Source organism: Xanthocytophaga flava (genome assembly GCF_030068545.1).
Lineage (GTDB): Bacteria > Bacteroidota > Bacteroidia > Cytophagales > 172606-1 > Xanthocytophaga > Xanthocytophaga flava.
In genome coordinates this window covers 1-57671 of record NZ_JASJOR010000016.1, presented here as the reverse complement: position 1 = coordinate 57671, position 57671 = coordinate 1, and the positions used below count along the sequence as shown (strand labels likewise).

The 57671-nt window shown below is 38.5% G+C and carries 41 protein-coding genes (1 of these 41 running past the window's edge); 16 read left to right on the top strand and 25 right to left on the bottom strand.

Annotation, left to right across the window (positions count from 1 at the left end; all coding sequences use genetic code 11):
- Both QNI15_RS22080 and QNI15_RS22075 read right to left on the bottom strand, forming a co-directional pair.
- Positions 1-208: the 5' portion of a TraB/GumN family protein gene (locus tag QNI15_RS22080; protein ID WP_314033543.1), read on the bottom strand. It extends 602 nt beyond the left edge of the window; only the first 208 of its 810 coding nucleotides appear in the window; its start codon is at positions 206-208; its stop codon lies off the left edge, out of view.
- A 241-nt stretch (positions 209-449) separates the two neighbouring features.
- Positions 450-2591 carry a peptidylprolyl isomerase gene (locus tag QNI15_RS22075; protein WP_313979683.1) on the bottom strand — a complete coding sequence of 714 codons (2142 nt, stop codon included), beginning with the start codon at positions 2589-2591 and terminating at the stop codon, positions 450-452.
- A gap of 321 nt (positions 2592-2912) precedes the next feature.
- Between QNI15_RS22075 and pheS the strand changes: the two genes are divergently transcribed.
- Complete coding sequence (gene pheS, locus QNI15_RS22070) at positions 2913-3953, top strand: phenylalanine--tRNA ligase subunit alpha (RefSeq protein ID WP_313979685.1); 1041 nt, start codon at positions 2913-2915, stop codon at positions 3951-3953.
- Between the two features lie 158 nt (positions 3954-4111).
- Entirely contained in the window at positions 4112-4873 is a 762-nt protein-coding gene (locus QNI15_RS22065; RefSeq protein ID WP_313979687.1) for a zinc-dependent peptidase, read from the top strand.
- Between the two features lie 393 nt (positions 4874-5266).
- On the opposite strand, the gene QNI15_RS22060 is transcribed toward QNI15_RS22065, so the two are convergent.
- Entirely contained in the window at positions 5267-6022 is a 756-nt protein-coding gene (locus tag QNI15_RS22060) for a hypothetical protein (RefSeq protein WP_314033541.1), read from the bottom strand.
- On the opposite strand from QNI15_RS22060, the gene QNI15_RS22055 reads away from it, so the two are divergent.
- Together QNI15_RS22055 and QNI15_RS22050 are read left to right on the top strand one after the other, a co-directional pair.
- Positions 6009-6872 (top strand): DNA/RNA non-specific endonuclease, encoded by an 864-nt coding sequence (locus QNI15_RS22055; RefSeq protein WP_313991439.1) that lies wholly within the window; start codon positions 6009-6011, stop codon positions 6870-6872. The genes QNI15_RS22060 and QNI15_RS22055 overlap by 14 nt on opposite strands.
- 403 nt (positions 6873-7275) lie before the next feature.
- On the top strand, positions 7276-8145 hold the full coding sequence (locus QNI15_RS22050) for an alpha/beta hydrolase (RefSeq protein WP_313991442.1): 870 nt from the start codon (positions 7276-7278) through the stop codon (positions 8143-8145).
- Here QNI15_RS22050 and QNI15_RS22045 read toward each other — a convergent pair.
- Positions 8142-8471, bottom strand: a complete 330-nt coding sequence (locus tag QNI15_RS22045) for a hypothetical protein (protein WP_313991445.1) — start codon at positions 8469-8471, stop codon at positions 8142-8144. The genes QNI15_RS22050 and QNI15_RS22045 overlap by 4 nt on opposite strands.
- A gap of 293 nt (positions 8472-8764) precedes the next feature.
- Here QNI15_RS22045 and QNI15_RS22040 point away from each other — a divergent pair, with 293 nt between their 5' ends.
- Positions 8765-9565, top strand: coding sequence for a HipA family kinase (locus QNI15_RS22040; RefSeq protein ID WP_313991448.1), 801 nt, complete (start codon positions 8765-8767; stop codon positions 9563-9565).
- Complete coding sequence (locus QNI15_RS22035; protein WP_313979700.1) at positions 9543-9926, top strand: DUF3037 domain-containing protein; 384 nt, start codon at positions 9543-9545, stop codon at positions 9924-9926. Before QNI15_RS22040 ends, QNI15_RS22035 begins: the two co-directional genes overlap by 23 nt.
- 113 nt (positions 9927-10039) lie before the next feature.
- Here the strand turns inward: QNI15_RS22035 and QNI15_RS22030 are convergent, their stop codons facing one another.
- The 5 genes from QNI15_RS22030 to QNI15_RS22010 all read right to left on the bottom strand — a co-directional run bounded on the left by QNI15_RS22030 (position 10040) and on the right by QNI15_RS22010 (position 16396).
- Positions 10040-10309, bottom strand: coding sequence for a hypothetical protein (locus QNI15_RS22030; protein WP_313991451.1), 270 nt, complete (start codon positions 10307-10309; stop codon positions 10040-10042).
- Between the two features lie 14 nt (positions 10310-10323).
- Positions 10324-10725: a DoxX family protein gene (locus tag QNI15_RS22025; RefSeq protein WP_313991454.1), complete on the bottom strand. Its 402-nt coding sequence runs from the start codon at positions 10723-10725 to the stop codon at positions 10324-10326.
- Between the two features lie 138 nt (positions 10726-10863).
- Complete coding sequence (locus QNI15_RS22020; RefSeq protein ID WP_313991457.1) at positions 10864-11289, bottom strand: VOC family protein; 426 nt, start codon at positions 11287-11289, stop codon at positions 10864-10866.
- 282 nt (positions 11290-11571) lie between these two features.
- The gene (rsgA, locus tag QNI15_RS22015) at positions 11572-12633 is read right to left on the bottom strand and encodes a ribosome small subunit-dependent GTPase A (protein WP_313991460.1); all 1062 of its coding nucleotides are present in this window, start codon (positions 12631-12633) and stop codon (positions 11572-11574) included.
- A 325-nt stretch (positions 12634-12958) separates the two neighbouring features.
- Entirely contained in the window at positions 12959-16396 is a 3438-nt protein-coding gene (locus tag QNI15_RS22010) for a two-component regulator propeller domain-containing protein (protein ID WP_313991462.1), read from the bottom strand.
- A 695-nt stretch (positions 16397-17091) separates the two neighbouring features.
- Here QNI15_RS22010 and QNI15_RS22005 point away from each other — a divergent pair.
- Entirely contained in the window at positions 17092-17496 is a 405-nt protein-coding gene (locus QNI15_RS22005; protein ID WP_313991465.1) for a hypothetical protein, read from the top strand.
- Here QNI15_RS22005 and QNI15_RS22000 read toward each other — a convergent pair.
- The 5 genes from QNI15_RS22000 to QNI15_RS21980 all read right to left on the bottom strand — a co-directional run bounded on the left by QNI15_RS22000 (position 17489) and on the right by QNI15_RS21980 (position 25955).
- On the bottom strand, positions 17489-17857 hold the full coding sequence (locus QNI15_RS22000) for a hypothetical protein (protein ID WP_314033539.1): 369 nt from the start codon (positions 17855-17857) through the stop codon (positions 17489-17491). The genes QNI15_RS22005 and QNI15_RS22000 overlap by 8 nt on opposite strands.
- 148 nt (positions 17858-18005) lie before the next feature.
- The gene (locus tag QNI15_RS21995) at positions 18006-19499 is read right to left on the bottom strand and encodes an N-acetylneuraminate synthase family protein (protein WP_313991470.1); all 1494 of its coding nucleotides are present in this window, start codon (positions 19497-19499) and stop codon (positions 18006-18008) included.
- 57 nt (positions 19500-19556) lie between these two features.
- On the bottom strand, positions 19557-20597 hold the full coding sequence (locus tag QNI15_RS21990; protein ID WP_313991472.1) for an acylneuraminate cytidylyltransferase family protein: 1041 nt from the start codon (positions 20595-20597) through the stop codon (positions 19557-19559).
- A 117-nt stretch (positions 20598-20714) separates the two neighbouring features.
- Entirely contained in the window at positions 20715-25115 is a 4401-nt protein-coding gene (locus tag QNI15_RS21985; RefSeq protein WP_314033537.1) for a beta strand repeat-containing protein, read from the bottom strand.
- Positions 25116-25226: 111 nt separating this feature from the next.
- Positions 25227-25955, bottom strand: a complete 729-nt coding sequence (locus QNI15_RS21980; protein ID WP_313991478.1) for a glycosyltransferase family 2 protein — start codon at positions 25953-25955, stop codon at positions 25227-25229.
- 550 nt (positions 25956-26505) lie between these two features.
- Between QNI15_RS21980 and rlmB the strand changes: the two genes are divergently transcribed.
- Positions 26506-27243 carry a 23S rRNA (guanosine(2251)-2'-O)-methyltransferase RlmB gene (rlmB, locus tag QNI15_RS21975; RefSeq protein ID WP_313991480.1) on the top strand — a complete coding sequence of 246 codons (738 nt, stop codon included), beginning with the start codon at positions 26506-26508 and terminating at the stop codon, positions 27241-27243.
- Positions 27244-27745: 502 nt separating this feature from the next.
- On the opposite strand, the gene QNI15_RS21970 is transcribed toward rlmB, so the two are convergent.
- Together QNI15_RS21970 and QNI15_RS21965 are read right to left on the bottom strand one after the other, a co-directional pair.
- Positions 27746-30421, bottom strand: coding sequence for an ABC transporter permease (locus QNI15_RS21970; RefSeq protein WP_314033535.1), 2676 nt, complete (start codon positions 30419-30421; stop codon positions 27746-27748).
- Positions 30422-30573: 152 nt separating this feature from the next.
- Positions 30574-31803 carry an S-adenosylmethionine:tRNA ribosyltransferase-isomerase gene (locus QNI15_RS21965; RefSeq protein WP_313991486.1) on the bottom strand — a complete coding sequence of 410 codons (1230 nt, stop codon included), beginning with the start codon at positions 31801-31803 and terminating at the stop codon, positions 30574-30576.
- Positions 31804-31987: 184 nt separating this feature from the next.
- Between QNI15_RS21965 and tatC the strand changes: the two genes are divergently transcribed.
- Complete coding sequence (tatC, locus tag QNI15_RS21960; protein ID WP_314033533.1) at positions 31988-32887, top strand: twin-arginine translocase subunit TatC; 900 nt, start codon at positions 31988-31990, stop codon at positions 32885-32887.
- Between the two features lie 74 nt (positions 32888-32961).
- Here tatC and QNI15_RS21955 read toward each other — a convergent pair whose 3' ends face one another.
- Positions 32962-33501 carry an RDD family protein gene (locus QNI15_RS21955; protein WP_314033531.1) on the bottom strand — a complete coding sequence of 180 codons (540 nt, stop codon included), beginning with the start codon at positions 33499-33501 and terminating at the stop codon, positions 32962-32964.
- A 391-nt stretch (positions 33502-33892) separates the two neighbouring features.
- On the opposite strand from QNI15_RS21955, the gene QNI15_RS21950 reads away from it, so the two are divergent.
- The 5 genes from QNI15_RS21950 to QNI15_RS21930 all read left to right on the top strand — a co-directional run bounded on the left by QNI15_RS21950 (position 33893) and on the right by QNI15_RS21930 (position 39610).
- Positions 33893-34327, top strand: coding sequence for a YybH family protein (locus QNI15_RS21950; RefSeq protein ID WP_314033529.1), 435 nt, complete (start codon positions 33893-33895; stop codon positions 34325-34327).
- A gap of 78 nt (positions 34328-34405) precedes the next feature.
- Positions 34406-35686 (top strand): metal-dependent hydrolase family protein, encoded by a 1281-nt coding sequence (locus tag QNI15_RS21945; RefSeq protein WP_314033527.1) that lies wholly within the window; start codon positions 34406-34408, stop codon positions 35684-35686.
- Between the two features lie 3 nt (positions 35687-35689).
- The gene (locus QNI15_RS21940) at positions 35690-36571 is read left to right on the top strand and encodes an amidohydrolase family protein (protein ID WP_314033525.1); all 882 of its coding nucleotides are present in this window, start codon (positions 35690-35692) and stop codon (positions 36569-36571) included.
- A gap of 233 nt (positions 36572-36804) precedes the next feature.
- Positions 36805-38733: a 1-deoxy-D-xylulose-5-phosphate synthase gene (gene dxs / locus QNI15_RS21935; RefSeq protein ID WP_314033523.1), complete on the top strand. Its 1929-nt coding sequence runs from the start codon at positions 36805-36807 to the stop codon at positions 38731-38733.
- Between the two features lie 91 nt (positions 38734-38824).
- Positions 38825-39610, top strand: a complete 786-nt coding sequence (locus QNI15_RS21930) for an alpha/beta fold hydrolase (RefSeq protein WP_314033521.1) — start codon at positions 38825-38827, stop codon at positions 39608-39610.
- A 7-nt stretch (positions 39611-39617) separates the two neighbouring features.
- Here the strand turns inward: QNI15_RS21930 and QNI15_RS21925 are convergent, their stop codons facing one another.
- From QNI15_RS21925 to QNI15_RS21895, 7 genes are all read right to left on the bottom strand, one after another.
- On the bottom strand, positions 39618-40352 hold the full coding sequence (locus QNI15_RS21925; RefSeq protein WP_313991506.1) for a YqjF family protein: 735 nt from the start codon (positions 40350-40352) through the stop codon (positions 39618-39620).
- A 17-nt stretch (positions 40353-40369) separates the two neighbouring features.
- A complete protein-coding gene (locus QNI15_RS21920; protein WP_313991509.1) occupies positions 40370-40744 on the bottom strand; it encodes a hypothetical protein in 375 nt (124 codons plus the stop codon).
- Between the two features lie 12 nt (positions 40745-40756).
- Positions 40757-42097, bottom strand: a complete 1341-nt coding sequence (locus QNI15_RS21915) for a D-alanyl-D-alanine carboxypeptidase/D-alanyl-D-alanine-endopeptidase (RefSeq protein WP_314033519.1) — start codon at positions 42095-42097, stop codon at positions 40757-40759.
- Positions 42098-42193: 96 nt separating this feature from the next.
- Entirely contained in the window at positions 42194-43303 is a 1110-nt protein-coding gene (locus QNI15_RS21910; protein ID WP_314033517.1) for a hybrid sensor histidine kinase/response regulator, read from the bottom strand.
- 104 nt (positions 43304-43407) lie between these two features.
- Positions 43408-45594 (bottom strand): sensor histidine kinase, encoded by a 2187-nt coding sequence (locus QNI15_RS21905; RefSeq protein ID WP_314033515.1) that lies wholly within the window; start codon positions 45592-45594, stop codon positions 43408-43410.
- A gap of 174 nt (positions 45595-45768) precedes the next feature.
- Positions 45769-46566 (bottom strand): hypothetical protein, encoded by a 798-nt coding sequence (locus QNI15_RS21900; protein ID WP_313991520.1) that lies wholly within the window; start codon positions 46564-46566, stop codon positions 45769-45771.
- Positions 46567-46576: 10 nt separating this feature from the next.
- Complete coding sequence (locus tag QNI15_RS21895) at positions 46577-48919, bottom strand: Rv1355c family protein (protein ID WP_314033513.1); 2343 nt, start codon at positions 48917-48919, stop codon at positions 46577-46579.
- Positions 48920-49109: 190 nt separating this feature from the next.
- Between QNI15_RS21895 and QNI15_RS21890 the strand changes: the two genes are divergently transcribed.
- A complete protein-coding gene (locus tag QNI15_RS21890) occupies positions 49110-49580 on the top strand; it encodes a response regulator (protein ID WP_313979767.1) in 471 nt (156 codons plus the stop codon).
- Between the two features lie 176 nt (positions 49581-49756).
- The gene (locus tag QNI15_RS21885; RefSeq protein ID WP_314033511.1) at positions 49757-51742 is read left to right on the top strand and encodes a DUF3352 domain-containing protein; all 1986 of its coding nucleotides are present in this window, start codon (positions 49757-49759) and stop codon (positions 51740-51742) included.
- Between the two features lie 908 nt (positions 51743-52650).
- On the opposite strand, the gene QNI15_RS21880 is transcribed toward QNI15_RS21885, so the two are convergent.
- Positions 52651-57671, bottom strand: a 5021-nt coding sequence (locus tag QNI15_RS21880; protein WP_314033509.1) for an Ig-like domain-containing protein, incomplete at its 5' end; no start/stop codon positions are given.

The following is a 57671-nucleotide window of genomic DNA, read 5'->3' as shown; positions in this document are numbered from 1 at the left end:
GTTGCATCATCTGAAGCAACATATCCGGATCATCCATATCCAATTCCAGATACAGTTGCTCGGACTTGTTAAAGGCAGTCTTAAGATTGTCTGTAATCACCAGGTCTGATGCACACACTATATGTATTGTCCCAAATATATAAGAAGGCTTAGTAATTCCTTTCCCTGATATCTCCCACAATAAGGACTTATCATTTTGGGCAAACAAGGTTGGTATCGAAAATAAAAAACTGATACAAAGAAGAAGGTAACGTCTCATCGTGAATATATACTAATTTGATTAACCATTGTCTGACCTTACAGATCTGACTCACCATAAAAATACGATGATTCATTCACTAAACATTAGCTTTTTAATAAACTACATTTCTAAACTATATCTATAAAAATAAAAAAACCTTGCTTCCTGGTGAAGCAAGGTTTTAAATCATATCAGATAATACAGTCTATTAATAGAATTTATATCTCAAATCTTCGATATCTGCATCTTCTTTGATAGCTTCACCAGCCAGATAGGTGACAGAGAAGCTCTTATTTTGTTTCAGTTGAGTCTTATATTGTGTGTAATCTGCAATCTGAGGCGCTGGTGTTTGTTTCGTAACTTCCATTACAATCACGCCGTTCTCTCCTTTGATTGCCTTACTTTTCTGACCTACTTTTAAACCAAAGGCTTTACCCAAAGCAGCTGGTTCCATACCTACACTTGGTAAAGAATTAGAACCCATGGTAATATCTGTGCCTGTCAATACCTGAGCTTGTGCACCATATTTCTGTGCAATAGCATCCAGTGTACCAGATAGGTCGCCCAACTTACTTACGATCTGTTCTGCTTTTTTCTGATTGCGAACTTTATTTGTCAGTTCAGCACGGTATGCATCTACAGAAGGGGATCCTTTTTCACTTTTACCAGTCAATACAGTAATCACATATTGGCTTGGGTTATCCAGCTCAAATAATTCTGATGAAACAGTTCCTACTTTTGTATCATCTTTAAATGCCCACTGTACAATAGCTCTTGAGTTAACCAATGTATTGATGCTAGTTGCCTGTGGTTGAATACGATCCGCAGTATAAGCAGACAAAGTAGGATCTTTCTTTACAGCCTCTTCAAATGAAGCAATATCCTTAGCCTGGCTAGCAATTGCACTGGCTTTACGATATACTTCGTTTCGAGTAGCCTCACTAGGTAAAATCGATTTACGAATAACCGCAACCTTGTACTTTTTGTATGTTTTAGGCTGAGTTATTTTCACTATATGATAACCAAAATCAGTTTCCACCAAGCTTGGCAGTAAGCCTGATCCGCTGAAATTAAATGCAGCTGTTTCAAAAGGTTTTACCATTTGGCCATTCTTAGAAAACCAACCTAGATCTCCACCTTGTTGTGCACTTCCATCAGAACCATATTGTTGTGCCAGAGCTTCAAAACTAGCACCATCTTTGATCTGTTTCAGTACATCTTCAGCTTGTTTACGAACTTGTGCCTTTACAGAATCTGATGCACTTTTATCAGCCCGGAATAATATATGGCTGGCGCGTAGTGAAGGAATACTATCATCTTTTGCTCCATCATATTTAAATATATAGTATTCATTGCCATCCTGGAAAGGCCCATTGATAGAACCTGGTATCAGTGTAGAAATAGTATTCTGAATTTCCTGAGGCAATGCACCAATTACCTGATAGGAACCATTACCTGGAACTTCAATTTCTGATTCGGCAATAGCAAAAGACGAATCGTTTGGCGCAACAGCCAGCTGTTTAGCAAGATCCACCAATTGACTTTTCAGGTCAGCGCTATCTTTAGCAGAAGGCATGATAGGGAAAGTCACATATTTCAGACTGCGGGTTTCATCGCCTTTGTACTGATTTTTGTGATCGCTCAGATACGTTTTTAACTCATCATCAGAAACCTTGATAGTAGAATCAGGAATAGAGTAGTAAGGAACATATATATATTTAGCGTCAACTTTGGCAACCTGTGCTTCATACTCATGTTGTGCTTCTGCCTGTGTAACATATAGGGAAGTACGTAACAGATTGTCATACTTCTCACGCATACGCATTTGAGGCAACTGGTTCACTATAAAGTTTTCCCACAATTGTTTATCCTGAGGACGGGCAGAGTCTGACTCTATATAATCCAGGTAACGATCCAGCATAGTTCTGTCAAACTGGCCTGATGCATTTTGAAATACCTGGGTTTGTTTGATGCTGGTATGAATGTTATCTCCTGCAATCATATCATCCCGCTCTTCCGGAGACAAGCCAATTCCAAGTTTTTCGAACTGTGGCTGGTATGCATAACGGAAAATCATATCCTGCCATACCTGTTCACGAATTTGTTGCAGTTGTTGCTCTGTTGGATTTTGCCCCTGCATTGCCATAGTGGCCTTTATCTGTTCCACTTCAGCCTCAAATTCTTTAGCACTAATGCCATGACCCGCAATCTTTCCAACTTCGGCATCATTACTGAACAGATTTGATTTGGGGCCAAAAAAATCGGCACCGACAATAAAAAGGCCTAATCCTAAAGCAATCAATCCGATTGCCCAGCCTGCTTTTTCTCTGATTTTACCAATTACTGCCATTCGTTGACAATTAAAATAGGTGATTAAAAATAAATAATGAGACGTTATTTCTGATTTAGCAAAATATACTTTCCCGAAAAATAGGGTCACCTTTTGTTTTTACACAGAAAGGGACGCAAAATAAAAAGATAATCCCATAAAAAACAATGTTTTTTATAAATCATATAGGTGTTTATTGTGGATAATTTATAGGTTTTTGCATAGAAAGAATACGATTTCATACCCGGACTATTATCTTTGCGAAACAAATACTACTAATGGACACATCCGTTTGTACTATTTTTGATATCAGCCTGATTATAGTCAAATCCGAAACTTTATATGTTAGACCGCATTAAGGACATTCGACAACAGATCGAAGACGCCCAAATTGATTCTGCAGACCAACTGGAACAATTCCGGATGGCTTATATAAGCCGAAAAAGTGTAATTGCCGAATTGTTTGAAGGCATGAAAACCATTCCTGCAGAAGATCGCCGGGCAATGGGAGCAGAATTAAATACACTTAAGAATCTGGCTGAAAATAAGTTTAAGGAAAAGCAGGCATGGATTGAAGAGCAAAGCTTATCCGCTCAACAAGCAGCACCTGTTGATCTTACATTGCCTGTATATCCTAATGAACTAGGATCCGTGCATCCATTGACACTGGTACGTAATCGTATTATAGAGATCTTTGGCAGAATGGGATTTGCGGTTGCCGATGGCCCTGAAATTGAGGATGACTGGCACAACTTTGCAGCGCTGAACTTTGCTGAAAATCACCCTGCCCGTGAAATGCAAGACACGTTTTTTATTCGTAAAACAGACAATCCAGCAGATGACCTATTATTACGGACACATACATCGGGTGTGCAAGTACGTTTGATGGAGAAACAAAAACCACCTATTCGTGCTATTATGCCGGGTCGTGTGTATCGCAATGAAGCTATTTCAGCCAGAGCACATTGTTTCTTTCATCAGGTAGAAGGTCTTTATATAGATACCAATGTTAGTTTTCGCGATTTAAAAAATACTCTTTACTATTTCGTGAAGGAGATGTTTGGCAATGATGTGAAAGTGCGTTTCCGTGCTTCTTATTTCCCATTCACAGAGCCAAGTGCTGAAATGGATATATCCTGTCTTATTTGTAAAGGGGATGGTTGCCAGATGTGTAAGCATACAGGTTGGGTAGAAATTCTGGGTTCAGGTATGGTTGATCCAAATGTTCTTACCAACTGTGGCATTGATGCTGAGAAATATACCGGATTTGCTTTTGGTATGGGTATCGAACGGATTACAAACTTATTATATCAGGTACGGGATCTGCGTTTATTCAGCGAAAACGATATACGCTTCCTACGACAGTTTGGAGGAATCAGTTAAGATAGCCTAATAAATAAAGAAACTTCTGAATTCTTACAGATAAGCGTGATGCCACTTATGGTATCACGCTTACTTTTTTTTAGCTTACAGCATCTACATAAAAATATAGTCAGCTTGATGCTTACTATAGGAACATTTTTTAACAATATACCGATTCTATGATACCCATTATTTTTGGTGTGCTGGTGGCGATAATTGGAGGTTACTGGTGGACACAAGTCCGAACCAAGCCTGTTAGTAAACAAACGCTTTCTCTAAATGATACTATCCTGGAGAAAAACTTTGAGTACTACAGACAACTGGCACCTGACAAGAAACAGGTATTTAATCTGAGGGTAGCTACATTTCTACAAGAAAAAGAATTTATCTCACGTGGTAAACTGGAGATCACAGAGGAAATGAAAATATTGATAGCGGCCTGTGCTGTGCAACTGACATTTGGTCTCTCACCTGTGTATCTATCCCATTTTAACACAATTATTTTGTATCCTGACAAATATTATTCACTGCTTAATCGGGATTATCATGTAGGCGAAGTAAATGCAGGAGGGATCATCGTATTATCCTGGAAACATTTTGTGGAAGGCTATTTTTATCCAACGGATGCCCTCAATGTAGGCTTGCATGAAATGGCACATGCACTATTACTCGAAAACCGTCAATATGGTGAAGACTTCCTGGCACCAGAACATGTACAGGAGTTTTTTTTACAGGCTAAAGTGGAATATAGGAAGATACAATCAGGAGAGGAATCTGTGTTGCGAAAATATGCAGGTACAAATGTCGCTGAGTTATTTGCAGTAGCCGTTGAAACATTCTTTGAGAATCCAACAGAAATGTTGTCTGAGGCGCCCTTATTGTATAATTCTATGGCTGATCTATTAAATCAGGACCCTCTTCACAGACAAGTGGCGGCTTAACCCTCTCAACAAGGAAGAATACATTGATCAACATAATTGACACAGATATGTCTTCTCAAATCTTAGCTAGAAGTTTGCACTAACCTGAAGTTCAGTAAATCTGAGCAATCCTGAGCCATCAACCGGTAAACAGATCGAGACAATAAACAACTGTCTTACAGATTAGATTTGATAATTACCTGCATGCAGTTTGAGTTTGTGGTTAACTGGAACTTAGGTTAAAATAAAAAATAACTGGAGTTCAGGTTAATGGTCTGTGCAACCAGAACTCCAGTTGAAAATCAATTTGTGGTGAGTTATGCACAAAATAAAAATTGACTGAAGTGGCTTTTCTAAAAAACAGGTTACGGTCAACTATGCGCAACTAAGAATCTTTCCCAACAAAAGCATATATTATAGCTTATGTTCTTCTATTAACGCTGTTGAGAGATTGAATTTTTGTTTAAAGAACATAACAAACCTTTGAATAATATAGTATGCAAGGATTCCAAATGCAAAGCCTGCCAGCATACCACAAATTGAACCAATAAATACTGAGGTTCCAATATCCCACCAATATAAGAAAGTATTTAGTATACCTAAGCCAACGCCACCACATACCAATCCCCCCAATGTGGATGTAATAACAAGAAGTGTCTTAAATCCTTTCGCGAAGGATTTTTGATGTAAGCCTACAAGAATAGAAGTAGACAAAATGCCAAAAGAGACTAGGGCAAATGCGGCTACAAGTCCTACAATAGTTAGTACAATCCCAGCTCCAATACAAACCAATATGAATACAATTAATAGAATAATAGCGCCGAAAATACCTGGCGCAAAGTCATCTTCAACATAGCCAGGATCATTTGTAGCCGTGTGTAAAGAATCTGCTTGTACAGATTGTGTTATTTGGGTGGTTGTATCTGCTATTTGAGCAAGTATTGGTGTTGTTATCAATACAAAAAGTAAAATAGCAAATAGAAAGAAGATAGGTTTCATTCGTATTGATTGGGTGAGTATAACTGCCATTTTACTAAAAATTACCAGAATTGTAAAGACATATTTGGAATCATATACATATCTTCCTGAAGGATAGAGGCAGAAAAATAGAATAAACACTTTATCTTCGTTTATCAGTAACCAATCACCTATAACTATGCCATTCTTCATTCGTCGATCCACTTATGTACTAGCGTTCATAAGTCTTGTCACACTATGGTCCTGTAAACGGACACCTGTATCTCCTCAGACATCCTGTGACTACCCTGCTATTACTACCTCGTCACTCCATTTGATGATGGGAAATCCTTCTGGTGCAAAAAAAGACGAAAGTCAGGGTGACAATTACCTGATGGAAAAAACACAGTATGCTCTTTCCTATAATCGTAGTCAGTTAATATCCAACTGGGCTGCATGGCACCTTGGCAGTGAAGATATTGGCAGTGCAGACCGCCAGGATGATTTCAAACCAGACGCAAGCTTGCCTTCCGGCTGGGATGCTGCTAAACCAAATGACTATAGCGGTTCCGGATTTGATCGGGGACATCTGTGTCCAAGTGCTGACCGTACTGCTACTCAAGCGGACAACTCAGCGACCTTTTTAATGACGAATATGGTTCCTCAATCACCTGATCTGAACCGTAATACCTGGGAGTCACTTGAAAGCTATTGTAGAGATCTGGTACAACAAGGCAATGAACTATATATCTATGCTGGCACATTTGGTTCCGGTGGTACAGGATCAAATGGTACTACTACCAAAGTAAAAGATAAGATAACAGTTCCTGAAGCCTGCTGGAAAGTGCTGATTGTCCTGCCCAAAGGAGATGATGATGTCAAAAGAGTGACCAAAACTACTCAGACTATTGCCATCTGGGTTCCTAATAATCAGGATCTGGATAATAGCTGGAAAGCATATGCTGTATCAGTGGATGAAGTGGAGCAGAAAACAGGCTATGATTTCTTTAATCATTTACCAGTCTGTATTCAGGAAGTAATTGAAAAACCTGTTTTTCAATGAAATTAAAGCCTTACTGATTGGCCGAGAGCATGCGTTTTATTTACATCATATTTTGTCTTTGTGTATAATTCACGGCAAACTATTTTCAGAGTACGCAAGGCCGATCCATTGATCCATGAACAAATTGTATATAACTCCAATCACTTTTTATTTTGATCAGAATTCCGATCATTTTTTAGTTTGCGCATAGTTCACCGCAAAAATAAAATCTGATCGGAATTCTGATCAAATTTTTTCTTGCCGTGAATAAAACGCAAATATAAAACTTATCGTAAATCCAATAATTGATGAGCAGATAAGTCATTAGCTAAAATTTGGGATGAATCATTCTGAAAATAATTTTCTGGTTAAGAAATAAAATATTTCTTTGTTACTCTATACCCATTTACTACAAAGAGATCTCATGCAAAAGTTTCTTACATTATATCTGATACTTACTTCATTTATTACGTATGCTCAACAAGGAACTATCAACGAGAGCCTTAAGTTAAAAAGTACTGTACTTGGAAGGGAAGTTGAGTATTCTATCTACCTCCCGGCGGATTATGATAAAAGCAATCGCCGTTACCCTGTCTTGTATCTTTTGCATGGACTAGGAGATAATGAAACTGGCTGGACACAGGCTGGCGAAGTACAGTCTATTGCAGATAAAACTATAAATAATGGGGATGCTCCTGCTATGATTATTGTAATGCCTGATGCAGGTAAAACATGGTATATGAATAGTGCAGATGGTAAAAATAACTATGAAGATTTTTTTATTCGTGAGTTGATACCTCATATTGAAACATCGTATCGCATACGGGCCACCAAAGGGTTCAGAGGTATTGCCGGATTATCAATGGGTGGTTTTGGCACGTTGTTACTGGCCACTAAACATCCTGATCTGTTCGCTGCCGCGGCTCCTTTGAGTGGTGCTGTTTTTACTGATACAGATGCAGTAACTATGGCCGAGTCAGAATGGGCAAGACGATTCACTGTAAATTTTCCGCAAACACTAAAAGGTAAAGATCGTCTGACAGATCATTGGTATAAAAACTCTATTCCGAAAATCATTGAGACTACACCTGTCGAGCAACTTAAGTCAATTCGTTACTATATTGATTGTGGTGATGATGACCATTTGATAAAACAGAACATGGCACTACATGCCCTGCTCATTGACAAAGGCATTCCTCATGAGTTTCGGGTCAGAGATGGTGCCCATACATGGATCTACTGGCGTACAGCTCTGCCCGAAGTGTTGAAGTTTGTTGGAGCGAGTTTCCGTTAATGAATAACTCCACTGGGAAGGCTATGAATAAGAAAGACACTGATATTGGCATGGTCAGTCTGGATATACATATGCCCGGTTTGCAGGAATTTCTGGTATAGCTCAGGGTGTTTTTCAGGTACATGCAGATAGCGTAAGATTCTACCTGCATCTGCATTGACTATTTGTTGCTTTTCAAAAGCATATTCTGGATTGAATACATAGATGTGATCGCCATCCGATGTCTTTTCTATACCACAATAGATTTTGTTATTTGAATAAAAGTCTGATTCAATAACAGCAATGTCTATTAAATCAAAAACGAGGTCATAGGTAATAGCTTCCATGGATTACGCTTTAAGAGGTAAAGATTTATGTGTCTGTTGACAGATAGTAAATTACAAAATAGAAAAGCAAAGTAGATTATTTCCTATCAATAATTTTTGGCTCCTGGTCTATCGTGAAAAATATGATTAGCAATAAACTAGTGCCTACTCCAGTAAATCCATGTTTCTAGAAAAGTTAATTCCTGATTCCTGACTTCTCAAAAATTTGGTCTAACTTTCGCACTCATATCTTGTCAGGTAGATGAGTATGTTGATAAAGAGATTTATTGTGTGTGACTCAGAACTTTATTCCTTTGAACAATTCTTCATCTCATCTCAGAACAGTCCATGTGACTCGTTATGTTACGCCATTACGGGAAGGAGGCTCATTACCTGCCTTGGTAGAAGCAGACGATGACTTTCTGTATGTACTTAAATTTCGGGGAGCCGGACAGGGTGTAAAGGCACTTATTGCAGAATTGATTGGAGGTGAACTAGCAAGAGCTTTAGGCATGCGTGTACCAGAAATTGTGTATGCTACTATAGACCCTGCTTTAAGTAGAACAGAACCAGACGAGGAAATTCAGGATCTGCTTCGGGCTAGTGACACCGGATTAAATCTGGCAGTACATTATCTTTCTGGAGCCATTACATTTGATCCTGTAGTCAATACAGTAGAACCGTATCTGGCTTCCAAAATTGTGTGGCTGGACTGTCTGATTACCAATGTAGACCGAACTGCCCGTAATACCAATATGTTGATTTGGCATAAAGAACTGTGGCTGATAGATCATGGTGCATCTCTATATTTTCATCATTCCGGCCAGAATTGGGAAGAGCATAGCCGAAAACCTTTTGCACAGGTAAAAGATCATGTATTATTACCACAAGCCTCCGAACTGGAAAAAATAGACACAGAAGTTAAGTCAATATTGACTTCGGAACGCATACGTTCTATTGTTGGGTTAGTTCCGGATATATGGCTTACCGGAGGATCAGCTTTTATCTCTGCTGATGAAGAACGTGATATGTATATCCAGTTTTTAGAAACAAGACTTGCCTCATCAGAAATTTTTGTCAAGGAAGCACAACATGCAAGAGAAGCACTTATTTGAGTACGCCGTAATTCGCGTCGTACCTCGTGTGGAACGCGAAGAATTTCTTAATGTAGGCGTTATTGTTTATTGTTCAGCAGAAGGATTTCTGCAAACTATGTTTGAAATAAATCCAGAGAGATTAAAAGCTTTTGTCTGTCAGGTTGAAATACAAGAACTGGAAGAGAGACTTACTGCCTTTGCTCAGATATGTAAAGGAGGCAAGCAAGGAGGTCCCATTGGCCTGCTTCCAATAGCTTCCCGCTTTCGATGGCTTACAGCAACCCGAAGTACAGTAGTACAAACATCACCTGTACATCCTGGATTTTGTGTGAATGCCCAGGAAACACTTCTTCGATTATTTGCTCAACTGGTACAGTAGATCTCTGTTATATTATTTTATTGTTTGAAATTAAGAAAAAATAGAGCCTAAAGCGACCCACTATTCCGAATTTAGGCTCTTTACTGTATAGGTTCAATCAAAAAATATATAGGTTAACTAACCTGATTGAGTAAGAGATTTATTCCACTTAGAACAGATTCACTTTCATCTGATAGTACCTCTGCTCTACATCTGAATCGTTCCAGGAATGAAATCAAAAAATCGGATTCTATAGGACCCGATACATTCTTTATGCGCAAAATCCGATCACAGTCGGTCAGGTCGAAATTGGCTTTATAATTAGGGAAATGATGATGGATTTGGTATATCAGCCAATCTGCATGCTCTGTGGTTGTAACATTGGTTTTAAATACTTCGACCATAAAGTAGTGTTTGGTTAAAGTTGAGGTGCATACGTTGCTGTTTCACCTTTTGCCATTTCCTGGAGCTTATGATAAAAAATATAGGAACCAGCAACAAGTAAGATTGGTATAAATATAAATATCCAGGTAGATGCTGGGTCCCCATTACTAATATGAGAATATAAGGCTCCCAGTAGATCAAATGTCAATCCGGCATACGCCCATTCTTTAATCCTGGGATAACCGGGAATCAGTATTGCTATAATACCTAGTAGTTTGGCAACTCCCAGAAAAGGGACAATGTGGGCCGGATACCCTAATTTTGTAACATAGGTTACTGCCTCGGGTGCAGAAATGGCATCAAAGATGGAACCTAGGCCTAACATCGCTACCATGATACCAGTAATAACCCAGTAAATAATCTTTAGCTTTTTCATACGCTACATCTGTTAAGGTTTGGTGATTGGAATTTATGCACGAAAGAAGCTTTCGCACAAAAACAGGTTGTACGAAAGCAAAGGAAATCGATTTAAGAGCTTAGCACAGTTGTAGTAGCAATCTGGTTGATAGTAATCTTATTTGTGGTCATAATTTACCATCCATTGAATACCAAACTTATCATTAAACATACCAAAATAACCACCCCAGAAAGTTTTTTGTAGTGGCATAGTGATGGTCCCACCTTCTGATAATCCGTTGAAAAGCTTGTCAGCTTCTGCTTCACTATCTGTACCAATCGCAACAGAAAAATTATTGCCTTCCGTAAGTGTTTGTCCATATGCTTCTAATACATCTGTCCCCATTAGAATAGCATTTTGTCCAATAGGTAAAGAGACATGCATAATTTTTTCTTTGTCATCTTCCTTAAGGTTCGTTCCCATTTCCGGAACCTCCTTGTAGCGTTGTAATAGTTCAAACTCACCACCAAATACAGACTTGTAGAAAAGGAAGGCTTCTTCCGTGTTGCCGTTGAAATTCAGATAAGGATTGATTGTGGCCATGTTGTTAGTTGTTTAAATGGTTTAGTATAGGAATAATAAATTTAGATCTCAGCATTGTCTTATGTTTGTTAACGAACAATACCGATTCCTAAAATCGAGACAAATATACACATAATGTTCTCACTACAAACACTTTTGTTTTCTTTACAAACATACTACTGATAAATGATTTTGTTCAGGTGTAAATACGACAAACTGAAGGGGCAATCATGACAAATCTCCTCTACAGATAATGCGATTACTATTGTCAATAGACAATAGCAATCGCATTAAAAATCACTCTTAGTATTTGCCCTTCTTACGATGCATACTGGCTTCTCGGGATAACCTTCCTGCCAGTTTATTTCGTTTCCTTCTCTCATCAGCACTAAGATTAAATCGCCGACTTTCTTTTGTCAGTTTCAGATAACTTTGATATACCAGTAAAGGAAGCTCACCAGTATGAATAGCTTCTCTAACTGCACATCCAGGCTCATCCTGATGAGTACAGTCATGAAAGTGACAATGAAGAGCCAGTTCTTCCAGTTGAGGATGCTGCAATCCAACTGCATTCTCTTGATCCGCAGTAACTCCAAATTCCCGCATACCAGGAGTATCAAGCATGAGAGTGCCATTGGGAAGTAAAATTAAATTTCGGGTAGTAGTTGTATGCTTTCCTTTGTTATTCGACGTACTAACACTTCCTGCTAATTGAATTTCTGTACCCATTAGCGTATTTAAAAGCGAACTTTTGCCCACTCCTGAAGAACCCAATAAAACATAGGTTTTCCCTGCATGCAGATATAGATTTTGTAATTCTTCCAGCCCTTGCCCTGTTTGAATACTTGTTAGAATAACCGGACATGTATATCCCAATTGGATTACTTGCTCAAGGTAGTGTTCCGGATTACTAACCAGATCACATTTGGTAAGAATTACAAGAGGTGAAATGTCTAAGGAACATATTTGATACAGATACCTTTGTAAACGCATTAAGTTAAAGTCACGGTCCAGTCCCTGAACTATCCAAGCCTGATCAATATTGGTAGCAAGAACCTGTTTTTCTATAGGTTTGCCAGGTGCTTTTCGTGAAAGTTCATTTTGTCGTGGAAGTACATCAACAATATAACCCATATCGCCTGTAGCTATAAATACAACCCAATCTCCGACTTTGGGTAAATCCCAGGCTTCTTTGCTATTTAAAAGTGAGCCGGCAGCTTCTCCTTCGATGTATCCTGTCTCGGTTATAATCAGATATCTCTGACCAAATACTGTACATATCCTGCCAACAGACTCAGATGAAAAATGTGCTGAATAGTTATTTTCAAAAAACGGATTCCATCCGTATTGAGTTAGAAATGACATTGTAAAAAATGAAATAAGGAATCCATACAAGAAGTCTGCAGGAATGCGATTACTTGTACCTGATTCAGGTGAATGAAAGAATAAAAATAATAGAAGGCAATAGTTACACTGGCTCTCAAATGAAAGCTTCAAGGATAGAGGATTATCCCAGTGTTAGGCTACCGATATTCCGGCAGCAAAGAGGCGATATGTATTGGAGATCAGTAACATATAGGTACAAAGATAAACAATCTGCGAAAATTGCAAAACAAATTGAAAGATTCGTGAACAAATGAAATAATCTTCATAACTGGGTTTTCAATTCGTACTTATTGAATATATATCATTAGGCTTGCTCACTGACTGAAGTTGTTTCTTTTGGCATGCCTGCCTTTTTTGGTAACTGAATAGTGAAGGTAGTACCTTTATTTACTTCGCTTTCTACCTGAATACTTCCTCGCATAGATTCTACTTGAGTTTTAATCATGTATAAACCAATACCTTTTCCGGGTATATGGGTATGGAATCGTTTAAAAGGGCTAAATATCTGGTTCTTCTTGGTTGTAAGGTCTATACCGGAGCCATTATCCTGAAATATAAGAGTAATAGTAGTATCATCTTCGTAACTGGATACATGTATTTCCAGAGGAACATCTTCTTGTCTGTATTTGATAGCGTTACCAATCAAGTTCAGAAATATATTATGGATATAGGCAGGGACAAGGTAAGCTCTTGACATAGTCAGATTCTCATGAATCCGCACACCTGATTTCTGGATTTCTTCTGCCAGTAGTATTTTAGTATCATGTAGAATAGACTTTAATTCTACCCATTCGTAAAGTGATTCTGCGTCTTTCTGATGATCCAATAATATACTCAGATCCTGAATCATTTCATCCAGTTTATGAATAACCTCACCTGTCTTCTCCATAATCACTGTATTAAATGGATCAGCAGGATCTTCTGTATTAAATACCGAACATAGCCCTAATAAGGTGGCAACCGGAGATCGGAAGTTATGACTGGTAATAAAAGCAAACTGTTCCAGCCTTCGGTTTTTGTTAATCAACTCTTCTGTCCTTTCTTCAACCAGTTGTTCCAGTAGCAAGTGAGATTTTTCCAGCAAAGCGTTCTTTTCTTCAATGGTGTTCTTCTGCTGACTCAGAATATCTCTTTGCTCAGCTAGTTCTTCTTTTTGTTGCTCTATCTTATGAGTACGTTCCAATACTCTGTTTTCCAATATTCGGTTCTGCTTTCGGATAGTATTTGTTTTGACTGTATACCAGATGGATACAAGTAAAATAATACAGCCTATCAGGCTTATACGAAACCAGAAGGTTTTCCACCAAGGTGGGATGATAATGAGCTGAACAGACGTCCCTTTTTCATTCCAGATGCCGTCATTATTAGATGCTTTTACACGAAAAGTATAGGTACCCGGATCAAGATTTGTATAGGTGACATGCCGGTTGTTTCCTACATAGTTCCAGACCTTGTCAAAACCTTCCAGCATATAGGCATATTTGTTCTTTTGCGGAATGGTAAAGTTGAGTGCTACAAATTCGAATGAAATAACAGAAGCATCATGAGGCAGTATAACAGAAGTACTTTCGCCAATTATTTTTTGTAAAGGCGAATCTACTCCACCTACCTGCACAGATTTATTAAATATCTGGAAGTCGGTAAGATATACAGGTGGAATAACCGGATTCTCCTGAATACTATCTGGATAAAAGACAGTGAAACCATTGGTTCCCCCAAAATATAATTCGCCCGTTGCACTATGCAGAGATGCACGATTAAATTCATTGCTTTGTAAACCATCTTCCTGTGTATACACACGAAGCACTTTAGTGACAGGATTAAATTTACAAAGCCCTTTTTTTGTAGATATCCATAGATTACCACGAGTATCCTCCTGGATATCCATAACTGCATTACTAGGTAAGCCATTCTGAATGGAATACCTGCTGAAACTGTTGGTATGAGGATCAAATTTATTTAACCCCCCGCTACTTCCTATCCAGATAATCCCCTTCCTATCTTCAAAAAGAGAGTAAACGTCGTTACTTGTCAGGCTTTCTTTGTCCTTATCATCATGATAATATCTGATGAATTTATTTGTTTCGGGGGTAAAGCGAGTAAGTCCATCACCCAATGTTCCTATCCAGATAGTACCCTGCTGATCCGGTAATACAACCTGGATATAATCAGAACTCAAACTATTGGAATCTGTTGCATTATGCCGATAAGAGGTAAAACTATTTTTTTTAGGATCATATTGGGTAAGTCCACCTCCATATTCACCAAACCATATCATACCTTTTCTATCTTTTTTGATAGAATAGGGATAATTGGAATGAAAAGGTGCATTGGCAGGTTGATTAGGGGTATATTGATATCGGGTAAATTTTTTCCTGTCAGCGCTAATTTTGGTTACTCCTCCCTCCCATGCACCCGTCCATACATTATTAAAGTCATCCACCAGCACTGAGGTCATAAAGTTACCCAGAATGCTATTTGAATTTTTAGGATTTTGTACATAATGGGTAAATGTTCTTTTTTTAGGGTCAAAACAGTTAATTCCTCCCCCATCTGTTGCCACCCATACCAACCCTTCTGCATCCTGTGAAAAGTCATTTACCATATTATGGCTCAATCCGGAAAGAGATGAAGGGAGGTAATGATAAGAGTTAAACTTTTTCTGGTAGCTGTCAACCCAGTTGATACCTCCGCCAAATGTACCAACCCACATATTCTGGTGAGAGTCTCTATAGATAGAGTAAACAGATGGACTACTCAAGCTGGTAGGGTCCTGTTGATCTGGCAAATAATGATTAAACTTCTTCCCATCAAATACATCCATACCACCATTTTCTGTACCAATCCAAAGATGGCCCAGAGCATCTTCATTTAGTGAAAGTATTACATTGTGTCCAATGGAGCGAGGATTAAGAAGATCATGCTGGTAATGAATGAATCCGTTTTTCTTTTCGTTCAGGCAGTCCAATCCCCCATTTGTACCTATCCATAGTTTACCTGTATGATCTTCAAAAACACGTCTTACATAATTGTGAATAAGACTTGTTTTTTGCTCAGCCTTATGTTGATAGTGAATAAACTGATTTCGGGATTGATCAAACAGGTCTAGTCCTCCGTTATCAGTGCCTATCCAGATATTGCCTCGCGAGTCTTCAAACAGACAAGTTATCTCATTATCTGCTAAGCTGTTCGGAACGTTGGGCTGATGAATGTAACTGGTAAATGTATTGGTGACAGGGTTGAATTTATTTAACCCACCTCCGTTAGTACCTATCCATAGTATCCCCTTTTTATCAACCAGGATACTGCTTGCATTGTTATTGCTTAGACTGTTCTTGTTACTTTTATCAGAGAGGTACTGAACGAAATGCCCCTGACTTGTCACAAATTTACTAATTCCAGCACCAGCTGTGGCAACCCAAAAGTTATGTTCACTGTCTTCCACAATACTCATTACCCGATTGCCACTGATACTATGAATATCGTTTGCATCATTCTGATAAACGGTAAACTTATAGCCATCATATTTGTCTAATCCATCATCTGTAGCAAACCACATATAGCCTTTACTATCTTGTAAAATGCAATTAATGGTACTTTGTGAAAGTCCATCCGCTACAGACAGATGTCGGAAATGTAATAACCTGTGATGACCATAACTTACGATGAAAAAAAATATAAACACACTGGCTACTATCCATTTTCTTGCCTGTAACCAATTACTTTTTTGAGTGTGTTTCATATGTTTTAGCCCAATCAGAAACAAATAAGGATTTTGCTGTGTGATTGTATATCCAACAGATCTATACCTGATTAATAGTTCTTTTTTATTTATAAATAACTTTAAGAAGGCTGTTTTTGGCTGGAGATTGATTGCTCGCAGAAATTTAGTGGTTTGTACTTATTATATACTTATCTGATTAAGTCTGTAACCTTTTCCCTGCTAAGAATTTTGTATTTTCTGTCGGCAAGAAAGTTAATAGAAAAGTGGGATAGAATGAATAGCCTAAAATAGCATTCTAAAAATTACAGGCAATTTTACTTAATGTGTTTACTGTTCCTGTATACTTATATACTTAAAAAACCACAGGCAATACATACCATTGCCTGTGGCTTCAATTATCCTATATGATGTTCTGTATTACGAATTACGAGACCCACAAAAAGAATAAAGCATCCAATTAATATGAGAGTTGCCATAGCGATATTCTTTAAATAATACATTCAATATAATAGATATATCCAAAATCTGTGCCAGTAGTATCTTTGCTACTTTTTGTTTTTACTAAGAACGATTGGGTAAGAAAAATATTGGTGTGATGTTTAGGCATTTTATGTACTTTAGTAGATCGTTCTTAACATTTTGCTTATGAACGCTTTAATAAAATAAGCACTAGGTTTACGATTTGACCATTATACTTCACCTATATATAATCGATGAATATACATATTGATGATATTCCGCTTAGTATAGAAGACATTCCTGACTTGTCTATTATCCAATATCATGTCGTACGAAATAGCTATGAGAATGGTGTGTATGGTGATTGTTCGCAGGAGTGTGAAGATTCTGTATCCTTTCAGATATACCTTTATCCGGATGTAATTTTGCGTCATCCAGTAGTGTATATTTCTGTAAAGGGTACTAAAAATAAGGACAAGGAAATTTATTTAGGTGATCTGTATCTCCCTTTCAGAGTATTTGAACAACAGTTCGAAGGTAGAAGTCGAATGCCGGAGTTTGAAGTAATATACCCGGATCAGTTTAGGCAAGAATTGACATGGCTATTGCTTAAACACAAGGAAGTTATTCAGAAAATGGATAACTGGCTTATTACTTAAGTATCAACAGGAGTATCATTAAAAACACAACCAACCCCGAGACAACTATAAGGACATTGATACGTTTATTTAGTTGTTCAAATTGTCCCTGAATCTTCTCAATAGCCCATACGGCATCATCTGTATTGCTAGACTCTATAGCTGCCAGAATGGCTGGATATAGAGTTCGTAGTTTTTCGAACTCCTGATTCGAAAGCTCCACATTTGACATAGGCAATCTAGCCATAAGTTCTATCAAGGTTTTGGAAGATGCCTTTGTTATAGCCAATGTCCATTGTGTAAACAAAGGGGAGTCTCCGGGTGCAGTAAGAAGTTGCAACGAAAGTTGAATGAGTTCTTCAACAGTGAGCGGTTTGACCATGTTGTTTGTAATCAAACTGTTTGTTCTAAGATGTATAAAGCTATAATACAATAAATTTAATCAGATATCAAAGATAAAATCTATGGACAAAAAAATCCCTCAATACCTTTATGAGCATTGAGGGATCAGCAATCAGATTTGTTACTTTTTAAAACTCTTCCAGCACTGTTTTACGTTGCATAGGATCTAAAGCAGCAATGCGTTCATCTTCATAGAAAGAGTCGTTACGGAAATGTGTAGTAGAAATTTCTTCAAAGATTGCCCCTTTTTCAGAGCTGAAAGAATGCCATGTTTCCCGTTCTACCAGTAACTGATCTCCAGGTTTAAGAGTATATTGACGATCTTCTAACTGTGCCTTCAAGTCACCATATAACAGTTGGAAAGTTTCTTCTTTCTTCTTGTGTTTATGAGATGGATGTGACTGGCCTGGCAGAACAACAATTAGTTTTTTGCAGTATTCCCGATTGATGATATTTACAATCAGACAACCTGTAGTGGCAAAGTTTTCCAAACCATAGTGATGTGAAAGCTCAACTTCATAATTATCACCTAATACAACTCCTGCTTCTGTAAATAACCCCTTAGCCTGATGGATAATACCCCTGATCTGGGTATATAAATCCGGAGGATTTGTTTCAAAGACTCCTTCGTTTACTTTATAATCCTTTGATGCTTTCCACTTTGCCCGATAACGGCCAAATTCTCCTGAAGTAAGTTGACCCGGCTGGCATGGCATAGCAAAAAAGACATCATCTGCAGTAATTTCCTGTCCGCTTTTTAGGGCTCGCTTAGCGAAAACACCTCTCTTTAATGACAATAACGAATCTATTTCTGCCTGTGTTACAGACTTTTCATTATTTCCACAAATCACCTTGGCCTGTAAGGTAGCTGCAATCCACTGATCTACCTGTTCAGGATTCATTGAGTAGTTATTCAGTTTGATGGTATCTGTTGGCAAACCTACGTGGCGTTCCAGAATCTTAGCTCCTTTAGCAATAGCAATTTTAGCTACATCTGTGTTGTCAGGTGCCTCATGGCCTGAATAGCCAATAGTTACATCCGGATAACGACGGATTATCTTTTCAAGGAAATTAAGATGCAATACATTGTCAGGACTTGGATAAATTCCTACACAGTGCAACACGGCAAAATCTACAGTGCGGTGACGCAGGAAGCTAACCAAATTGTCTATTTGCGGCATTAGTAATCCACCTGTAGAAGCAATAATGGGTTTCCCGGCTTTAGCTATTTTCTGCAACAAAGGCCAGTCATCTGCACTGGCACTGGCTACTTTAATAATCTCAATACCATGTTTCAGAATAATGTCCACAGACTCTTCGTCAAATGGAGTACAGATGGTAACAAGGCCTTCTTCACGGGTAGCTTTTACCATTGTATAGTAATCATCCAGAGACAATTCTGTACTTAGGAAACGGCTAATATGTTTGGCTTCTGTATTGTTGCGGTAATCAGGATGGATAAATGTATCCAGTTGACGATATTGAAACTTTACAGCTGCATTGATATTGTATTTCCGTTTAATTTTTCCCATCTCCCGGATAATCGCAAGGCCATGATTCACATCGCCCTGGTGATTATTGGCCATCTCGAATATAAAAAGATCATTAAAAAGAGGATTCATATACATGTAAAGAAGTTAATGGATGAAAAGGCATAGAAGGTATAACGAACTACTAATTTATTTCTTAACCAGTTTGTAGAGATCATCAAAAGATAACATCCGGTCGTCTATATAATATTCTGCTGCTGGTTTGCCAAATCGAAGATCATGGTATCTCACTCCCCAGCGTTTCATCTGCTCACGGGTGGTTTCTGACCAGTCGATTCCAGTTTTGGTACCACGTGCTGTAAATAATATAATCTCGTGTCCAGCATCATAAAGTGCATTTACGGCAGCAACCATCATTGGGTTACAGTCGGCCTTTGTATAATCATTGTCAGGTGTAAGAGTAGCAATCACACCATCAATATCAAAACAGAAAGACTTAACTTTTTTAGTGTGGCCAGATGGCACATCGTTAGCTACAGAGTTAAGACGCGCAGATACTTCACTAAGCTGACTTTCATAATCAATATCAAAGATTTCTTGCATGATATACCCCTGTATACGATCACCTGTCATGGAATCCTTTTCCAGTAATGTACTGGTGCGTACAATATCAATGGAGGCATTTTGCAGATAAGTTTTAGGTAGTATCTGCCGGGGTTGATTATAGGCTTCCCGTATATCTGTTTTAATGACAGGGCTTAGTTTACCTGCCTCATCCTGAAACCACATTTTGTAAGGTGTTTCAGGGCTTTCTACTACAGAGCGAACAGAATCCAAGGTATTATCAGACAGAATTATATCAATCATCGTATCAATGTCTGCAGGGTTACGAACCGGATGGGTAGGCCGTAAATGAACACAGATATCCGGAATATAATTTTCATTTTCCTTTAACCAATGCAATGTATGCTGAAATACTTCCAGATCAGTTGAGTGATCCTGAGAGATAGTATCTGGCCGCAGGAATGGGACTTCTGCCCCAAATTGCTTTGCGATGCCAGCGTAGAGTTCACTATCAGTGCTGACAATCACACGATCTATTTTCTTTGAAGCTAAGGCATGTTCTATGGAATAGGCCAGCATAGGCTTGCCTGCGATAGAACGGATATTTTTATGAGGGATAGACTTAGAGCCTTGACGAGCTGGTATAATGGCTAAAACAGTTGGCACAATAGTGTGATTTTCGCTGAAACAGGATTTTACTGGCCAAAGTTAAAAAGAAAAACGTAGAAGCATAGTACTACGACTACACTTCTACGTTTTCAAAAGTTTCGGTTCTTTAAAGAACTAGTATTGTTTCACTACCTTAATAGTCTCTTTTACTCCTGTCTGATCTGCGATACGGATCAGATAAAGTCCTTGAGAAGATCTCTTACCCAGCACTACCGTATTTCCACCTGTAGCCTGTGTTTGATCTACTACTTTACCCGTTTGGTCTACCAGACTAACAGTCACTGCTGCATACTGTGCTTTCAATGTCACAGAAACAGTGCTGTTAAATGGATTAGGATAAGCTACAGACTGACTTTCTTCATCTCCTGATAAACTAGTAGTTGCAGCGGCAACTCTTCCAGCAGGAGCTGTTGTTGTTTTAAAGGTAGTCGTAGCAGACCATGCAGACCAATTGGTTGGTCCTACAGGATCATTAGTTGCTTGAGAACGTACTCTTATATAATAAGTAGTATTATAATTAAGAGCAGGTGTAAGATCAACTATTGGTAGAGTAGCTGGAATCCGATCAACAACTACATTTGAAAATGCTGCATCTGTTGCAATCTGCATCTGATAAGATGTTACGTTAAATACGTTCGCAGGTGATGTCGTAAAGTAAATGGTAGGCTTTACAGACATATTTGTCAGTGAACCAACCATTGAGATTGTATTTGTACGAGTATAAGCAGGAACTGTAAATGATTGTGTCCATCCCCAATAACCTGTCTGTAAATATGTGCCATTAGCAGTTGTTCGTGCATTTTTCACCCGAAGATAATACGTTTGCCCAGGTTTGAGATAACGAACATAATCATACTCACCTAGAATAGTATAAGCTTGGAAGTTAGTGTTAATTGTTGAGGCATCAACTGTTGTTAATGTACTACCTACCCATTTTTTATAGGAATAACGTTCATAAGCAATTCCACCACCTGCCGGATCTGTTGAGATAGGACCATAAGGACCATGTGCATCTACAAGATTGGTAAAGGCGGCATCTGTCGCGATTTGGAAAAACATAGAGGTTGCATTCTTTACATGCCAGCCACGAAGTTTTGTTGTATTAGCACCTATATTTCCAACAGGGCTATCTGCACCTGACGGATATAAAGAGTTGTAAACATGCTTAACATTGGAAGCACTTGTCCATGCTCCAACTGAAGGTGCTGATACTCTCGCACGTATATAGTATTTATCTCCAGATTCAAGGGTTCCAGCATAACTAATGAATGAAAACACATTCGTTGAAGATGTTGCGGAGTAATTGATAGTGGATGTAAATGTAGAATCCTTACTCAGTTGAATCTCATACTGAGTTGCTCCAGATACTGCAAGTACCTGCAAAGTTTGATTCAAACTATTCAGATAGGTCTCACCACCAACAACATTCGATGTACTGGTAACCAACTCCAGATACGTTTCCAGTGGGTTAACAGTAGTAAATGTATAGATACCTGGATCTGAATCTGTGCCATCATAATTGCCAAAATAGCCTATATTTGCTCCATTCAAGCTTACCGCTGTAGCAATACGAATCTTGTATGTCGTTCCAGCAGCCAAAATTCCATTTGGAATAGCAAAGGATGGATTTGTAGATGTTGCATAATAATATCCAGCTCTTGTAGACCAATCACCTGAACCACCAACAGGTACTATTTCAATAGAGTAATTAGTAACTGTACCACAATCTCCCTGATAAGGGGCAAATGTAATGGTAGGAGTCACAGAAACCCCTGTTGCACCATCAAGAGGAGAGGATAATGTTGGCTCTAAAGTTCCTCCAACACCGCCAGTACTGAAATCAAATAATGTAGCAGAACCAGTAATAGCTGTAAAGCTTCCTCCTGTACCATTGCCAGCAGTCAAACGTATCTCATAATTTGTATTCGCCAGTAATTGTGTATTATCAAAGGAGAATGTATAATCTGAACCACTAGGTGTGCTGTAGAAAGCTGTTCCAAAAGAGCCAGCAGGTTTTTGTCTGTATTCCACCTTAATCGTATTGGCACCTGGATAGGCATTTACAATCACAGGGAATCCACAAGGATTTAATCCTGTTAATGAAAGTGGGCTTTGAATAGAAACGCCTGGTGTTGGTGTAATAGTGAAGGTATTGACATCACTGAAAGTACCATTGGCTGTAGTATATGTAACCCGTGCACGATAGGTATTACCTGCTGTCAGGAAAGAAGGCACAGTCCAGTTATACGTAGCGGTTGTATAACTTTGAGAAGCCACTACTGTATTTCCAACTGTTCCATCCAAAATCTCATACAACACAGAGTTCAATGTACAACCTGCAAACGGAGATTGAATAACAATAGTAGGTGTTACTGTGTTAATAGTTGCACCATCAGCCGGAGACGTAATTACTGGTGTATTAGCTACTGTGCCAGATTGATTCACTCCTGTAAACCAGTCATTGTAGGATTGTCCAACCAGTATACCTGAGTTATTGGCACCTGTCCGGGTGGTTAACTCAACCAGATAATGTGTATTGTCTGAAAATAATGTACGGGCAAGTGTTATAGTAAAAGGTGTAGTTGCTGCAGTACCATCGGCAAAGTTATAGGTTTGTTCGAAAACAGTAGGTCCAGGGCCTATTGGAAACACTTTAAATACTAAACTTCGTGCAGAGATACTGTTTGCATTTACTGTTACAACCACATCTGAACATAGATCCAGCGTCGATTCATCTGCAGGTGAAACCAGTAAAGGTGTCGCAAGAACAAGAGGCTCTGTAGTGAAACTGATTGTTGTAGATCCTTCTTCAATTGCTCCCCGAATAAATTTGACTCTCAGATAATATGTAGTTCCATAGGCCAATGTGTTAGGAGACCATGTAAAAGGTCCATTACCTGCAGGTTGTGTATTGGTTTGTTTAGCAGAACTATTAAAACTGGAAACAGTATCCAGTTCAAAAGTTGTAGATGTAAGGGTTCCACAACCTGGGTACGCATTTACACTTACTGTAGGATTGATAGAAACGTTGGTAGCATTGGCTATCGGAGCAGTAATTACTGGATTGTTTGGTGTTCCTAGACCGGTTGTTATACGTACAGTATAGGGATTACCATAACTGCTCCATGTATTAGTTCCAGACAGGTCTACCTGATATTGAGCTTCAATGTCATAAGCTGTATTGGGAGTCAAGCTTCCACTCACAGGAATAGCAACTGTGTATGGACCAAAGTTAGCTGCATCACCATCAATAGGCGTAAATGTTGTCTGAAGACCTGAGTAATTGCTTGCAGAAGCTAGTTTATATCTTAATTGTAAACGGTACTCTTTACCATTAATAGGAGCAGGAGAAATCGCAGCTACATTTACACTCAGATTACAAGTAGGCGTGTTGGTTGCATTATTTAAAGGTGAGGTAATAGTAGCAACAACAGATACTGTTGTAAAGGTATGAATGGTTACATATGGGGTTCCTCCCACTATAAATCTTACCCGAACCTGATAGCTGGTACCAAAAGCTAATGTTGTAGTAGGGGACCAAGAAAAAGGCCCTGTACCACTTAATATTTGACTTTGACTATCACTCCCAGCCCAGTCTGCTGGAGAACTTGCAGAGCCTTTGTCAATAGTAATATCTGCAGATGTAAGCGTTCCACAACCTGTAAATGCATTTATATTAATCGTAGGATCAACTGAAACATTTGTTTCTCCATTTATAGGTGATGTAATGACAGGTGTATTATTTATAGTTCCTCCTGTTGTAAAAGTTGATGAGGTTGTTGATCCTATCTGATTATCCAATGGATCAAAAGTTGAAACTTCTATTGTATAAGGAGTGTTTGGAGTAAGTGATGCTAAAGGAATAGCGGGAAGATCATAGTTAGTTTTAGCTTCCGATGCATTTGCAAAACCCACATCAGTTCCATCAGTATTGCTATCTACAATAGGAGCACTTGGAGTTGCAGTAGGATATACCTTATAACTTAATCTTCTTGCTCCTGTATAATTCCCATTAACTGTAATTGTTAAATCCTGACAGAGTGTAACTGTAGAATTATTTGTTGGGGTCACAATTAACGGATTTGCAGGGGTTGGTGCAACAAGATTAACAAAGATATAGCTACTTTGATCATACGTAGGATTTGCGGCTGTAGATGTCGTTGTATATACTATAACTCTATATGGACTATCAAATGGATCTTCAAGTACTAAATCAGAAATTGTAAAAGTATATGTTGCTCCAGATGCTGGCGATGCAACAGAACGTGATGTTAAATAAACAGCATTATTTATGTCTGTATAATCAGATGAAGCACCAAATACAGCAATTCTTATTCTTCGAACACCTGTACGATTATATTGACCTACTACACTCCAGTTATATGGATCTATATTATTCGCTATTCCACCATTATTAACTGCGGGGCTTGTAATTTTAGGTGCTTGCCCCGATGCAGAAAAATCTGCAAGAAGCCCCCCCAAGACCATTAAAAGAAATAGTATACTTTTTTTCATAAAATATTGATTATTGAGACTTTCTGTAAAATCTTTAAATTAATCCTTCCCAAATAAGAAAAGGTAAGTCTGTTTCACCTGATATTTCGATAAGATTCTCTTATAACAAAATCAGGCAAACAGGTTATATTTTAAAATACAATAAATGGCACGAAAACCATCTTTCCAGTTTATCTTTTTCCCTTCTGCATAAGTACGTCCATAATAAGATATACCTACTTCGTAAATACGAACATTAGGGATACGAGCCACTTTTGCTGTTACTTCTGGTTCAAAACCAAACCGATTTTCTTTTAGCTTAATTGCCTGGATCATATCTGTACGAAAGAGCTTATAGCATGTTTCCATATCAGTCAGGTTCAGGTTAGTAAACATATTGGATAGAAATGTCAGAAACTTGTTACCAATGGTGTGCCAGAAGAATAAAATACGGTGTGGGTTACCGCCCATAAAGCGTGAACCAAATACTATATCTGCAAAACCTTCCAGGACAGGTTGTAACAGAATATTATATTCACGCGGATCATACTCTAAATCCGCATCCTGGATAATTACATATTCGCCGGTTGCTTTACTGATCCCTGTATGCAGGGCGGCTCCTTTGCCTTTGTTTACTTCGTGTTTAAAATAGGTAATAGGGAGATCTGGATTTTCTCGCTGATAATTCAGAATAGCATCTTCTGTGTTGTCTTTTGAACAATCATTGATAATGATAACTTCTTTTTCAATGTTATTAAGTAGTTGTACCGCTTTAATTTTATTTAAAATGAAGTGGATAGTTCTGCCTTCATTATATGCCGGAATAACAATAGATAGTTTGGTAATGGTTGTTGTTTGCACAGAAAATAAGGTTTAAAAGAGCAAAAGATGCTATTTATAGTCAAATTATGTAAAAGTAAATAATACTTTTGCAATTCTAGTGCATATTCCTTAAAAAAAGAATGACACAAAAACAATACTCCTATTTACTAGACTATCATGCAATGATATCTTTGTTCAATACAACCTTATTGTTCATTTCTGCGGATCACTAAAAGATATTCTAAGAACGTATCCTGAACTGAGAAAAATATAGGGTTTCCTCTCTGTTATATACGATAATAACCAACTTTTAGATTTATCTGCAGGAGGTAAACAGGATAGAAAGTTATAGGCATATTCATCCGCTGTAAGACACTTCATACTAAACAAACTACTACTTCAGGTTATATTTTACTTTAGAAATAATAGGAAAAGTCAAAAACAGCTTTGTTTTATGTCTCAGCTTCGCCTATTGTGTTTGTTGTAACAATTTTCAAGCATATCTCTGCTTACCAAACTTTTTATTCTACCCTGCACTACCTACCTTTGCTCTTTCGCTTATTTTGTTTTCATACTAATTCTCTTTTCATTGAGCAAAGATCTTGTTTTTGGCATTCGGGCTGTGATCGAAACCATCCGGGCTGGTAAAGAAATAGATAAATTATTGATACAACGGGATCTGAGTACAGCCGGAAACCTGGCTGAATTACTACAGGCTGCCCATGAATTTAATGTGCCTATATCTCGTGTACCTAAGGAACGACTGGACCGTGTTACCCGTAAAAACCATCAAGGGGTGATTGCATTTGTATCTGCTGTAAACTATGCCAAACTCCACAATGTAATCAGTGATGTATATGAACGTGGTCTGGTACCTTTGATTTTGATACTGGATCGGGTAACAGATGTTCGTAACTTTGGTGCGATAGCTCGTACTGCTGAATGTGCGGGTGCACATGCGATTGTCATTCCTGCCAAAGGAGCTGCCCAAATCAATGCAGATGCTGTCAAAACATCTTCAGGAGCCTTGAATTTTATTCCGGTTTGTCGGGAAGAAAGTTTAGTACGAACTGTTTCTTTCCTGCAGGAGTCCGGATTGCAGGTAATAGGATGTACAGAGAAAGCGGAGAAACTATTATATGAATCAGATCTTACTGTCCCTACGGCTATCATTATGGGCTCAGAAGAAGATGGTATTACCAATGAACTGATTCGTAAAGTAGACGCATTGGTCAAAATTCCAGAGGCTGGCCAGATTTCATCTCTGAATGTTTCTGTTGCTGCCGGAGTAATGATCTATGAAGCAATACGTCAACGATTAAGATAGAAATTAGATTAGACTAAAGACTTTCGTCATCTATAAGTAAGAGGCGATAATAACTCCCTTTGGAAGATTTCCCTTGTGCATAATTCAGTGCAAGAGATTTTTTGACTGAGGCAAAGCAGTTGGCTCCTTCAATAGAGAGTTTATGTTGAACTCACCGCAGATTTTGTTTTGCCGTGAGTTCACTACGAAGTTGTTTAGGATAAGTTTTAAACCAGCTCAACGAACAGATTTTGTAGCGAGCCTCAATTTCACGCCCCAGGTTGGTGTTATCACCAACCTGCATAATGGGAAACAACTCGTTGGTGATAACACCAACGATGGGAGAAGGCGCAGCACAGGTATTTTTAGTTCTTATAGAACTTGTATTAAATCTGCCTTATAAGATTATCCTAAACAACTTCTACAAGAGTCCTCTTATGCATAACTCACAGCAAAACTTTTTTTGAGCGGTATTCACCGCAAATATCCTAGTTGCGGTGAATACCATGCAGTATCATTTATTTTACTCACTTCGTAATGTCTTCACAGGATTTACATGTGCAGCTTTAATTGCTTGAGAGCTTACAGTAAACAAAGCTATCAGAATTGCAGAAACTCCACAGAATGCAAACACCCACCAGGCTATATCAATGTGATACGCGAAATCGTTTAACCAAAGACTCATGGCATAATATACTAATGGCCAGGCTATGAGATTTGCCAAAGCAACAAGTTTTAAGAAATCTTTGGCAAACAAGGTTACAATATCACTCACAGACGCACCAACCACCTTACGAATACCGATTTCTTTCTTACGTTGTTCGGCCATAAACATTGCTAACCCAAACAAGCCCAGACAAGCTACAAATATGGTCAGGCCCGAAAATATCCCTACAATCTGTCCAATTCGTTGTTCTGCCTGATATACCGCCTCAAAATCAGTATCCAGAAAGGAGTACTCAAAAGGTGCTTCTACTCCCAGAGCTGTCCATTGTTGCTTCAGTGATGATACTAAACCTACCACATCTTTTGTTTTTACCTTCACAAGCATAGTTCCCCGATTTTGCCCCAGTACCATTACCAACGGAGAGATACGTTCATGTAATGATCTGAAATGAAAATCCTGCACAATCCCAATCACATGATAAGCAGTTTTCTTTCCATTATTGTCAGAATTTGTGAGAGTGTGTCCAATAGCATGGTTGTTCCAGCCAAAACTTCTGGCTGCCGTTTCATTCAGAATAATGGCAGTAGAGTCGGTGGCGAACTGTTCTGAGAAGTTTCGTCCCTGTATGATTTTCATACCCATCGTTGCCAGATAGCGGTAATCTACTCCATAGCGAAGTGTTTTTACCATCTTGTTAGGATTGTCTTCACCTGTAATAAAAAAATTATTATTGTAAGAATTACCTGCAGGTATATACCCAGAAATGCTTGCATTACTCACCCGTGAGTCTTGCAGCAATTTCTGATAAAAGACATCTTCATTTTTGGCTAGTCGCCAGGTTTCCCGCATAATCAATACCTGATCTTTTTCATATCCCAACGCTTTATTTTGAATGTACGAAAGTTGCTGATAAACAATGGTTGTTCCTATCATTAAAGAGATCGAGACACAGAACTGAAAAACAACCAGACCGCTACGTAATCCAATACTTTCCCGAGCTGTTACCAATTTGCCTTTCAACACCTGTATGGGTTTAAAGGAAGATAAGAAGAAGGCAGGATAACTGCCAGCAATAGTTCCAACCAGAATGCCAAATAAAAGCAGCCCAGGCAACAACCAGGGAGTTTTTACAAAGTGTAAACTCAGTTCTCTGCCTGCCAGCTGATTAAACACAGGCAAGGCCAGATATACCAAGCCAATAGCGATACCCAATGCAAACAATGTGAGTAGAATAGACTCCAACAGAAACTGCCCTATCAGTTCGGATTTTACAGAGCCAAGCACTTTACGCATACCTACTTCTCTGGCTCGTTTGGCAGCGCCTGCCGTCGAAAGATTCATAAAATTGATACAGGCAATAAGTACCATGAAGAGGGCAATTGCACTAAAGATATAGATATACTGAATATTGCCAGCCGGACTTAGATCATATAAGAAATTAGAATGCAGGTGAATATCTGTCAGTGGTTGTAAGAACAGACCTATACTGTTTCCTTTCTGCCGAAACTCTTTTGTACTCATTCCCATTGCTACCTGCATCTGTGGACTCATGTATTTATCTACAGTATAATCCAGCTTGCTTTCAAGTTTCTTATAATCATATCCGTTAGGCAGTACCAGATAGGTATAGAACTCTGATGACATCCATGAATCTGACTTAGCCTCAGGCAGACTGCTCATGGAAACAAACAGATCAAAATGAAAGTGAGAGTTGGTAGGGATTGTTTCTATTACTCCTGTTATTTTACAGGTAGCATTCAGTTCTTTAAACACCAACATCTTGCCTATTGGGTCTTCTGTTCCAAAATAACGTTTGGCTAATTCTTTGGTAATGACAGTACTATTGGGCTCAAGCAAAGCCGTTCTAGGGTTTCCTTGCAGAAAAGGCAGTGTAAACACCTGAAAGAAGTTAGAGTCTGCAAAAGCAAACCCATTGATCTTAAAAGTATTCTCCTTATAAGAGACCAAAGGAGATCCTCCAGAACGCAAACGAGTGGCGTCCAGTACTTCCGGATAATCCGACTTCAGTACCCGAGCTGTAGGAGGCATCACATGGGATTCTGCGATATGTTCTCCATGTGTATTTGCATTGAATACAACCCGGACTATTTGATCGGCCTTCTCATTAAACCGGTCATAGCTAAATTCATGCTGTACATACAACATAATCAACAGGGCAGTGGCAATACCGATGGCAAGTCCAAATACATTTAGAAATGTAAAAGCTTTACGACGCCAAAGATTACGAAAGGCGATGATCAGATAGTTTTGTAGCATATCAGTAGTCAGAGTTTGTAGTGTTTTTCTACGTCGGATAACGGAAGGCCTCAGATAACTAACGACCTCCCGAAAGTAAAGTCTGTTTGCATAACGTATCCCTTTTTTTCTGACACGCAAATGATATCGTTCATGCAGATCTCCTTGTACCTCTTCCAGTAAATGGGGAGCACAGAATCTTTCCAGCAGGCGATCCATCCAGAGAGGTGGATTACATTGTAAATGGGAAGATTGCTTTGACGAAGATGGTTGCATGTATCAGGATGGTTACTACCAGACATTACTTCCATTTCGGTAGAACAAATGCATTGCCAAAAAACAAAATGCCTCTTTCTATAGTAAAAAGAGGCATTTACTAAAAGAGCCTTCGTTTTATATGTCCGATAATGGACACATGTTGTCCGTTTTTATCCAGGAATAAGTACAGATGAATCGCCATAACTCAGAAACCGATAGCCATTACTCAATGCATCCTGATAAATACGTTTCCAGTCTTGTCCTACAAATGCTGCAACCAGCAAAATAAGAGTACTTCCAGGTTGGTGATAGTTAGTAATTAACCCTTTGCATACTCTAAACTGATAACCAGGTACAATGAGAATCTGCGTTTCACCTAGTATCTCTTCCAGATTATGTTGCTGCATATACTCATAAATAGCCTGAAAAGATTCGCTGACAGTTGGTAATTGTCCGTTTACTTGATAGGGATAGACTTTCTCAATGAAAAAAGTAGTGGTTTCCTGTCTGAGCAGTTTCACGCCATACCAGTACAGACTTTCCATACTCCGCATAGAAGTAGTTCCTACCACAAAAATAGACTCTGGCTTTTGTAGAAACTTTTCCAGACTAGCTTTAGTAAAAACAATCTGTTCGACATGCATAGGATGCTGCCATACATTTTTTTCTTTGATAGGCTGAAATGTACCTGCCCCTACATGCAATGTAATAAACTCTGTTTCTATACCTTTTGCTTTCAACTCTGCAAAAACAACGTCTGTAAAATGTAAACCAGCAGTTGGTGCCGCTACAGCTCCTTCGTTTCGTGAATAGACAGTTTGATACGTCTCTTCATCTTTTTTACTTGCTTTACGGTTAAGGTAAGGTGGTAATGGAATCTCTCCTAACTTTGCCAGCACTTCAGAAAAAGGTAATTCAGCAGGAGACCAGGAAAAACGAACCAGATTTTGGGTTACATCTATCAATACAGCTTCAACAGCTATAGATTCTGTAACAGAAACAGCCAGCAATACTTTCAGAGCCTCTCCTTCTTTCCAGCGTTTTTTATTTCCAATCATACATTGCCAGGCACAACTACCTGTTTGCCGCATGGCTTCGTGGGCTGTCTGGCTATGGTTTTGAGGCTGTAACAGAAAAATTTCAATCAAAGCCCCTGTGTCCCGCCGAAAATATAGACGGGCGGGAATTACTTTGGTATCATTAAAAACTAATAGTGTACCTTCAGGCAAAAAATCCGTTACTTTGTAAAAATTCGTATGTGTAATATTACCTTTGTTATAAACCAGCAAACGGGACTGATCCCGTGGCTCAACCGGAAAAACGGCAATATGCTCTTCAGGTAAATGATAGGTATATTCTTCAAGTAGAATTTCTGTCAAAAATGATGGATTGGGACTCATACTAAAACACCCGATTTTCGTTTTCTATCTGAAGTTCTCAGATTTCAAGGATTGTTGTCAATAAAATGTTGCAATTTGAGTATTTTTGTAAAGCCTTGGTACTTTTCTGGCGTAAATCTTTGTGCAGAAATGAAGTAGTACCATATAAAATATAAACTCTGTTACTTAACAAATTATCTTATCTGTGAAGCCGACATACGAGAACAGTTGGGAAGAGAACACACAATCTCAGACATCCTACTACGATAATGACGAAGAAGAGTCAAATCCAGGCGAACGAGAGATGTCATTTATTGACCATCTGGAAGAGTTGCGCTGGCATATCATCCGCTCTGTAGCATCTATCTTCATTTTTGCAATTGCAGCGTTGTACTTCAAGGACTTTGTATTTCATGAAGTACTTTTAGGACCTACACGTACAGACTTTTGGACCTATCGTATGCTTTGTAAATTGGCAGGTGAAGTTCATGTAGATGGTTTATGTGTAGATAAGCTTGACTTTATATTACAGAATACTACAGTAGGTGGCCAATTTACTACTTATATAACAACAGCAGCTCTGGCAGGTTTAATAGGCGCATTTCCTTACGCATTTTGGGAAATTTGGAGCTTTATTAAACCAGGCCTACGTCCTGAAGAACGAAGAGCAGCAAGAGGATCTGTATTTTATGTTACTATCTTATTCCTATCTGGGGTTTTATTTGGATATTATATAATTTCTCCTTTGACAATAAACTTTTTAGCAAACTTTAAGCTAGATGAAAGTATTGCAAATGAGTTTAACATCAGTTCGTATTTCTCCATCCTTGCCACTCTTACAGTAGCTTGTGGAGCGATGTTTCAATTGCCAATGGTAGTGTTCTTCCTCTCAAAAGCAGGGGTTGTTACACCTTCTCTCATGCGGGATTATCGTCGCCATGCGTATGTTGTAATTCTGGTAATTGCAGCGATTATTACACCATCGCCTGACATGATCAGCCAGATTCTGGTTGCAATGCCTTTATTCTTCTTATATGAAATAAGTATTAGTGTTTCTGCAAGAGTAGAAAAACAAAGACAAAAAGCATGGGATGCAGGTCAATAAAATACCGTTGTTAATCACAACAAAAGAAAAACCCCGCTATTTCTTAATATAACGGGGTTTTTCTTTTATTATGATTAGTATTTTTCGTCTTCTGCGTAAAAGTTAATAGATTCCTGTCTCAAGCTATCCAGATTATACAATGGTATATCATCTACTACCATTGTACCAGATGCTTTATCATGCCAGCCAACTGGTGTTTCACTCAGAAAAGAGAACACTTCAAAAGAAATAATTCGGACACAATTACGGCCAACAATAGTTCCAAAGTCAGGTTTCTCACCTTCTTCTGTCACTACTTTGGTTCGTGTAATCATTTTTCCAATTGTCTTCCCAGAAAAGTACTCCAAAGGAATATAATAGCAGGTAATCTGAAAAAAAAATGTAATCAGTCTATCAACCAAACTATTTATCTCATCTATGTTTGAAATAATATCTTCGTCTATTAGTGCACCCCAGACCACCCCAATTATAATCATAACAATCACTGCTATAATATAGCTTAGAATAAAATCGATGATATAGTTTGCCAGTCTTTTTCCCCAGGTAGTAGGAGTGATAACCTGACGCACAAATTCACGCTTGTCTAAAAGAGACTCTGAAGAAAATCTATCCATAAACCAGAAATAGTGTTTAAGTTCTCTATAAATCCTCTGTCTATTTTTCAGGTAACCAAAGTACTGAAACTAACAAAGTTATCAGGAAGTAAGAAATAATCTTTTTTTAGGAGAAACAGATTGTACTCTTTTTGACTAAATCTGAAAACAAATTTAAAGAAGAGAGCTTTTTATGATAAAAGTACTGGTAGTAGGCTCATTAGGAGGAAACCCTTGACAAATCATGTTGTTATTTTAATAAGATACTTGATTTTTCTCCTCTGTCATATTCCAATAAATGGATTATTTACATTGTATTTTAAATAGACCAGCGAATTATTGACAAAAAGTCTGCTTTTCACGTAATTGAGAAAGTCAACTCTAGTTTTATACCACTTCAACTTTCTTATTTATGAAGTTTATCTACTTATCCATTATTTCCTGTATACTTTTTTGCTTTACTGCATCCGCACAAAAAAATATTGATTCACAGTCTATACTCAAGGCCATGGACGAACAGGTGAAGGCCTGGAATACGGGAGATCTGATTAAGTTTATGGATGGCTACTTACAATCTGATTCTCTCCAGTTTATTGGAAGCAAGGGTATTGTTTATGGATGGAAATCAACACTGGAGCGTTATCAGAAAAGTTATCCTGATGCCGCAGCCCGAGGAACACTACGCTTTGAAATTTTAAAGGTTGATATAGTAAGTAAGGATGCAGCCTTTGTTATTGGCAAATTTTTTCTGACACGTCCTCAGGTAGGTGATGCTAATGGTCACTTTACATTACTGTGGCGTAAAGTCAATGGCAAGTGGAAGATTGTCGTGGATCACACCAGCTAATAACAAAGAGATTATATTTTTTAACCAGCTGATTGAAGCACATACCTTTACCAAACAAACCAATTACCTTTCTTACGTATGAAGAAAATTCTTTACTCTGCAGCCCTTTTTGCATGGGCCACATGTGCCTTTGCCCAAAAAACACTGCTCCATTGTGGCACTCTGATAGATGGTGTCCGTAACGATACACAAACTCAAATGACTCTTGTAGTTGAGGGCAAAAAAATCATTCGTATCGACAAAGGATATACGAATCCTGCCGCAGATGAAAAAGTAGTGGATCTCAAAAATAAAACCGTTATGCCTGGCTTTACAGATATGCACGTACACCTGGAAAGCGAAACCAGCAAAGATCAATATCTCAAACGCATGAGTTATGGCCAGGCGGATATAGCTTTTGAAGCACAGAAGCATGCGATGACAACCCTAATGGCAGGTTTTACTACTGTTCGCGATCTGGGTGGTAGTGGCGTAAATATTTCTTTGCGCAATGCCATCAACAAAGGTCTGGTAGTAGGGCCCCGTATTTTTACTTCTGGTAAAACTATTGCTACTACAGGTGGTCATGGTGATCCTACCAATGGATGGAGATCTGATATTCAGTTTCCAACTGCTACTAGTGATGGAGTGGTGGATAGTCCGGATGCAGCCCGTCAGGCTATTCGCCAACGATACAAAGACGGAGTAGATTGTATCAAAATCACTGCAACTGGCGGTGTATTAAGTATTGCTAAAAGTGGAAAAGCACCCCAATTTATGGAAGATGAACTGGATGCTATTGTAAAAACCGCCAAAGATTACGGCTTTCATGTAGCAGCTCATGCCCATGGAGCCGAAGGCATGAAGAGAGCCATCAAAGCGGGTATTACCACCATAGAACATGGTACGTTCATGGATGATGAAACCATTGAACTATTCAAAAAATATGGAACCTATTATGTACCTACTATCATTGCTGGAAAAACTGTAGCGGACTCAGCCAAGGTTCCAGGATATTATCATCCACTGGTTATACCCAAAGCAATAGAAACAGGCAAACAGATTCAGGCAACTTTTGCCAAAGCCTATAAAGCTGGTGTAAAAATTGCCTTTGGTACAGATGCAGGTGTATTTCTGCATGGAAAAAATGCGAAAGAATTTGAATATATGGTAGAAGCAGGAATGCCAGCTATGCAGGCCATTAAATGTGCTACCATTATTCCTGCTGAAATTCTGGGCATGAAAGATCAGCTTGGCTCTCTGGAATCTGGTAAATTTGCAGACATTGTGGCTACCAATGAGAATCCTCTTCAGAATATTAAGACATTACAAAATGTAACCTTTGTAATGAAAGAAGGAGTAGTATACAAGAATCAATAATTTATGTATTATTGGGAGTTGTATGATCAATACACTCCCAATAGTTATATCATGAAAATTGACGCACATCAGCATTTCTGGTTATATACTCCTGAAGAATTTGGCTGGATCAGTGATGATATGGCCACCATCCGACGCAACTTCATGCCTGAAGACCTGCAACCGGAATTACAGAAAATGCAATTTGATGGCTGTGTAGCAGTACAAGCCTCACAGACACTGGATGAAAATTATTTTTTACTAGGTCTTTCAGAAGACTACTCCTTCATCAAAGGCGTAGTAGGTTGGGTAGATCTTCAGTCTGATACTGTGTCAGACTCACTTTCCGAATTCGCTTCTCAATCTAAGTTTGTAGGTGTCAGACATGTTGTGCAGGGAGAAAGTGACCCTGAATTTATGCTGCGCCCAGCTTTCATGAATGGAATCGAGCAACTAGCACAACATAATCTCACCTATGATATCCTGATCTATCATCATCAATTGCCTATGGCGATCCGATTTGTTGAGAAGTTTCCTGATCAACCTATGGTACTTGACCATATTGCCAAACCCGATATCAAGAATGGACAAGGCTTTGACAACTGGCGCAAAAACATACTACAATTAGGTTCTCATTCCAATGTTTATTGTAAGCTATCTGGTATGGTAACCGAAGCCAACTGGCAAATCTGGACTCCTCAGGATTTTCGTAAGTATCTTGATACAGTACTTGAGGCATTTACCCCACAGCGTCTGATGATAGGTTCAGACTGGCCTGTATGTCTGGTAGCCTCTCCGTATGAAAAAACAATACAGCTTGTTATAGACTATATTCAGTCACTTTCACAACAGGAACAAAACCAGATATTAGGTGGTACATCTGCTCAATTTTATGGTTTAGAATAGACGACGATTTTATTTATGTTGGCATTGAAGTTCCTAAGTATTGGCATTCAATTACTTCATCGAAGAATTTATACTCTTTAACGAAGAATTTATTTGGGTTATTTGTAAATCTTTTATCGTTCTGAAACATTTACTTACCTTTACCAGTTATTATTAAAGAGGTTATTGTTTTGTAAAAGATTTATTGTTCTACGCTTGGCCGATCATCAACAACATTTATCCTTCTTTCTGAAATGTTAATACAACCCGGTAAACTACTAGCACAAATCGAAACACCGGATGATTTGCGCAAATTAGATCCTTCTGAACTTTATCAGGTGTGTACTGAATTACGTCAATACATTATCGATACAGTTTCTGTTTACGGTGGACATTTCGGAGCCAGTCTCGGAGTAGTCGAACTGACAGTGGCTCTTCACTATGTTTTTAATACGCCTTATGATCAGTTGGTATGGGATGTAGGACATCAGGCATATGGACATAAAATATTAACTGGCAGACGCAAGGTATTTCATACAAACCGAATGTATGGCGGGATATCGGGTTTCCCAAAACGTAAAGAAAGCCCCTATGATACCTTTGGTGTAGGTCACTCATCTACTTCTATATCCGCTGCATTAGGAATGGCCGTAGCCTCAGCCTATAAAAATGAGAAAGACCGCCAGCATGTCGCTATCATTGGAGATGGCTCCATGACAGCTGGGATGGCTTTTGAGGCGATGAACCATGCCGGTGTATCCGATACAAATCTTCTAATTGTGCTCAATGACAACTGCATGGCTATTGATCCCAATGTAGGAGCACTCAAAGATTACCTGACAGATATTACAACTTCCCGTCTATACAACAAAGCAAAAGACGAAGTCTGGAATACCTTAGGCAAGATCAGCAAATTTGGTAAGAACGCCCAGGAAATTGTTTCCAAGATTGAGAATGCAATCAAAGCAGCCTTATTACAACAAAGCAATCTTTTCGAATCACTGAATCTACGTTATTTCGGTCCTATTGATGGACATGATATAGATCATCTGGTAAGCGTGATGCAGGACTTGCGGGATATACCTGGCCCTAAGATACTTCACTGTGTTACTGTAAAAGGGAAAGGATATGCTCCTGCTGAGAAAGAACAAACTAAATGGCATGCACCAGGTCTGTTTGACAAGGTAACAGGGGAGATCCGTAAGAAAGTATATGATAAACCGCAACCACCTAAATATCAGGATGTATTTGGCAATACTATACTAGAACTGGCAGAGCAGAATGATAAGATCTATGGTATTACACCTGCTATGCCTTCTGGATCATCTTTGAATATTATGATGAAGGCAATGCCTCATCGTGCGATTGATGTGGGTATTGCAGAACAGCATGCAGTAACTTTTTCTGCTGGTTTAGCCACTCAGGGTCTGATACCTTTCTGCAACATTTATTCTTCCTTTATGCAGCGGGCATACGATCAGGTCATCCATGATGCAGCCATTCAGGAGCTTCCTGTTATCTTTTGCCTTGATCGTGCAGGATTTGCAGGTGCTGATGGCCCTACGCATCATGGAGCATACGATATTGCTTATATGCGTTGTATTCCGAACATGATTGTATTTTCTCCTATGAATGAACAGGAGTTACGTAACATTATGTATACAGTACAACTTCCTGACTTCAAAAACCATAAGTCGTCTATAACAATCCGTTATCCAAGAGGTGAAGGTGTTATGGCTGACTGGAAAACTCCTTTTGAGAAAATGGAAATTGGGAAGGGTCGTAAAATACAGGATGGAGAGGAAGTTGCCATAGTAACTATCGGGCACATTGGAAATTATATAGCCAAAGTCACTGAGTTACTGGCAGAGGAAGGAATTAAACCTGCCCATTATGACATGCGTTTCGCCAAACCACTGGATGAGGTTATGTTACATGAGATTTTCTCAAACTATAGCAAGGTAATTACAGTAGAAGATGGTTGCCTAATGGGCGGATTTGGCAGTGCAGTACTAGAGTTTATGGCAGACCATGATTACCATGCTCAATTGAAACGTCTGGGTATACCTGATAGAGTAGTAGAACATGGAGAACAGATAGAACTCCATCGGGAATGTGGCTTTGATCCGGAAGGTATAGCCAAAGCCGTAAAAGCCATGATTGCGCTGGAACTAAAAATCTGATAATCTACTTTTCTGGAATACTATTTTTATATAATATACTCCCACAGATTCACTGTGGGAGTTTTTATTTATATATCATTTTTCTATCTCTATGGCAAGCCTCAGTTATTCTATTCACGGTCAGGGAGCACCTGTAGTATTTCTGCATGGATTCTGCGAAAGCAAGGAAATCTGGCAGGAATTTCTTGCTCCTCTTGAAAACAACTTTCAGAGCATTGTAATTGACATGCCCGGTTTTGGAAAAAGTACCTCCAATACAAACTATCAGAGCATTGATACTATGGCAGAAGAAGTACAGCTGCTGTTACAGGAATTATCTATACCTAAAAGTATTATAATTGCTCATTCACTGGGAGGATATGTTGCCCTTGCATTGGCTGAAAAGTATCCGGAATCAATAGCAGGTTTGGGACTATTTCATTCAACTGCCTATCCGGATACAGAAGAAAAGAAACAGGGACGTAACAAAACAGCTGAAGCAATCAGACAGAATGGAATGCCAGAATTTCTTGAAAACTTTATTCCTGGATTATTCTATAAGGAACGACAGACAGAATTACAGGAAACTATTACTGCCGTCTATAAAATAACCAGCCATACACCTGCACCAACTGCGATTGCTGCCACCCTGGCAATGAGAGATCGGCCAGACCGAACGCATGTGTTGCGTAATTCCAAGTATCCTGTACTATTTATTGCTGGTAAAAATGACAATGCTGTTGTCTTTGAATCAGCCAGGGAGCAATTTTATCTTCCGGATCACTCTATTGTCCAGGCACTTTCCGATACTGCTCATATGGGTATGTTTGAAAAACCAGAAGAAACAAGAGCAATGGTAAAATCCTTTGTTGAGATTTGTCAAGCTCTTCAAAAATAATTCTCAGCTACACTGACTGAGAGTATAGCTTATCAAACTCAGTCAGTGTAAGAGCACCGAATACCTTCACAGCAGATCCTTCTGCAAATACTTTATAAGTTGGTTGAGTATGCTCAAGAAACTCCCATTTTTTTCCATAAAGCTTTCCAAATTCTATTCTTAATTCAAAGTTTTCAAAGGGATAAATACGCCAAACCGGGTGTTCTACCTTATAACACTTAGTTTTGCCAGAATGAGCCGTACCAAATCCCCAGGTATGTTCTTTAAAGTAATGTTCCGTTGTTGTCTCTTCTGGTGTAAAAAGTGAGTTGGTTCCCGTTGCTTGAATGTCAAATATTTGCCCTCTATACTTAAATTGATGATGAGATGCCACCTCATCATTGTTTTTTAGTAATGATGAGGTCATAGGTGTTGCCAGATAGGGTTCATTGTAGATGCGGTTTGCTACCAATGCAATACAATGTTTTGGAACAAACTCCCGAATAAATACAACTCCTACATGACCTTTGTATCGTACATAAAAACGAAGGTTGATTTCAGGAAAGTTTACATGAAACGGAATAGATATTCCTTTGACTCGTGTATTCAAAAAATCAAAGGCAACTAGACTTACATGTGCTTTTCCATTTAAAGCAGTATCTATCTCTATGCCTTTTGGTAGATATTCTTCCAGTAAAGATGGCTCAACCTCATAGGTCAGATTAATCAGGTGCTTCCATTCAGCCGTAAGAAATACATTCATGGTAATGAATTCCAGTTTTATTCTTTTAACCCTATAAGTTCAATCACATCACACTCAGCTACTCGACGTCTACCTTCCATAAAATAACCATGGCTACCTACCTGTAATCGTTCTTTATGGTAAGGTATAGTTATTGGATTAATGATCCACATACGGGCTATGCCTTCCTTGTATACTTCACCTTCTACAATCACCTTCTGATCACGATCCTCAAATTCAGGCCAGATCATAAAGATATCAGATCTGGTGTGTAACTCACTTTCATACCAGAAGTCAAAACGTATTCCCTGTATAGGTAAACGCAATCTTCCACCTTCTTCCTGGCTATAAAATTGATAAGTAACTCTAAAGTCAGGCTTGCGCTTTAGTATCTCCTCATAAGGTCGAAACATAGTATAAACGTATCAATATTTATCACGTGCCAGCTTGAGTACTTTCTCCATTTCTTCTTTGATAGGCGCAGAAGATCCCGTATAGTTATTGTGCATAAAACTGAATAAAAGCACCTTCCGTTTCTTAGTTACAATGTAACCACTCAAACAATGCACATTACTTAGACTACCTGTTTTGGCAAACACATAAGGAGTATCACCTTTATAAAAGTTTTTGATTGTACCTGATTGTCCACCGGCAGGTAGAATGCTAAAAAGGCGATCCTGAGGTATGGTAGCTTGAATTTTCTGTAACAATCGAACAATCGACCGAGGAGTAAACAAATTGTAACGAGAAAGTCCCGAACCATCTACCCATACAGGAGCATCTGGCAAATCATTCAGAAGCTTATGTGTCGAATAAGCAATAATACTGTCTGAAGATAGGGTATCTGAAAACTGAGAGGCACAAATCAATAATAGTTGCTCAGCAATAAAGTTATCACTCTCCTGCATAAGTTTCTTATACAAAGAGTCTGCACGTACACTATATAAGGTTTGTCCTGCTTTAACTGGTTTGCGATTTACTAAGTTTAAAGCCTTATGTAGTGTGTCAGATAGTATTTCTGTCAGGAGTTGTTCCGAATAGCGGAAAGGCATATCATGTACAATTTCCTTTTGAAACAGGGAAGGATCAAATGTAAACAGGTTGCTCACCGGATCTCGCTGAAAAATGTAGCTTGAAGGAGGCAATAATCTCTGTAATAAAGGTTTCTCTACAAAGTAGCTTTTAAAAAAAGCAGGCTGTGCAGACCAGGCCGAAACAGATGTAGCCTTTAACCGCACAATATTACCATATATAGGCATAGGGGCTCTTTCTGCAGAATAATAATCGTTGTAATCATCCCATCCCCAGCCGGGGCCAAAACCTGTAACTTTAACCGGAGTTGCTACATAAAACAGTTTTTCAGATCGACTCCGTAAGAATTCATATACACGACTTTGTTTAGTTCTTCCTGGTAATGTAATCAGATCCGGATGAAGTAAAGATGGATCTCCCGTTCCCCAGAAAAATAAAGAATCATGACTTACTCCATACTTCAAACCAGGAATTGAGTCACCCAGTATCTTCAGAGAGGTATAAAATGTAAATAATTTGGTATTAGATGCAGGAGTAAAATATTTGTCACTGTTTTGTTCATAGACGACCTTCTGCTTTTCAGGATTATATAACATAAATCCAGTGAAATGCTTACTGAATACATCTGATTGGTGGAAAGTACGACGAATCTGTTGAGAACGGCACCCAACAGATAGAATAATGATACAAACCAGAAGGTAAATGGTGGGAAAATCTGAAATTCGGTTTTTCAAGGAAATAAATAAAAAGGTGATGTAAGTCTTTACATCACCCAAAATACAGAATATGCTGTTTCTGTAAAATAATATCTCAAAAAAGCTTTGTTAGATTTAATTTCTATTGGGAAGTACTACCGTAAATGCAGTTCCTTCACCTTCTTTTGATGCCACACTGATTTGCCCATGCATTTTCTCAATGGCTTCTTTTACAATATATAATCCCATACCTGAACCTGCACTTACTTCCGTTGCCCGGAAAAACATTTTGTAAATATCTTTTATGTATTCATCTGGTATACCAATCCCATTATCCCGAATATGAATTACAGCGATCCCATCTGCAGTTCTTACATGAATATTGATCTTCTTATCAGAGGCTTTCTTTTTCTGGTACTTTATCGCATTGGATACCAGATTATTAAAAATGACCCTCATACGAAAATCATCATTGATAAAGGTGGTTGATTGTTGTACTGAAATATCAAAATCAATCTCTGAGATATTCTGATAATACTGAAATGAATCTATTGTTTCCTGAATCAGGCTGTCAAAGTTTATTTCTACCAGATTTTCCTGATACCGAATGTTTTTATAATAATCAATGATGTTCTGAATAAACGTTTCCAGTTGTTTTACACTCCGTTCGATAAGAGAGAGATAATGAGCAGCCTCATGTTCTTCACCTTCCATACGTGCCACCTGTACAATACCCATAATAGATGCTAGCGGAGCTTTGAGATCATGTGAAGCACTATATACAAACCTATTCAGTTCCTCATTAGCCCGCATCAGGTCAGCATTCATTTTGGCTAATTCCTCATTTTTCCTTTTAAGTGCCTGTCGTGTAAAGTATATCTCGTATGCGTTCTCAATGGTTAACCGAAGATCATCTTCTTCCCAGGGCTTTTTAATATACCGAAATACCTGTCCCCTGTTAATGGCGTCAATAACTGATTCTATGTTTGTATAACCAGTGAGAAGTATTCGTACAGGCTCAGGGTCTTCTTCCAATAGTTTCTCAAAAAATTCGACACCACTCATCTCCGGCATTCGTTGATCTGCAATCACTACATGAAATGAAGACTTTCTGGTTTGTTCCAGTGCGTCTTTGCCTGAAAGAGAAGTAACAATATCATAATCCAGACGAAAGCTCGCTCTGAACATATTCAGGTTATTCAATTCATCATCAACATATAGTATCCGGATTTTTTCTTTATCCATTTTACCAGGTGAATTCTAAAAGTAGTTAAGGTGTTTGTTGAATTTTATAAGAAAGAAGCTGTGATATTCTATCAATAAAAAGCAAAATTAGTTTTTATTCTTCATCAGGCAACTATTGCTAGTTCCTGAGCTATTGTGACAGGAATACAAACAATAAATTCCGTTCCGATTCCCTCTGTAGACTTAACCTCAATAGTTCCTTTGTGCGCCTCAATAATGCCAAAAGCTATAGACAATCCCAGTCCGGTTCCTTCTCCAACGCCTTTTGTCGAAAAAAATGGTTCAAATATCTTATTCATTACACTCTCAGACATACCAACGCCATTATCTGCAATACTAATACAAACCATGTTATCTTTTTTCCATGTTTTTATTGTTAACACTCCCATTTTGGTAACACTATTAAGCGCTTTAATAGCCTGAACAGCATTCGTTAACACATTCATAAATACCTGGTTTAACTTGCCGGGATAACACTCAATTTCAGGAAGCTCTGTATAGTCTTTTTGTACATGGATATTTTCTTTCAGTGAATGGCTTAACAACAGCAGGGTGGCATCTAGTCCTTCATGGATATTTACATAACGACGATCTTCATCATCCAGACGGGAAAAATTACGCAAGCCAAGAACAATAGACGCAGTACGAGAAGCACCTTCTTCTACACCTTTTAATAATAATTCTATCTCTTCTCTCAAATAATCTACATCCAGCCGTTTTTTCATTGCCTCTATTTCCATCTTTTCCAGTTCGTTCTCCATAGATTTCAGTGAACTCTCATATTTATCCAACAACATCCACAGATAACCAACATCACGTCGCAGGGGTTTTACACTGGCACTTACAAAGTTGATCGGATTATTAATTTCATGGGCAATTCCAGCAGTCAACTGGCCTAGAGAAGCCATCTTTTCCGATTGGAATAACTGAGCCTGGGTATTTCTTAAGTTGGTTAAAGTAGCCTGTAACTCTTCCGTGGATTCTTCAAGCTCCTGGGTTCGTTCACGCACTTTGGCTTCCAGTCGCAGATTCTCTTCCTGAATAAGCTTTTCATTGGTTAGTAAGACCTCCATCATCTTCTTCTGAGATCTTTCCTTTTCTTTCTTCAACTTATTTATCCGATCAGCGAGAGCAAAGGATAGAAGAATCATCTCAACGGCAGATCCAATAAGCATGATGTTATTGGTAAAATTATTAAACGGAATAACCCCAAAATCTTTTAATACAAAGATGCATACACCAATCAGGAAGATAGACCAGGCAAGCAAAAAGAAACCTGCTGTACGGCTCTTTTTATGGTATATACGATAGGCAACAAATAGAATATAACTGGCTGCAGCAAATGCATTGAACTGAAGGAGGAAATAGCTTTCAATCTGAAAGTCAAATGCAGAAAGAACAATAATGACTATGTATACAGCAATTGGTATTATGAATCCTTTGTTCAGATTTGGCGTAAATTTAGATGCTCTCAAAAAATGAGATCCAAAAACAGTTCCTATAATTCCAGCTAAGGCACTCAAAATCACAATAGCATGAGTAGAGACCCACGGAAGATCTGACCACAGAAACCGATACGTATAGCCTTGAAATGTTGCTTGTGTAAGACCTACAACAAAAATATTCAAAATATAAAGTAAATAACTGCGTCCCCGAATGGCCAGAAATAAAAATCCATTGTAAAAGAACATAGCCAGAAGCAAACCAACATACAGACTTATGTATATATCTTCCTTACTGCTTACATCAGCAATAGCCTGTGTTGATCCTACCCATAGAGGAACTTCCAGCTGACCGTTGGATTTTAAAGCCAGCAAAAAAGTACCGGTTTTTCCTTTGGGAATTTCTACATTAAAAAGAAAATGTTGATTCTTGACCAGACGATTGCGGATAGGATATAAGATTCCGGTCTCTTCTACAGTCATTTTATTATCTGAAAGGATAGAATAAAAGGTAACATCCTCTATAGTAGGTTGTGCCAGCTTTATTACCAATCGATCCTGTTCTGTGTGATTTGTGAGTTGAAATTTAATCCAGAATGTAGAATTTGATATTCCCAGGTTAGGGACGGAGCCGGTAGTATGTGTAAATTTTTGATCTGGATAGGATAGAACTTCCTTCGCAGAAATCTTTCCGGAAGGATCTTCCAGTATGGATAGTCCATTCCACAAAGGCTCCAATGTAGTCTCATCTGTATAGGTAAATACTCTGCTTTGTCCATATCCATCATGAACACAAAACAAAATTACTCCTATTAACAGATACCAGAAACCGTAAAAATTCTTTTTCATTTAAGACTTTTTTTATCACTAAAATATGAGTCGGATTTTTCCTAAATGAAAAGATAGTGATTAGATACTAAAGATGGCTTTGAGGTAAATTAGTATCCCAATAACTGTGTGTAAGGTTTTAGAATAAAATAGTATTATTTTAAATAACTTGTTTGTTTTTTTGCTACAGATCTATTAATTCAATAAGGCATCTGACTTATTAACTTCCACTGTGCCGGATATTAAAAGATCATAATCAATCTGAACTTCACCCTTCGAACCTTGTTCCAGGCAGGTTTGGCCAGGTCTTATACGTAACTCCTGAATTCGGGTTCTGTCATACTCTGTAGCTGTTTCAATAGTATATATATCCGGAATGCGAAATACCCTTCCCAAATAATTGATGCCCGGATAAATAAAAGCACCATTATCACCTACCCCGCTTTCCAATTGAAACCCTACCCGACGACCCAGCTCTATGGTATATTCCGAGCAAAAAGTAAAGAGTGACTTCAAACCTATCTGATTGGTAATAGCAATCAAAGACCTAACCAGAAGTATACTTAAACCAGAGCCTGCTATTTGTCTTGCATTCCAAAGACCACATAACTCCCCTGTATGCCCCAATGGATAGGAATAAAGAACATCCTTCAATCTAGCATCCTGGTCTCCAACTGCTTTCTCCATCGGAAGTATATCTATTCCATCTGTTATGTGCAACCTTCCACCACCTACGATGGTACCGTCTTCTTTTTCTGCAACAACAACATATACAGATGCACTGTCCTTCCATTCGGAACTGTTAGACGAAATACTGGTGATACCATAATCAGCCAGAACACGTATATGTCCCTCCATAAATCCCAGACAGGCAATTTCATCATCAATTGCACGAAAAGCCCTGATTTTTAACATAGTGCTCAGTATTTTATCTCTGCTCAATGAATAAATAATACCTCCTTCAGTGTCTGTAAACACATGGGAAGGAGGCATTGTTTTTTATTTATGACCTAACTATTACTTCTTTTGGCGAGTTAGCCCACACTACGGTTTTCTCAACAGGCAACCGGAGTGATCGTACTTTTGGGGGATTTGCGATCGCTAATCTAAAAAGAAATACAGGTCTTTGAGAATCTTTTATGACAAATAGCTGATTAAATTTCGTATGGAGAGCTTTAAGTTCACTTCTCATGAACTCTGGTAACAAATGTGCATTGTGATGATAATAGTTAAACAGATAGAGGGGTGCCATTACAGGTTGAACAGCCAAACCCATTGCATTTGCCATTAACCAAACACGTTGAATAGCTTGGCCTGCATGTAATAAGCTAGTATTATCGCTTCCACTCAAAGTAACCAGACCTACAGCAGACGAGTTAAGGATTAGTTTTTTACTAAACCTTTCCAATCCCTTTCCCTTCTGCCAAGTTCGCAGCATCGAGATTACTTCAGGACTTTTTGCAAGTCGAAGGCCAAGAATATCAGATGAAGAAAGATCAAATGTACTTAAATCCAATCCGTCTTCAGATAGTTTTCCAGTAGCATCAGGCCAGCGAAGTTCATGCTGAAAAAATTCCCGATGTCCTTCAGGATGTAGAAAACGTAATCTTTCACAGGCCGTAATTATGCTGGCAACATTTGTTAGTTCTGTTTCCTGATTCAGTATATGGAGAGAGCTCTCAGTGTTATTTTGCAGTACATTATGTAGTTCAGAAAACTTCTCTTGTGATAAGACTGTACGGGAGCCGTTATTGCGGTTAGTAACCCGGGTAGTGATATGCTCTGTTAAAAATCCATCCAGTGGAGTAGAAGGCTCTGAAGAAATAGCATCACTTGCTATAAAAGAGATAACAGCAACAAGGGTTGAATTTTGTTTCTTCGGAAAGTGAGATAGTTGAACATCATATCCCTTTTGTCTTGTTTTCAGAATCAGGTTTTCCAATGCTGCTCCCAAGCCTACATAAGCAAACACATTGTCAACATCCCAGAAGGAATAAGATCGGGATTGTTCCAGAAACAAAAACAGACGATTGTGTCTGTACAACCATTTCCAGGGTTGATTGTTGCCAGAAGAAGGAGCCAGATTGGCAGCCGTAAGCAACTCCAGGATTACAGATTCACTTAATTGCAGACTAGTAGGCTTTAAAGTAATTGTATCTGCCAAACGAATCATTTCCTCAGAAGAAAGAGGAGCTACAGGAGCAACCCATATGTTGTCAGTCTTATGTTCAGTAGTATTTCTAACTAATTCTTCCAGATCTACATAATATCGGCCAGACTCGTTGTATTCATTTAGCATTATACGGCGGGATACATCTGCGGTAAGCCCTCCCCCAAAAGTAACAGCAGAAGCCAGTTGAGGCCATGTGGTAATACTTTGTCCTACTTCCAGAGCAGAGGCTTTAAGACGGGTTGAAAGAGTTTCAAATCCCACTATTGGCAACATATAGGGCAGTTTCTCCTCGCTTGTTTTCAATATCTTGGCCTTCTGTGGGTCCAGATGATCAATTAGTCCATGTAAAATTGGTCGATTAGGTTCCAGATCAAATCGTTCTACATCCAATAATCCCCGATCACTTGCTTCCATTACAATTGGAATACCTAATTCTCTTGCCTTATATCTGCATAAAATCTTTATATCAATTCCATCACATTCCTCAACCAATAGATCCAGCTTACCTCCTTTTGTAAAGAAGTCATCCATATTTTCTTCTGTTAACCCATCTGCATAACAAACTACATTCAGAAAAGGATCTATCTCCAGAATTTCACGTGCTACTGAAATTACTTTGGGTAATCCCAGATTATGAACACCGGTACGAATACGATTAAGGTTAGTAAGTTCCAACAGATCAAAATCAGCTAGTCTTACTTCCCCAAATAAACGCTCCATCGCCATAGTTACCGAAACAGACTGTCCAACAGATAATCCAACAACACCTATTTTCCGGGTAGAAAGAAATTTTTGTTCTTCTGGAGTAATCTTATAATGATTACGACTTGTTCGCAGAAAAATAAACTCCTCTTTATCAACTATATGAACAAGCCTTGCTGACCAGGGATAATAGACCCATACACCATAGGAATAAATATCTGTAGTACCCAAATGTGCATCTACTGCTTCATGCAACGTTTCTTTAGTAAACAACGTACTGGGATTCAAAGATTTGATCAGCTCTTCCAGTTGGTTTTTCAACTCATCAAAAACACGAATATGCGGGTTTTCTGCTAAAAGTTTTTTTAATTGCAGTTCATCCTCAACATTTGACAAATAAAAGAATCGAGGTTGAAACACCTGTTTTTGAGCACTATTTTCGGAAAGTCTGCTCTGTAGAAGTTCATGCATAAGACGGTAATTAAAGATTTACGTTGTGGTCTGCTCTTACAAAAAATATGGAGTTAATTCTTTTACTGAAAAAAGCATTGAAAATAATAAAATTATCAGCTTTACCCTCAAAAATTAGAAAAATTATACTACAACTTTCCACTTTTGCTTATTATTTTTTTATCTTCTACCTGCACATACATTCACAATTATGAATACAGAACATGCATCCATCCGAGTCTTATATATTGAAGATGAGCCTCATAACCGTAGTTTATTTGAAGCTACCTTCCAGAACGAATTTTCTGTTATTACGGCTCCTTCTGCGGCAAAAGGTTTGGAAATTTTAAAAGAAGATACTATTCATGTTTTGATTACAGACCAACGAATGCCGGAGATGACTGGAATAGAATTTCTATCATCTATTGTAGAGACCTTTCCTGATCCTGTACGCATACTTCTTACTGGTTATACGGAACTATCATCTGTAGTAGAGGCTGTAAATCAAGGACATATATTCTATTTTGCTACCAAGCCCTGGGATGCAGACAATCTGAAAACAATCATTTTAAAAGCCTATGAACACTATCAGAAACAACATGAAGACAAAGAAGTAATAGAAAAGCTAACCAAAATTAATGAAGGGCTGGAATTCCATCTCCGACAAAAACTAATATCGTAGGAAGTTTCTTTATTTATTAATGGCGGATAAAATCCTCTATATGTTATTGATAGGGTTTATCTGCCATTTTTTATGAAGTCTTGGACTGTTTTCTGGTGCTTTTTTGTATTAACTTTCGATGAAAAATCATTTTTGCTTTTCGTCAAACCACCCTGAAACCTATTGTCTGATTCTGTATGAAAAAACTTCTCTGGCTCTTCCTTATCCTTCTGACAGGGGGAGGGCTTTTTGCGGCTTACCAATATTATCTTTCACCCCCTGAAAACTTCCAGGCTATTTATCTTGTCCCAAAAAATGCTATCTACATTATTGAAACCAGTGAGCCTATTAAAAGCTGGCAGAAATTAAGTAGTAGTAAGGCCTGGAAGTTCCTGCAAACACAATCCTATTTTGGAGAGCTAACATCTGGAGCCAATGCGCTTGACTCAATGATCAATGATAACAAAGAATTATTTGATCAGTTTGGCTCCAGACATGTATTAATTTCTGCTCATAATTATAAGAGGACAGACTACGACTTCCTTTTTATTGTGGATCTAGAAAAGGCGGGTAAGCTCAAATTTCTACAGGATTATCTTACGAATCTCAATGGACAGGCAGGCTATAGAGTGTCCCAACGCCCATACAATGGCATTACCATTACTGAACTATACGATAAACAAAGCAGACAAACACTATATCTGGCATTTATTTCAAACCTGCTGGTATGTTCTTATACCAACAGCCTTGTAGAAGCGTCTATTGACCAGCGCGAAGAACCTGTTATTGGCCGGGATATCCGTTTCATAGAGATTGACAAGCAAATAGACAACGACGGAATGTTCAAAATGTATATGCAATATAGCTATCTGGATGACTATATGCGCTGTTATCTGTCAGAGCCTAACGAATATGTAAATAGCCTCAGCAAAATGCTTGCTTATACCGCTACCACCATTGACATGGACGGTGAGGAATGGATTTCCATGAAGGGAGCTACCAATATCAACGATTCTGTTAGTTCATATATGAAAGCAATGCTCGAATCAGGTCGTGGGAAACTGGCCGCACAGAAGGTTATTCCTCAAAGAACAGCTTTCTATATGAGTATAGCAGTAAAGAACTTTTCAGAATTTCATAATCGTTTTGAAAAGGTGATGCAGGAAAATAGTGAAGCGGAATACAAAGAATACCAGAGCAACGTAAACAAAGTAGAAGGATTTCTGAAAATTAGCCTGAAAGAAAATTTCATCAACTGGATGGGAGAGGAGGTATGCTTTGTACAAATGCAGCCTCAGGGTCTTGGAAGAGCCAACGAGTTTGCTGCAGTAATACAGGCAGATGACATTGAAGAAGCCAAACGACAAATGGAATTTATTGGCAAACAGATTCGGAAAAGAACTCCTGTGAAAATTCGGGAAGTGGATTATAAGGGATATCCTATCCACTATATGGCCGTAAAAGGTTTCTTCAAACCGATTCTGGGTAAACTATTTCAGAAGCTGGATAAACCGTATTTTACGTTTATAGATGATTATGTGGTATTTAGTAATCATCCCCAAACAATCAAAAGCTTTATTGACGATTATGAAGCAAAACAAACACTGGCTGAACAGGAAGCCTACAAAACGTTTGTAGATAAGTTTGAAAGTTCTTCCAATATATTTGTTTATATTCAAACTCCGGTACTGCACAACAACCTCAAAGGCTTTGTATCAGCAGAGACATGGAAAGACGCAGAAAAGAACAAAAAATATATTGTAGCTTTCCCTGAAGTTGGCTTCCAGCTAACAGGTGAGGAGACTTTATTTGATACCCGCTTTATTGTTCGCTATCAGGAGCCATCAGAGGTACCGGAACCTGTACTGACAGTGTCAACAGATTCTACTCTGGTTGTATCAGATTCTACACAGGTAGAGGATGAGGAAGAAGATGTGTATATTGAGGACCTAAGTACTGAAAAATATACAGAGAACTATCCAGATGGAAAGAAGAAACTAGAGGTGAGCATGAAAGATGGTTTCCGGGACGGTTCATACCGGGAATATCATGCCAATGGTGAGATTAAAATAAAAGGCCGCTACAAAGCTGATCAAAAAGATGGTACCTGGAAATACTATGATGAATCTGGGAAGTTGGTAAATCGCAAGAAATACGATAACGGAAAAGAGATCTCACAATAACTTCGCAAGTTTGTAATAAGTCTTTACTGAAAATAATTTCTAAAAAGTAGAATCTCAATCCCCTAAGATCCTACTTTTTAGAATTATGAAATCATTTACTTTCTTACATACTATCTCTACTTAGACTCCACTCCAGAAAACACAAACTATTGTAAGATTTGATTTCAATAGCAGAGATTATTTCTGCTTTACAAACTCAGGGATGCTATTGCTCTTGTATACCCCTGCTTTTGTAGGACGGTTAGATGCGCAAGACATAATTACACAAGCAGCTAACAAAGTGAAGATCAGTTTCATAGCCAGATATTTTATCGATTAACAATTTATTTCGTTTATTAAAATTACTACTTCCCTCTTCCAACATCAATAGACTGCAAGAATCCTCAAAAGATAGTAATTATACAGAGGAGAATCTGGCGAAAATCTCACTTAAGACACTTCTCGGTAGTCTTTCTACTATAGCGTCACTCTATCATTTTAGCCGTGGTCAGTAGAATCTCGACTCAGGCTAAAATCTTCTTTCGTTATACTTAGTTTGTCTTACTTTACTACAAAAAAACAACTCAGTTTGGAATGAGTTTTGGGCTTAATCACAACTTTCGCCACTATTCAAATACTGTTCAAGTCTATAAGAAAAGAATTGAAGATGTGTTGATCAAAATAAAAATGGAACAGAAATAGAATGACTCTTTCTTTTGACTGGAGTTCTGTTCGCTTTTAGAAATATTCGAATTCTGTTCACTTTTACCTTTGATCGGAAATATGGTCAAAATTGTTGATGACTGGAACTACAGTCAGATTGTGGAAATATTCGAACTTTAATTATTTTCCTAGAATATCTGAAAATAAAAAAGCCTGCTATGCAAATTGCATAAACAGGCTCTTCAACGGGGTTTCACAAAAGTATCTTATCGGGTCACTACCAGTTTCTTTGATAAACGACCTTCTTTGGTTTTTACATATACAATATACATTCCTTTTGCGAGATTAGCTACATCAATACGAACTGTATTTTCGCCAGCCTGTACAGATTGTGTGATTTGAATAACCTGCTGAGTTGTCATATTGGTTAGAGCTATTATTGCATTCTGATCTTCATTGACACTGAATTGCACATTCACTTCGCTATCCGCAGGATTAGGGTACAAAGTCAATCCAGCATCTGTTATAGATGGACTTTCAAACTCCGCTTCTGTTGGAACATATGGTGATAATCTTGAACCTGCTATTGGCAGTTCTTGTATTCCTCCTGGTATTTGCCAGCCTACAGCCAGATTGTCATTTCCTTCACCAGCCTTATGTATGGCTTCAATATAGTATTTTTTGCCTTTAATCAATGTAATAGCAGCAGAACGTTGAGTAGCGGACTTACCCCATTCTCTTGGATTGGTGGCCTCGCTTACATACGCAATCTGAGTTTTGGTAGCAGGACTTTCATCTGAACTTAACCAAAGCTCTGCCTCAGCATCACCAGCAATCCAGAAAGTATATGTACCACTTACAGGTGGACAAATATATCCTCTAATTCGGCTGCGATAGTTATCTCCTACATTGGATGGCGCTTCAAAAAGAGTTAGTTGTGAGCTGTTGTCTGGTTTCTTATAAGCAGGAACCATTTCAGAAATATTCACCGCTATATTATTCCATTCTTCACGTAGAATATACCCTGTTGCGGAGCAAGTAGTTGGGACGGCGTTATCATCTGACACAGTCCATACCTCGATGCCCGATACATTGGCATATCCCCCTGATGTTTTTACATTGATAGTATTATCTTTAATCGTTTCACGGAACGGTCCAAGACGTTTCCATGTACCAGCACTTCCGCTTGTATAATTTGATTGTACAGTCTTACCTTCCAAATAAACACTATAGATTTGCATAGCATCCTCTTCCCATACATACAGATACACATCATAAGTAGCATTCGGTACAGAGGTAAGAGCCACATTCACGTTACGTCCTGTAATAGAACTATGAATCATTGAGGTACGATTCTCATCCGTTGCAGGGCTTAAAGCAATAGAAGTTTTTTCCATAGATGTACCACTGTACGTATAATTTGCAGCATTAGAGCCACCCCATTCATGTCCATCAATAGTTAAACCAGGTCCATTAAGGTTAATAGCCCGATAAAATCTTGTTTCAGGTTCTGGTTCTCCAGGTGTACTTTTTTCTTTGACAACTACTGTCACTACAGCAGAAGTGGTGGAAGCGCCATTATCGTCATAAGCTAAAGCTGTTAAAGCATAGGTCCCCTTTTGTACATCTTTCCAGGTAATAGTGTAAGGAGCTTTCATTGTTTCACCAATCTTGGTCGTACCTGCATAAAACTCTACCTTAATTACCTGTCCATCATTATCTGTAGCAGTAGCTGTTACTGTAATGGATTCTCCTGCTGTGAAGGTTTGGTTGTTAGAAGGAGCCGTAATTGCAATTACTGGAGGCTGATTAACGGGGGCAGCTTTCACAACAATAGTTACAGGAGAAGACGTTGAGATACCACCTCTATTATCAATTGCTTTTGCTGTCAATGCGTAAGTACCAATTACCAGACTGCTCCAGTTAAAAGCATAAGGTGCAGAAGTAGCTTCACCTATTTTAATATTATTAGCATAGAATTCTACTTTGGCAATTGAACCATCATTATCCCTTGCAGTTGCTGTGATAGGTGCTGTGCCTCCTTCCGTAAAGGTTGCATTATTGGATGGGGAAGTAATTGATACGACTGGAAGCGTATTTGTAGTACTACTAGTAGCATTAATAACTATTGTTACAGGTGCAGATGTAGTTACCGCGCCTTTGTTATCTGTTGCCTTGGCAGTCAGTGTATAGGTTCCTTCTTTTAAGGTAGTAGCAGTATTCCAGGGACTGGTACTTTTTTCTGTAATTTTTGAGTCGTTTACAAAAAACTCTACCTTCTGAATAGTTCCATCAACATCTTTGGCATCCGTCATAATAGTAATATTTTGCCCTGTTGTATAGACACTATTTGCAGCTGGAGTAGTGATTCGGATAGTTGGAGCATTATTAGAAGGAGTTGGCGTTTCTACTACAGAAGCTTTTACTGTAATAACGACAGGAGTCGATGTAGTAGTAGCACCGCTATTGTCAGTAGCTTTCGCTGTTACTGAATAAGTGCCCAAACTAACTGCATTCCAATTGATAGAATAAGGAGCATTTGTTGATTCTCCTATTTTACTATTATTAGCATAGAACTCTACCTTGGCAATACTTCCGTCACTATCACTTGCATTGGTAGTAATGGTTACTGTATTTCCACTTATAAAAGACGTATTAGTAGCAGGACTTTTAATCACTACCACTGGAGGTTGATTCACAGTGGCTATCTTGATAACAATTGATACAACAGCAGAAGTAGTCACCCCTCCTTTATCATCAGTAGCCTTTGCTGTTAGTGCATATGTTCCAGCCGCAGAAGGAGTCCAGTTTAGTGTATAGGGCGCTATTGTTGATTCACCGATCTTTGTTGAGCCTGCATAAAATTCAATTTTACTTACTTTTCCATCTGCATCTGATGTACTAGTATTAATAGTAATAGCATTCCCTAATATATAGGTTGAATTCATTGCAGGAGAAGTAATTGCAATAGATGGTGCCTGATTTGGCGCTGTAACTGTAACATTAACTGCTGAAGAAGTAGTTACTCCACCTGCATTATCAATAGCTTTTGCCGTGATAGCATACGAACCTGCTGTGGTAGCTTTCCAACTGAAAGAATACGGAGAACTTGCTTTTTCTCCAACTTTTGTAGAGCCCACGTAAAATTCCACTTTAGCAATACTTCCATCTGCATCTGTAGCAGTAGCTGTCAGATTGATAGAACTTCCTGTCGGATAAGAAGCATTAGTGGTTGGTGCAGTCAGGGTTATACTTGGTAGTTGATTGGCGGGAGCAGTTATGGTTACATTTACAACTGAGGAAGTTGAAGCCCCACTTTGATTGTCGATAGCTTTTGCAGTCAAGGCATAAGAACCTATTGCTGAAGGAATCCAACTAATAGAATAGGGAGCAGAAGTAGTTTCTCCTATTTTAGCAGAGCCTACATAAAATTCTACCTTAGCAATGCTTCCATCACTATCACTTGCTAAAGCTATAATAGAGACAGCATTTCTAACTACAAAAGCAGTATTGTTAGCAGGCGATGTAATTGACACTACAGGTACTTGATTAGGAGTAGGCCTTGGAACTGTAACCTTTGTAGCTACATTGATGTTAACTACAGCAGAAGTATTACTACCGCCTTTATTATCTATGGCTTTAGCTGTTAAGGCATATGCACCTGCCGAAAGATTAGCCCAGCTAAAACTCCAGGGAGCAGAAGCTGCTTCTCCAATTTTAGTTTCATTAGCATAAAACTCTACCTTAACCAAGGTACCATCACTATCAGTTACATTAGTAGTAATAGAAAGAGTAGTTCCTTCAGTAAGGTCTGTACCACTGGCAGGACTTGTAATAGAAATAACAGGAAGTTGGTTTGGCTTAGTACCTACATTAACTGTAATTGCCTGTGATATTGCAGAGGCATTTTCATTATCAATAGCCTTAGCGGTAACCGAATAGGTGCCTTTTGTGATATTTGTCCAATTAACAGAATAAGGAGATGTTGTTGACTCACCTATTTTAGTAGAACCTGCATAAAACTCTACCTTGGTAATTGAACCATCACTATCACTTGCTGAAGCAACAAATGTAAGACTTTCACCTTCTGTCAGAGAAACAGCCGATGTGGGAGAAGAGATTGCGACTACAGGTGTTTGATTTGGCTTAGGTTCAACTCCTATGGCCTTAACTATAACATTAACAGGAGCAGAAGTAGTTACACTTCCTTTATCATCTGTAGCTTTTACTGTTAATGTATACGTACCATTTGTTACATTACTCCATGATAGAGAATAAGGAGAGGTAGTAGTTTCCCCTATTTTCGTTGTACCCGCGAAAAATTCTATTTTAGTAATACTTCCATCACTATCTGTAGCAACAGCTGTTATCGTAATCACATCTCCTTCTGTAGAAGTTGAGTTATTTGATGGGGAATTAATTGCAATTACAGGAGGCTGATTAGTAACTACGGCATTGATAATAATATTTACAGATGAAGAAGTTGTGATTCCCCCTTTATCGTCCGTAGCTTTTACTGTTAGCGCATAGTTTCCAGCTGCAGAAGGAGTCCAGTCGATTGTATAGGGTGCTGTTGTTGATTCACCAATCTTTGTTGAGCCTGCATAGAACTCTACTTTTGCAATAGAGCCATCAGAATCACTTGCATTAACAGCAATACTTACAACCTCTCCTACTGTTAAAGAAGTATTTGCACCAGGAGAAGAAATTGCAACTACTGGATTCTCATTAACTGCAGTGATCGTAATATTGACTGTAGTGGAAGTAGTAACACCACCTGCATTATCCGTTGCTTTTGCCGTGATGGCATACGAACCAGCTGTAGTTGCATTCCAACTAAAAGAATACGGAGAACTTATTTTCTCTCCAACTTTTGTTGAACCTGCATAAAATTCCACTTTAGCAATACTTCCATCTGCATCTGTAGCAGTAGCTGTAAAATCAATGTTACTTCCAATTGGATAAGAAGCATTCACTATTGGAGTTGTCAGGGTTACGCTTGGTGGTTGATTACTTACTATTGTTCCAGATTCATATGCCCCAATATCTGGTCCGTTTCCACTATAACTCATCGCCAATGGGGCTGTTGGTAAATTACTTGTACCCGCATCTATCAAATTACTCCCTTCTGTAGTTGATAAATAGGGTAAAGGCAAACTTCCAGAACGTAACAAAGCAGGTGTAGTCTGGGTGTTGTTACTTACTGTCGCTCCGGATGGAATCGCTGCAAAGGGCTCACTGTGATGGTTGTTGGTTAACTGCAACCCCTGTGGTTGAGCAGTGCCTC

Excerpts from the sequence above, each read along its gene's own strand:
- QNI15_RS22075 (WP_313979683.1), bottom strand. The coding sequence starts at position 2,591 with ATGGCAGTAATTGGTAAAATCAGAGAAAAAGCAGGCTGGGCAATCGGA.
- pheS (WP_313979685.1), top strand. The coding sequence starts at position 2,913 with ATGTTAGACCGCATTAAGGACATTCGACAACAGATCGAAGACGCCCAA.
- QNI15_RS22065 (WP_313979687.1), top strand. The coding sequence starts at position 4,112 with ATGATACCCATTATTTTTGGTGTGCTGGTGGCGATAATTGGAGGTTAC.
- QNI15_RS22055 (WP_313991439.1), top strand. The coding sequence starts at position 6,009 with ATGCCATTCTTCATTCGTCGATCCACTTATGTACTAGCGTTCATAAGT.
- QNI15_RS22060 (WP_314033541.1), bottom strand. The coding sequence starts at position 6,022 with ATGAAGAATGGCATAGTTATAGGTGATTGGTTACTGATAAACGAAGAT.
- QNI15_RS22050 (WP_313991442.1), top strand. The coding sequence starts at position 7,276 with ATGCAAAAGTTTCTTACATTATATCTGATACTTACTTCATTTATTACG.
- QNI15_RS22045 (WP_313991445.1), bottom strand. The coding sequence starts at position 8,471 with ATGGAAGCTATTACCTATGACCTCGTTTTTGATTTAATAGACATTGCT.
- QNI15_RS22035 (WP_313979700.1), top strand. The coding sequence starts at position 9,543 with ATGCAAGAGAAGCACTTATTTGAGTACGCCGTAATTCGCGTCGTACCT.
- QNI15_RS22030 (WP_313991451.1), bottom strand. The coding sequence starts at position 10,309 with ATGGTCGAAGTATTTAAAACCAATGTTACAACCACAGAGCATGCAGAT.
- QNI15_RS22025 (WP_313991454.1), bottom strand. The coding sequence starts at position 10,725 with ATGAAAAAGCTAAAGATTATTTACTGGGTTATTACTGGTATCATGGTA.
- QNI15_RS22020 (WP_313991457.1), bottom strand. The coding sequence starts at position 11,289 with ATGGCCACAATCAATCCTTATCTGAATTTCAACGGCAACACGGAAGAA.
- rsgA (WP_313991460.1), bottom strand. The coding sequence starts at position 12,633 with ATGTCATTTCTAACTCAATACGGATGGAATCCGTTTTTTGAAAATAAC.
- QNI15_RS22010 (WP_313991462.1), bottom strand. The coding sequence starts at position 16,396 with ATGAAACACACTCAAAAAAGTAATTGGTTACAGGCAAGAAAATGGATA.
- QNI15_RS22005 (WP_313991465.1), top strand. The coding sequence starts at position 17,092 with ATGAATATACATATTGATGATATTCCGCTTAGTATAGAAGACATTCCT.
- QNI15_RS22000 (WP_314033539.1), bottom strand. The coding sequence starts at position 17,857 with ATGGTCAAACCGCTCACTGTTGAAGAACTCATTCAACTTTCGTTGCAA.
- QNI15_RS21995 (WP_313991470.1), bottom strand. The coding sequence starts at position 19,499 with ATGAATCCTCTTTTTAATGATCTTTTTATATTCGAGATGGCCAATAAT.
- QNI15_RS21985 (WP_314033537.1), bottom strand. The coding sequence starts at position 25,115 with ATGAAAAAAAGTATACTATTTCTTTTAATGGTCTTGGGGGGGCTTCTT.
- QNI15_RS21970 (WP_314033535.1), bottom strand. The coding sequence starts at position 30,421 with ATGCAACCATCTTCGTCAAAGCAATCTTCCCATTTACAATGTAATCCA.
- QNI15_RS21965 (WP_313991486.1), bottom strand. The coding sequence starts at position 31,803 with ATGAGTCCCAATCCATCATTTTTGACAGAAATTCTACTTGAAGAATAT.
- QNI15_RS21955 (WP_314033531.1), bottom strand. The coding sequence starts at position 33,501 with ATGGATAGATTTTCTTCAGAGTCTCTTTTAGACAAGCGTGAATTTGTG.
- QNI15_RS21950 (WP_314033529.1), top strand. The coding sequence starts at position 33,893 with ATGAAGTTTATCTACTTATCCATTATTTCCTGTATACTTTTTTGCTTT.
- QNI15_RS21945 (WP_314033527.1), top strand. The coding sequence starts at position 34,406 with ATGAAGAAAATTCTTTACTCTGCAGCCCTTTTTGCATGGGCCACATGT.
- QNI15_RS21940 (WP_314033525.1), top strand. The coding sequence starts at position 35,690 with ATGTATTATTGGGAGTTGTATGATCAATACACTCCCAATAGTTATATC.
- dxs (WP_314033523.1), top strand. The coding sequence starts at position 36,805 with ATGTTAATACAACCCGGTAAACTACTAGCACAAATCGAAACACCGGAT.
- QNI15_RS21930 (WP_314033521.1), top strand. The coding sequence starts at position 38,825 with ATGGCAAGCCTCAGTTATTCTATTCACGGTCAGGGAGCACCTGTAGTA.
- QNI15_RS21925 (WP_313991506.1), bottom strand. The coding sequence starts at position 40,352 with ATGAATGTATTTCTTACGGCTGAATGGAAGCACCTGATTAATCTGACC.
- QNI15_RS21920 (WP_313991509.1), bottom strand. The coding sequence starts at position 40,744 with ATGTTTCGACCTTATGAGGAGATACTAAAGCGCAAGCCTGACTTTAGA.
- QNI15_RS21910 (WP_314033517.1), bottom strand. The coding sequence starts at position 43,303 with ATGGATAAAGAAAAAATCCGGATACTATATGTTGATGATGAATTGAAT.
- QNI15_RS21905 (WP_314033515.1), bottom strand. The coding sequence starts at position 45,594 with ATGAAAAAGAATTTTTACGGTTTCTGGTATCTGTTAATAGGAGTAATT.
- QNI15_RS21900 (WP_313991520.1), bottom strand. The coding sequence starts at position 46,566 with ATGCCTCCTTCCCATGTGTTTACAGACACTGAAGGAGGTATTATTTAT.
- QNI15_RS21895 (WP_314033513.1), bottom strand. The coding sequence starts at position 48,919 with ATGCATGAACTTCTACAGAGCAGACTTTCCGAAAATAGTGCTCAAAAA.
- QNI15_RS21890 (WP_313979767.1), top strand. The coding sequence starts at position 49,110 with ATGAATACAGAACATGCATCCATCCGAGTCTTATATATTGAAGATGAG.
- QNI15_RS21885 (WP_314033511.1), top strand. The coding sequence starts at position 49,757 with ATGAAAAAACTTCTCTGGCTCTTCCTTATCCTTCTGACAGGGGGAGGG.